The sequence below is a fragment of the Rhabdothermus arcticus genome (assembly GCF_055382915.1).
This window is the reverse complement of sequence record NZ_AP043808.1, coordinates 1206455-1260364: the sequence shown is the minus strand read 5'-3', so window position 1 is coordinate 1260364 and position 53910 is coordinate 1206455. Positions and strand designations below refer to the sequence as shown.

Annotated in this window: 62 protein-coding genes, 2 tRNA genes and 1 pseudogene (2 of these 65 only partly in view); 43 read left to right on the top strand and 22 right to left on the bottom strand. The window is 65.0% G+C overall.

The window, feature by feature from the left end; genetic code table 11:
* The 3 genes in view from hemC to ACZ48Y_RS06595 are tightly spaced (at most 34 nt apart) and all read left to right on the top strand, a layout consistent with a single transcriptional unit that may run on beyond the window.
* Positions 1-450, top strand: partial view of a hydroxymethylbilane synthase gene (gene hemC, locus ACZ48Y_RS06605; RefSeq protein WP_464739693.1) — the end only. 459 nt of this gene lie to the left of the window's left edge; only the last 450 of its 909 coding nucleotides appear in the window; its start codon lies beyond the left edge, outside the window; its stop codon occupies positions 448-450.
* The gene (locus ACZ48Y_RS06600; protein WP_464739692.1) at positions 447-833 is read left to right on the top strand and encodes a Fur family transcriptional regulator; all 387 of its coding nucleotides are present in this window, start codon (positions 447-449) and stop codon (positions 831-833) included. Before hemC ends, ACZ48Y_RS06600 begins: the two co-directional genes overlap by 4 nt.
* A 34-nt stretch (positions 834-867) precedes the next feature.
* Positions 868-2034: a bifunctional folylpolyglutamate synthase/dihydrofolate synthase gene (locus ACZ48Y_RS06595; RefSeq protein WP_464742860.1), complete on the top strand. Its 1167-nt coding sequence runs from the start codon at positions 868-870 to the stop codon at positions 2032-2034.
* Here ACZ48Y_RS06595 and folK read toward each other — a convergent pair.
* Genes folK through folP form a run of 3 tightly spaced genes read right to left on the bottom strand, consistent with a single transcriptional unit; the run spans position 2015 to position 3616 of the window.
* The gene (folK, locus tag ACZ48Y_RS06590) at positions 2015-2500 is read right to left on the bottom strand and encodes a 2-amino-4-hydroxy-6-hydroxymethyldihydropteridine diphosphokinase (protein ID WP_464739691.1); all 486 of its coding nucleotides are present in this window, start codon (positions 2498-2500) and stop codon (positions 2015-2017) included. The genes ACZ48Y_RS06595 and folK overlap by 20 nt on opposite strands.
* Positions 2497-2844 carry a dihydroneopterin aldolase gene (gene folB / locus ACZ48Y_RS06585; protein WP_464739690.1) on the bottom strand — a complete coding sequence of 116 codons (348 nt, stop codon included), beginning with the start codon at positions 2842-2844 and terminating at the stop codon, positions 2497-2499. The genes folK and folB overlap by 4 nt, the downstream gene beginning before the upstream one ends.
* Positions 2825-3616, bottom strand: a complete 792-nt coding sequence (gene folP / locus ACZ48Y_RS06580; protein WP_464742858.1) for a dihydropteroate synthase — start codon at positions 3614-3616, stop codon at positions 2825-2827. Before folP ends, folB begins: the two co-directional genes overlap by 20 nt.
* Positions 3617-3720: 104 nt before the next feature.
* Between folP and ACZ48Y_RS06575 the strand changes: the two genes are divergently transcribed.
* The 4 genes from ACZ48Y_RS06575 to ACZ48Y_RS06560 all read left to right on the top strand — a co-directional run bounded on the left by ACZ48Y_RS06575 (position 3721) and on the right by ACZ48Y_RS06560 (position 7824).
* Positions 3721-4596, top strand: a complete 876-nt coding sequence (locus ACZ48Y_RS06575) for a universal stress protein (protein WP_464739689.1) — start codon at positions 3721-3723, stop codon at positions 4594-4596.
* Positions 4597-4605: 9 nt separating this feature from the next.
* On the top strand, positions 4606-5832 hold the full coding sequence (locus tag ACZ48Y_RS06570) for an MFS transporter (RefSeq protein ID WP_464739688.1): 1227 nt from the start codon (positions 4606-4608) through the stop codon (positions 5830-5832).
* An 82-nt stretch (positions 5833-5914) separates the two neighbouring features.
* A complete protein-coding gene (locus ACZ48Y_RS06565; protein ID WP_464739687.1) occupies positions 5915-6454 on the top strand; it encodes a TRAP transporter small permease subunit in 540 nt (179 codons plus the stop codon).
* Positions 6451-7824 (top strand): TRAP transporter large permease, encoded by a 1374-nt coding sequence (locus tag ACZ48Y_RS06560; protein WP_464739686.1) that lies wholly within the window; start codon positions 6451-6453, stop codon positions 7822-7824. Before ACZ48Y_RS06565 ends, ACZ48Y_RS06560 begins: the two co-directional genes overlap by 4 nt.
* 43 nt (positions 7825-7867) lie before the next feature.
* On the opposite strand, the gene ACZ48Y_RS06555 is transcribed toward ACZ48Y_RS06560, so the two are convergent.
* From ACZ48Y_RS06555 to argB, 7 genes are all read right to left on the bottom strand, one after another.
* Positions 7868-8947, bottom strand: a complete 1080-nt coding sequence (locus ACZ48Y_RS06555; protein ID WP_464739685.1) for a TRAP transporter substrate-binding protein — start codon at positions 8945-8947, stop codon at positions 7868-7870.
* 76 nt (positions 8948-9023) lie between these two features.
* Positions 9024-10232 (bottom strand): uracil-xanthine permease family protein, encoded by a 1209-nt coding sequence (locus ACZ48Y_RS06550; protein ID WP_464742856.1) that lies wholly within the window; start codon positions 10230-10232, stop codon positions 9024-9026.
* 153 nt (positions 10233-10385) lie between these two features.
* Positions 10386-10460: transfer RNA gene (locus ACZ48Y_RS06545), tRNA-Thr, on the bottom strand.
* Positions 10461-10509: 49 nt separating this feature from the next.
* A tRNA-Ile gene (locus ACZ48Y_RS06540) sits at positions 10510-10585 on the bottom strand.
* Positions 10586-10604: 19 nt separating this feature from the next.
* A complete protein-coding gene (locus ACZ48Y_RS06535; protein WP_464739684.1) occupies positions 10605-12428 on the bottom strand; it encodes a cation:proton antiporter domain-containing protein in 1824 nt (607 codons plus the stop codon).
* 3 nt (positions 12429-12431) lie between these two features.
* Positions 12432-13043, bottom strand: coding sequence for a LapA family protein (locus tag ACZ48Y_RS06530; protein WP_464739683.1), 612 nt, complete (start codon positions 13041-13043; stop codon positions 12432-12434).
* Complete coding sequence (argB, locus tag ACZ48Y_RS06525) at positions 13040-13783, bottom strand: acetylglutamate kinase (RefSeq protein WP_464742854.1); 744 nt, start codon at positions 13781-13783, stop codon at positions 13040-13042. The genes ACZ48Y_RS06530 and argB overlap by 4 nt, the downstream gene beginning before the upstream one ends.
* Positions 13784-13795: 12 nt before the next feature.
* Here argB and ACZ48Y_RS06520 point away from each other — a divergent pair, with 12 nt between their 5' ends.
* From ACZ48Y_RS06520 to ACZ48Y_RS06505, 4 genes are read left to right on the top strand one after another with little or no spacing between them, the layout of a single operon-like run.
* Complete coding sequence (locus tag ACZ48Y_RS06520; RefSeq protein WP_464739682.1) at positions 13796-14251, top strand: CBS domain-containing protein; 456 nt, start codon at positions 13796-13798, stop codon at positions 14249-14251.
* Positions 14251-15426: a cation:proton antiporter gene (locus ACZ48Y_RS06515; protein WP_464739681.1), complete on the top strand. Its 1176-nt coding sequence runs from the start codon at positions 14251-14253 to the stop codon at positions 15424-15426. The genes ACZ48Y_RS06520 and ACZ48Y_RS06515 overlap by 1 nt, the downstream gene beginning before the upstream one ends.
* A 1-nt stretch (position 15427) precedes the next feature.
* Positions 15428-16027 (top strand): C40 family peptidase, encoded by a 600-nt coding sequence (locus ACZ48Y_RS06510; protein ID WP_464739680.1) that lies wholly within the window; start codon positions 15428-15430, stop codon positions 16025-16027.
* Entirely contained in the window at positions 15984-17072 is a 1089-nt protein-coding gene (locus tag ACZ48Y_RS06505) for an E3 binding domain-containing protein (RefSeq protein WP_464739679.1), read from the top strand. Before ACZ48Y_RS06510 ends, ACZ48Y_RS06505 begins: the two co-directional genes overlap by 44 nt.
* Here ACZ48Y_RS06505 and uvrB read toward each other — a convergent pair.
* Entirely contained in the window at positions 17069-19072 is a 2004-nt protein-coding gene (gene uvrB, locus ACZ48Y_RS06500) for an excinuclease ABC subunit UvrB (protein WP_464739678.1), read from the bottom strand. The two genes, ACZ48Y_RS06505 and uvrB, sit on opposite strands and share 4 nt — an antisense overlap.
* Before the next feature lie 578 nt (positions 19073-19650).
* Between uvrB and ACZ48Y_RS06495 the strand changes: the two genes are divergently transcribed.
* From ACZ48Y_RS06495 to ACZ48Y_RS06470, 6 genes and pseudogenes are all read left to right on the top strand, one after another.
* Positions 19651-20388, top strand: coding sequence for an ABC transporter ATP-binding protein (locus tag ACZ48Y_RS06495; protein WP_464739677.1), 738 nt, complete (start codon positions 19651-19653; stop codon positions 20386-20388).
* Positions 20385-21110 carry an ABC transporter permease gene (locus ACZ48Y_RS06490; RefSeq protein ID WP_464739676.1) on the top strand — a complete coding sequence of 242 codons (726 nt, stop codon included), beginning with the start codon at positions 20385-20387 and terminating at the stop codon, positions 21108-21110. The genes ACZ48Y_RS06495 and ACZ48Y_RS06490 overlap by 4 nt, the downstream gene beginning before the upstream one ends.
* Positions 21111-21415: 305 nt before the next feature.
* Positions 21416-21959: pseudogene (locus ACZ48Y_RS06485) on the top strand (transposase family protein); the annotation flags it as partial.
* Between the two features lies 1 nt (position 21960).
* Positions 21961-22173, top strand: coding sequence for a DUF4268 domain-containing protein (locus ACZ48Y_RS06480; protein WP_464739675.1), 213 nt, complete (start codon positions 21961-21963; stop codon positions 22171-22173).
* 360 nt (positions 22174-22533) lie between these two features.
* A complete protein-coding gene (locus tag ACZ48Y_RS06475) occupies positions 22534-23193 on the top strand; it encodes a hypothetical protein (protein WP_464739674.1) in 660 nt (219 codons plus the stop codon).
* Between the two features lie 175 nt (positions 23194-23368).
* Positions 23369-23539, top strand: coding sequence for a hypothetical protein (locus tag ACZ48Y_RS06470; RefSeq protein ID WP_464739673.1), 171 nt, complete (start codon positions 23369-23371; stop codon positions 23537-23539).
* Between the two features lie 269 nt (positions 23540-23808).
* On the opposite strand, the gene ACZ48Y_RS06465 is transcribed toward ACZ48Y_RS06470, so the two are convergent.
* From ACZ48Y_RS06465 to ACZ48Y_RS06435, 7 genes are all read right to left on the bottom strand, one after another.
* Positions 23809-24117 (bottom strand): hypothetical protein, encoded by a 309-nt coding sequence (locus tag ACZ48Y_RS06465; RefSeq protein ID WP_464739672.1) that lies wholly within the window; start codon positions 24115-24117, stop codon positions 23809-23811.
* A 620-nt stretch (positions 24118-24737) separates the two neighbouring features.
* Positions 24738-25019: a hypothetical protein gene (locus tag ACZ48Y_RS06460; RefSeq protein WP_464739671.1), complete on the bottom strand. Its 282-nt coding sequence runs from the start codon at positions 25017-25019 to the stop codon at positions 24738-24740.
* A 13-nt stretch (positions 25020-25032) separates the two neighbouring features.
* The gene (locus ACZ48Y_RS06455; RefSeq protein ID WP_464739670.1) at positions 25033-25968 is read right to left on the bottom strand and encodes a branched-chain amino acid transaminase; all 936 of its coding nucleotides are present in this window, start codon (positions 25966-25968) and stop codon (positions 25033-25035) included.
* A 7-nt stretch (positions 25969-25975) separates the two neighbouring features.
* Positions 25976-26800, bottom strand: coding sequence for a DciA family protein (locus ACZ48Y_RS06450; RefSeq protein ID WP_464739669.1), 825 nt, complete (start codon positions 26798-26800; stop codon positions 25976-25978).
* Complete coding sequence (gene recF, locus ACZ48Y_RS06445; RefSeq protein ID WP_464739668.1) at positions 26793-27833, bottom strand: DNA replication/repair protein RecF; 1041 nt, start codon at positions 27831-27833, stop codon at positions 26793-26795. The genes ACZ48Y_RS06450 and recF overlap by 8 nt, the downstream gene beginning before the upstream one ends.
* Before the next feature lies 1 nt (position 27834).
* Positions 27835-28314, bottom strand: coding sequence for a macro domain-containing protein (locus ACZ48Y_RS06440; RefSeq protein WP_464739667.1), 480 nt, complete (start codon positions 28312-28314; stop codon positions 27835-27837).
* 4 nt (positions 28315-28318) lie between these two features.
* Complete coding sequence (locus ACZ48Y_RS06435) at positions 28319-28759, bottom strand: universal stress protein (RefSeq protein ID WP_464739666.1); 441 nt, start codon at positions 28757-28759, stop codon at positions 28319-28321.
* A 17-nt stretch (positions 28760-28776) separates the two neighbouring features.
* On the opposite strand from ACZ48Y_RS06435, the gene ACZ48Y_RS06430 reads away from it, so the two are divergent.
* Positions 28777-29517, top strand: coding sequence for an SAM hydrolase/SAM-dependent halogenase family protein (locus ACZ48Y_RS06430; protein WP_464739665.1), 741 nt, complete (start codon positions 28777-28779; stop codon positions 29515-29517).
* On the opposite strand, the gene surE is transcribed toward ACZ48Y_RS06430, so the two are convergent.
* Positions 29482-30255, bottom strand: a complete 774-nt coding sequence (gene surE, locus ACZ48Y_RS06425; RefSeq protein ID WP_464739664.1) for a 5'/3'-nucleotidase SurE — start codon at positions 30253-30255, stop codon at positions 29482-29484. The two genes, ACZ48Y_RS06430 and surE, sit on opposite strands and share 36 nt — an antisense overlap.
* Before the next feature lie 52 nt (positions 30256-30307).
* Here surE and ACZ48Y_RS06420 point away from each other — a divergent pair, with 52 nt between their 5' ends.
* From ACZ48Y_RS06420 to ACZ48Y_RS06410, 3 genes are read left to right on the top strand one after another with little or no spacing between them, the layout of a single operon-like run.
* Positions 30308-30958, top strand: a complete 651-nt coding sequence (locus ACZ48Y_RS06420) for a rhomboid family intramembrane serine protease (protein ID WP_464739663.1) — start codon at positions 30308-30310, stop codon at positions 30956-30958.
* Positions 30959-30968: 10 nt separating this feature from the next.
* Positions 30969-31532 (top strand): HD-GYP domain-containing protein, encoded by a 564-nt coding sequence (locus ACZ48Y_RS06415; protein ID WP_464739662.1) that lies wholly within the window; start codon positions 30969-30971, stop codon positions 31530-31532.
* Positions 31532-31891, top strand: coding sequence for a response regulator transcription factor (locus ACZ48Y_RS06410; RefSeq protein WP_464739661.1), 360 nt, complete (start codon positions 31532-31534; stop codon positions 31889-31891). The genes ACZ48Y_RS06415 and ACZ48Y_RS06410 overlap by 1 nt, the downstream gene beginning before the upstream one ends.
* Here ACZ48Y_RS06410 and ACZ48Y_RS06405 read toward each other — a convergent pair.
* Both ACZ48Y_RS06405 and ACZ48Y_RS06400 read right to left on the bottom strand, forming a co-directional pair.
* A complete protein-coding gene (locus ACZ48Y_RS06405) occupies positions 31845-33092 on the bottom strand; it encodes a sensor histidine kinase (protein WP_464739660.1) in 1248 nt (415 codons plus the stop codon). The genes ACZ48Y_RS06410 and ACZ48Y_RS06405 overlap by 47 nt on opposite strands.
* Positions 33059-33583, bottom strand: a complete 525-nt coding sequence (locus ACZ48Y_RS06400; protein ID WP_464739659.1) for a hypothetical protein — start codon at positions 33581-33583, stop codon at positions 33059-33061. Before ACZ48Y_RS06400 ends, ACZ48Y_RS06405 begins: the two co-directional genes overlap by 34 nt.
* Positions 33584-33631: 48 nt before the next feature.
* On the opposite strand from ACZ48Y_RS06400, the gene ACZ48Y_RS06395 reads away from it, so the two are divergent.
* From ACZ48Y_RS06395 to meaB, 7 genes are read left to right on the top strand one after another with little or no spacing between them, the layout of a single operon-like run.
* The gene (locus ACZ48Y_RS06395) at positions 33632-34015 is read left to right on the top strand and encodes a TFIIB-type zinc ribbon-containing protein (RefSeq protein WP_464739658.1); all 384 of its coding nucleotides are present in this window, start codon (positions 33632-33634) and stop codon (positions 34013-34015) included.
* A 5-nt stretch (positions 34016-34020) separates the two neighbouring features.
* Complete coding sequence (gene dnaX, locus ACZ48Y_RS06390; RefSeq protein ID WP_464739657.1) at positions 34021-35502, top strand: DNA polymerase III subunit gamma/tau; 1482 nt, start codon at positions 34021-34023, stop codon at positions 35500-35502.
* A 15-nt stretch (positions 35503-35517) separates the two neighbouring features.
* Entirely contained in the window at positions 35518-35790 is a 273-nt protein-coding gene (locus ACZ48Y_RS06385) for a metal-sensitive transcriptional regulator (protein WP_464739656.1), read from the top strand.
* A gap of 19 nt (positions 35791-35809) precedes the next feature.
* Entirely contained in the window at positions 35810-36730 is a 921-nt protein-coding gene (locus ACZ48Y_RS06380; RefSeq protein ID WP_464739655.1) for a PP2C family protein-serine/threonine phosphatase, read from the top strand.
* 12 nt (positions 36731-36742) lie between these two features.
* Positions 36743-37120 carry a RidA family protein gene (locus ACZ48Y_RS06375; RefSeq protein WP_464739654.1) on the top strand — a complete coding sequence of 126 codons (378 nt, stop codon included), beginning with the start codon at positions 36743-36745 and terminating at the stop codon, positions 37118-37120.
* 2 nt (positions 37121-37122) lie between these two features.
* A complete protein-coding gene (locus ACZ48Y_RS06370) occupies positions 37123-37956 on the top strand; it encodes a universal stress protein (RefSeq protein ID WP_464739653.1) in 834 nt (277 codons plus the stop codon).
* The gene (meaB, locus tag ACZ48Y_RS06365; protein WP_464739652.1) at positions 37953-38870 is read left to right on the top strand and encodes a methylmalonyl Co-A mutase-associated GTPase MeaB; all 918 of its coding nucleotides are present in this window, start codon (positions 37953-37955) and stop codon (positions 38868-38870) included. The genes ACZ48Y_RS06370 and meaB overlap by 4 nt, the downstream gene beginning before the upstream one ends.
* Here meaB and ACZ48Y_RS06360 read toward each other — a convergent pair.
* Positions 38824-39270 (bottom strand): hypothetical protein, encoded by a 447-nt coding sequence (locus tag ACZ48Y_RS06360; protein ID WP_464739651.1) that lies wholly within the window; start codon positions 39268-39270, stop codon positions 38824-38826. The genes meaB and ACZ48Y_RS06360 overlap by 47 nt on opposite strands.
* A gap of 18 nt (positions 39271-39288) precedes the next feature.
* Between ACZ48Y_RS06360 and ACZ48Y_RS06355 the strand changes: the two genes are divergently transcribed.
* The 15 genes from ACZ48Y_RS06355 to fcl all read left to right on the top strand — a co-directional run.
* Positions 39289-39882 (top strand): histidine phosphatase family protein, encoded by a 594-nt coding sequence (locus tag ACZ48Y_RS06355; protein WP_464739650.1) that lies wholly within the window; start codon positions 39289-39291, stop codon positions 39880-39882.
* A 42-nt stretch (positions 39883-39924) separates the two neighbouring features.
* Positions 39925-41316 carry a UDP-glucose dehydrogenase family protein gene (locus ACZ48Y_RS06350; RefSeq protein ID WP_464739649.1) on the top strand — a complete coding sequence of 464 codons (1392 nt, stop codon included), beginning with the start codon at positions 39925-39927 and terminating at the stop codon, positions 41314-41316.
* Positions 41317-41328: 12 nt separating this feature from the next.
* The gene (locus ACZ48Y_RS06345; RefSeq protein ID WP_464739648.1) at positions 41329-42261 is read left to right on the top strand and encodes a UDP-glucuronic acid decarboxylase family protein; all 933 of its coding nucleotides are present in this window, start codon (positions 41329-41331) and stop codon (positions 42259-42261) included.
* Positions 42258-43244, top strand: coding sequence for a UDP-glucose 4-epimerase GalE (galE, locus tag ACZ48Y_RS06340; protein WP_464739647.1), 987 nt, complete (start codon positions 42258-42260; stop codon positions 43242-43244). Before ACZ48Y_RS06345 ends, galE begins: the two co-directional genes overlap by 4 nt.
* 137 nt (positions 43245-43381) lie before the next feature.
* A complete protein-coding gene (locus ACZ48Y_RS06335; RefSeq protein ID WP_464739646.1) occupies positions 43382-44701 on the top strand; it encodes an SLC13 family permease in 1320 nt (439 codons plus the stop codon).
* Positions 44702-44750: 49 nt separating this feature from the next.
* Positions 44751-45101: a hypothetical protein gene (locus tag ACZ48Y_RS06330; protein WP_464739645.1), complete on the top strand. Its 351-nt coding sequence runs from the start codon at positions 44751-44753 to the stop codon at positions 45099-45101.
* A gap of 1 nt (position 45102) precedes the next feature.
* Positions 45103-46302, top strand: a complete 1200-nt coding sequence (gene sat, locus ACZ48Y_RS06325; protein ID WP_464739644.1) for a sulfate adenylyltransferase — start codon at positions 45103-45105, stop codon at positions 46300-46302.
* Entirely contained in the window at positions 46299-46841 is a 543-nt protein-coding gene (gene cysC / locus ACZ48Y_RS06320) for an adenylyl-sulfate kinase (protein ID WP_464739643.1), read from the top strand. The genes sat and cysC overlap by 4 nt, the downstream gene beginning before the upstream one ends.
* A 156-nt stretch (positions 46842-46997) precedes the next feature.
* The gene (locus tag ACZ48Y_RS06315; protein ID WP_464739642.1) at positions 46998-47615 is read left to right on the top strand and encodes a hypothetical protein; all 618 of its coding nucleotides are present in this window, start codon (positions 46998-47000) and stop codon (positions 47613-47615) included.
* A complete protein-coding gene (locus ACZ48Y_RS06310) occupies positions 47612-48961 on the top strand; it encodes an oligosaccharide flippase family protein (RefSeq protein WP_464739641.1) in 1350 nt (449 codons plus the stop codon). Before ACZ48Y_RS06315 ends, ACZ48Y_RS06310 begins: the two co-directional genes overlap by 4 nt.
* A 16-nt stretch (positions 48962-48977) precedes the next feature.
* Positions 48978-50405, top strand: a complete 1428-nt coding sequence (locus tag ACZ48Y_RS06305; protein ID WP_464739640.1) for an O-antigen polymerase — start codon at positions 48978-48980, stop codon at positions 50403-50405.
* A complete protein-coding gene (locus ACZ48Y_RS06300; RefSeq protein ID WP_464739639.1) occupies positions 50402-51571 on the top strand; it encodes a glycosyltransferase family 4 protein in 1170 nt (389 codons plus the stop codon). Before ACZ48Y_RS06305 ends, ACZ48Y_RS06300 begins: the two co-directional genes overlap by 4 nt.
* A 9-nt stretch (positions 51572-51580) precedes the next feature.
* Positions 51581-52867 carry a WcaI family glycosyltransferase gene (locus ACZ48Y_RS06295; protein ID WP_464739638.1) on the top strand — a complete coding sequence of 429 codons (1287 nt, stop codon included), beginning with the start codon at positions 51581-51583 and terminating at the stop codon, positions 52865-52867.
* Positions 52846-53898 carry a GDP-mannose 4,6-dehydratase gene (gmd, locus tag ACZ48Y_RS06290; RefSeq protein WP_464739637.1) on the top strand — a complete coding sequence of 351 codons (1053 nt, stop codon included), beginning with the start codon at positions 52846-52848 and terminating at the stop codon, positions 53896-53898. The genes ACZ48Y_RS06295 and gmd overlap by 22 nt, the downstream gene beginning before the upstream one ends.
* On the top strand, positions 53891-53910 hold the 5' portion of the coding sequence (gene fcl / locus ACZ48Y_RS06285) for a GDP-L-fucose synthase (RefSeq protein WP_464739636.1). 925 nt of this gene lie beyond the right edge of the window; the window shows 20 of its 945 coding nt (coding positions 1-20); it begins with the start codon at positions 53891-53893; its stop codon lies off the right edge, out of view. The genes gmd and fcl overlap by 8 nt, the downstream gene beginning before the upstream one ends.

Sequence of the window (53910 nt, the reverse complement as noted above, 5' to 3'; positions counted from 1 at the left end):
GGCCGCGGCGAGGTCGACGCGCTGATCGTCGCCGCCGCCGGGCTGTTGCGGTTGGACCTGCGCAACCGCATCGACGAGTTCGTGGACCCCGAGGTCATCCTCCCCGCGCCGGCCCAAGGGGCCTTGGCGCTCGAGGTCCGGGTCGGCGACGACCTCGCCGAGGAGCTCGCCTACTCCCTCAACCACCGCGAGACCCAGGCCCGGGTCGCCGCCGAGCGCGGCTTTTTGGCGGCGCTCGGGGCCGGCTGCCTGGCCCCGGTGGGGGCGCTGGCCTACGTCGAGGGCGAGGACCTGCGGCTCGAGGGCCTGGTCGCCGCGCCCGACGGCAGCGAGCTGATTCGCGGCGAGATCGAGGGCCCGATCGAGGAGGCCGCGGAGCTTGGCGCCGAGCTCGCCGCGGACTTCCTCGAACAGGGGGCCGGCGAGCTGATCGAGGAGGCCAAGCGATGAAGCGCATGACCCCTCAGCGGCGCGCGGTGCTCGAGGCCCTGCGTGCCACCAAGCGCCACCCGGACGCGACCTGGATCTACCAGGAGGCAAAAAAGCGCCTGCCCACGATCGGGCTGGGCACCGTCTACCGTACCCTGGACCTCCTGGTCAAGGAGGGGCTGGCGGTGCCCCTGCACTACGGCGGCGCCACCCGCTACGACGCCGACACCGATCCCCATCCTCACTTCGTCTGCCGCCGTTGCCAGGGCGTCTTCGATCTGGACGTGAAGGTGCGCCTCTTCAGCGAGCAGGCCGAGGCCGCCCTGCCCGGGGCCCGGGTCGAGGGGGCCTGGCTGACCTTCTTCGGGGTCTGTCCCAGCTGCAGCGAGCATCTTGCCGGATGATCCGCTGATCCAACGCCTCTTCGCCCGCCGGCGGATGGGGCTCCGGCCCGGGCTGGAGCGGGTGCGGGCGCTGCTCGCGCGCCTCGGCCACCCGGAGCGCGCCTACCCCGCGGTGATCGTCGCCGGGACGAACGGCAAGGGCTCGACCACGCGGGCCCTGAGCGCGGCCCTCACCGCCGCGGGGCGGCGCACCGGCCGCTTTTTGAGCCCCCACCTCAGCCGCTACGAGGAGCGCTTCGCGATCGACGGCGAGGAGATCCCGAGCGCGGTTTTGCGCGAGCTGGTCGCTGGCGTGCTGCCCCACGCCGAGGCCACCGGGGCCACCTTCTTCGAGATCAGCGCCGCGCTGGCCTTCCTCTACTTCGCCGAGGCGGGGGTGGAGGTCGCGGTTCTCGAGGTCGGCCTCGGCGGCCGGCTCGACGCGGTCAACGTCAAGGACGCCGACCTGGCCCTGATCACCGCGATTGACCTCGACCACACCGGCTTCCTCGGCCAGACCCGGGCGGCGATCGCCCGGGAGAAGGCGGGGATCCTGCGCCCCGGCCGGCCGGCCCTGACCTCGGCGCGGGGGGAGGGGCTGACCGCGCTGATCGAGGCGGCGCGCGCGGTGCGCGCCCCCCTCGGCGTGGTCCGGCCGGACTTCGTCGAGCCGCGCTCCGACGGGCTGCGCTTGGGGGTGATGAACCGGGGCTACGCGACCCGCCTCCTCGGTCCCCATCAGGGGGAGAACCTGGCGCTCGCGGCGCGGGCCGCTCAGGCGCTGGGGGTGCCGCCGGCGGCGATCGACCGCGCCTTCGCCCAGCTGGAGAACCCCGGTCGTCTGGAGCGGATCGGCCGGGTCCTCCTGGACGGTGCGCACAACCCCGCCGGGGCCCGGGCGCTGACCCGGGCGCTGGCGGCCCATTTCCCGAAGACCCCCAAGGTCCTGGTCTTCGCCGCCAGCCGAGACAAGGACCACCGGGCGATGGCCAAGGCCCTCGCCGGGGCCTTCGAGGCGATCTACCTCACCCGCTACACCGGGGAACGGGCCGCCGATCCCCAGGCCCTCCTTGCGGCCTTCGGGCGGGGGGAGGTGGTCGCCGACCCCTTCGCCGCGCTCGTCCGCGCCGAGCGGGACCACCCCGAGGCGCTGGTGGTGGTCGCGGGCAGCCTCTTTCTGATCGGCGAGCTCCGCCCCTGGCTCAGGGCGCGTAGCGCCTGACGCCGCCAGGATCCACCTCCCGGTAGAGCTCGGCCACGGTCTTCTTGAGCACCGGGTGCACCCAGTTTGGGACCAGGTCCATCAGCGGGCGCAGGACGAAGGCCCGGCGGTGCAGCTCGGGGTGGGGGAGGGTGAGGCCCGCTTCCTCGATCACCCGGTCCCCGTAAAAGAGCAGGTCCAGGTCCAGGGTGCGCGGCCCCCAGCGCACCCGTCGTTCGCGTCCGGCGGCCTTTTCGACATCGAGGAGCAGCGAAAGGAGGTCCCGGGGCGCGCGCGCGGTCCTCAGCCAGAGGGCGGCGTTGAGGTACGGCCCCTGCCCGGGCGGGCCCACGGGGTCGGTCTCGTAGAGCGGGGAGAGGGCGACGATCGCGATCCCCGGCTGGCGAGAGAGGGTGCTGACCGCGGTGTAGAGGTGGCCGGCGCGGTCGCCGAGGTTGGAGCCGAGGGCCACCAGGGCGTCGGTCACCGCTCGACCTCGGCGTAGACGTCGCGGAAGATGCCGGGGAGGGGGGCGTGGGGCTTGTGCACCCGCACCACCAGGCGCGCGATCTCCGGGAAGGCCTCGACCAGGCGGTTGGCGATCCGCTCCGCCAGGGCCTCGATCAGGTAGAAGCGTTCCTTTTCCACCACCTCGGCGACCGTGCGGTAGACCGCGCCGTAGTCCACCGTCGCCGTCAGGGCGTCCCCCTTGCCCTCGAAGGCCACGGTCATCTCCACGTCGATGACGAAGCGCGCCCCGAGCCGCTCCTCCTCGGGCCTTGCGCCGTGGCGGCCGAAGAACTCGAGTCCTTTAAGGACGATCCGGCCCATGCCCGTCCTCGATGGCCCAGAACACCCGCAGCGCCTCCTTGTGCGCCGCGACGTCGTGCACCCTGAGGATGCGCGCCCCCCGCTGGGCGGCGGCGAGATGGGCGGCGACCGAGCCGACGACCCGTGCTTTGGCGGCCTCCACCCCGGTGAGCTCGCCGATCATGCGCTTGCGGCTGGCGCCCACGAGGAGGGGGAAACCGAGCGCCGCCAGCTCGGGGAGGCGGCGCAGGAGGGCCAGGTTGTGGTGCAGCCGCTTGCCGAAGCCGATCCCCGGGTCCAGGATGACCTGGGGCACGCCCTCCCGGAGCGCGCGCTTGGCGCGGGCCAGGAGGAAGCCCCGGACCTCGGCGACGACGTCGAGGTAGCGGGCGTGGTCCATCATCGTCGCCGGGTCGGGAACCGGCATGTGCATCACCACCGCCGGGACCTGGTGCTCGGCCGCGAGGCGGCGCATCTCGGGATGCACGAGCCCGGTGACGTCGTTCAAAAGGTGCACCCCTAAAGCCAGCGCCTCCCGGGCCACCTCGGGATGGCGGGTGTCGATGCTGATCGGAACGCCGAGGGGGATCAGGGCCTCGAGCACCGGCAGCACGCGGCGCTTTTCTTCCTCGACCGGGACCGGGGCGGCGCCGGGGCGGGTGGACTCCCCGCCGACGTCGATCAGGTCCGCGCCCTCGGCGATCATTGCTTTGGCCCGGGCCAGGGCCCGCTCGGGGTCGAGGTAGCGACCGCCGTCGGAGAAGGAGTCCGGGGTAACGTTGAGGATGCCCATCAGCTTGGGGGTGGAGAGGTCGAGCACGAACCCGCGCAGGTGAAGACGCACGGGGACATTATAGGCAAGCGCCTTGGGTATCCTGAGGGTGAACGGGAGGCGGTATGCGAAAGGGTGTTCTCGCCGCGGTGGATCTGACGAGCAGCAGCCAAGCGGTGCTGACCAGCGCCAGGACCCTGGCCGAAGGGCTGGATTGGCCCGTCACCGCCTTGCACGTCGTCGAAGACAGCTACCTAAAGAGCGCGCCCCGGCGCTTTGCCGCCGTCTGGCGCCCGGACCACGCGGAGCCCCTCGAGGCCGCAGACCGGGTCCTGCACGCCCTCGCCGAGGCCGCGATGCAAAGGCTCGTCCCCGAGGGGGCGGAGGTGCTGGTGCGCAGCGGCCACCCGGCGCGGCAGGTGGCCGGCGAGGCCCTGCGCCATCGCCTCGTCGTCCTCGCCGCCGAGGGGGCGGCGCCGCTCGAGCGCGTCGCCCGGGGCGGGGTCTCCCACTACCTGATGCACCTTGGCGAGGTGCCGGTCTTGCTGGTCTCCGCGGAGCGCCCCCTAACCCGGGTGGCGCGCGTCGGGGTGGCCGTCGACGACGCCGAGTCCGGGCGCTCGGCCTGGCGCTACGCCGAGGCCCTGGCCGAGGCGCTCGGCGCCGAGCCCGTCGCCTTCCACCTGGTCAGCCTCTCCCCGGGGACCTGCTGCGTGCCCGCCTACCTGCCCGAGGCGTACTTAAAAGAGCACGAGGTCCTCACCCACGCCAAGGCGGCCCTGGTCGAGCGGCTGGGCCTTCCCGAGGACCGGCTGATCGTGGCCCGTGGCGACGAGGTTTCGGGGCTGTTGGACCTGGCGCGTGAGCACGGGGTCGACCTCCTCGTCGTTGGGTCCAAGGCCAAGTCCACCCACCGCACCCGGCTCGGCCGCACCGTGGTCGAGCTCATCTACCGCGCCGAGCTGCCGCTGTTGGTCGTTCCCGAGGCGGCCAGGCCGTAGACTTGCGGCGTGCGCCCTTCGAACCGCTGGCTGTTCGCCCTCTCCGTTTACTGGTTCGCCACCGCGTTCAAGTGGACGCTGGTCCTCTTCGTCCTCCTCCCGGCGCGGGTCGCTGAGCTCGTCGATCCCGCGGAGAAGGCCGGCCGCATGGGGTTTTTGTTCGCGGTCGGGGCGGTGATGGCCACCCTGGGCCCGCCGCTCATGGGGTACCTCTCGGACCGCTTTCCCACCCGGTGGGGGCGGCGGCTGCCCTACCTCGCGGTGGGGAGCCTTTTGACCGCGCTGGCCCTTTTGTGGATGGCCTACGCCCCGAGCTACGGCCTTTTGTTCCTCGGCTACCTTGTCTTGCAGCTCGCCGATGACCTGGCCACCGGCCCCTACTCGGCGCTGATCCCCGACCTCGTTCCCCGCGCCCACCGGGGCCTGGCCTCGGGCTGGATGGCCGCCTTCCAGTCCACGGCCCAGATCGCCGCCGGCCTGGTGGGCTTCCTCTTGGCCTCGTTGCCCCTGCTCTTTGCCCTCGCCGCTGTGGTGAACCTGGTCGCCGCGGCCTGGACGCTCGTCGAGATCCGCGAGCCCAGAAACGCGCCCAGGCGCAGCGAGGGGCTCTTTGAGAGCCTGCGCATGCCCTGGCGCGACCCGGACTTCCGCTGGGTCTGGGGGACGCGGTTTCTGGTCATGCTCGGGCAGTACCTGGTCCAGACCTACCTGCAGTACTACCTCGCGGACGTGGTGCGGGTCTTCGCCCTCTTTGGCCGGGTCGTCGCCCGCTTCGCCTTTCAGGCGGCGGGGCTGCTGGTGCTTTTGATCTCACTGGGAGCGGCGCTCTCGGCGCTCCCAGCGGGGAAGCTCTCGGACCGCCTGGGGCGCAAGCCGGTGATCCTCGCTTCCGGGATCGGCCTGGCGTTCCTGCTGGTGCCCCTCTTGCGCTGGCCGCGGTTCGACGTGTTGGTCGGCCTGTCCCTCTTCTTTGGCCTGGCCTACGGGGCGTACGCCGCGGTGGACTGGGCGCTGGTCAGCGACGTGCTCAAAAACCCCAGGGCGCACGGGACCGAGATGGGGCTTTGGCAGACCTCGATCGTCGTCCCCCAGGTCCTGGCGGGGCTGGTCGGCCCTGGGGTGGATCGCCTGAACCGGGTCGCGGTCGGGCTCGGGTATCAAGCGGCCTTCGTCGTCGCGGCGTTGGCCTTTTTGCTGGGAACGCTGCTGGTGACCCGCATTCGCGGAGTCCGTTAGCGCACGCATAAATTTTCAACTTACCTTGACCCCCGAAACCGGCGAGGGGTAGGATTTTCGCGAACGCGAAGGAGGTCCCGCGATGCGAACGCTGCTAGCCCTCGCCCACGCGATCGATCGGTTCAACGAGAAGGTCGGACTCCTGGTGGCCTGGTTGACGCTCTTCATGGTCCTGATCGGCACCTACAACGCGATCACCCGCAAGCTCTCCCAGAGCATCGGCGTGGACCTTTCCTCCAACGCCTACATTGAGCTGCAGTGGTACATGTTCAGCCTGGTCTTCCTCCTCGGCGGCGCCTACACCCTGTTGAAGGACGAGCACGTGCGGGTGGACGTGATCTACGCCCGGCTTTCGCCCCGGGCCAAGGCCTGGGTGGACTTCCTGGGCACGCTCTTTTTCCTCATTCCCTTTAGCCTGCTCGTCCTCTATGTCGGCTGGCCGATCGTGATGGCCTCGCTTCGGGAGCTCGAGATGTCCCCGGACCCCGGCGGGCTCCCCCGTTACCCGATCAAGGCCGCGTTGCTCTTGGGCTTCGCCTTGCTGCTCTTGCAGGGCATCTCGGAGGCGATCAAGAAGGCCGCGGTGCTCTTTGCCCCGGACCTCTTGGAGGACGCGGCGTGAACCCCGATCTGCTGGGCCCTTTGATGTTCGTAGGGGCCTTCGTCTTCATCTTCACCGGGTATCCGGTGGCCTTCGCGCTCGCCGGAACGGCGCTGATCTTTGCCTTGATCGGGGTGCAGCTCGACATCTTTAGCTTCGACCTGCTGCGGGCCTTGCCCGAGCGGATCTTCGGCATCATGGAGAACTACACCCTGCTCGCGGTGCCCTTTTTCATCTTCATGGGCACGATGCTCGAGCGCTCCGGCCTGGCGGAGAACCTGCTCAAGACCATGGGCATGCTCTTTGGCCCCTTGCGCGGGGGGCTGGCGATCAGCGTCGTGGTGGTGGGCACCCTGCTCGCTGCGGCCACCGGGGTCGTGGGGGCGACGGTGGTGGCCATGGGCCTGATCAGCCTGCCGGTGATGCTCCGCTACGGCTACGCCAAGCCCCTGGCCACCGGGGTGATCGCGGCCTCGGGGACCCTCGGCCAGGTCATTCCTCCCTCGATCGTCCTGATCGTCCTCGCGGACCAGCTTGGGGTCTCGGTTGGCGATCTCTTCATCGGCTCGCTGATCCCGGGGTTGATGCTCTCCGGGATGTACGTCCTTTACGTGATCCTGAACGCGATCTTCAACCCCAAGGCGGCTCCCGCGTTGCCCCCGGAGGAGCGCACGCTCAAGGGATCGGCGCTCTTCAAGGAGATCATGCTGGTGATGATGCCCCCGCTGGTGCTGATCCTGGTGGTGCTCGGGAGCATCTTCGCCGGCTGGGCCACGCCCACCGAGGCGGGGGCGTTCGGCGCGGTGGGCGCGATGCTGCTTGCGGCCTTCTACCGCCGGTTCACCCTCGAGGCCCTGATCGGCACGATGACCGCCACCGCGCGCCTGACCGCGATGGTGATCTTCATCCTGATTGGCTCGACCGCGTTCAGCCTGGTCTTTCGCGGGCTCTACGGGGACATCTGGGTCGAGGATCTGCTCTCCGCGCTCCCCGGCGGGGCGATTGGCTTCCTCGTCGTGGTCAACCTGGTGATCTTCATCCTGGGCTTTTTCATTGACTTCTTCGAGATCGCCTTCATCATCATTCCCCTGGTGGCCCCGGTGGCCGCGAGGCTTTTGCCGGGGATGTTCCCGGACGCCGTCGAACCGGTGCGCACCGCGCTGGTCTGGTTCGGGGTGATGATCGGGATGAACCTGCAGACCTCGTTCTTGACCCCGCCCTTTGGGTTCTCGCTCTTCTACCTGCGCGGCGTCGCGCCGCCGGAGGTGAAGACCACCGACATCTACAAGGGCGCGGTGCCCTTCATCCTGATCCAGCTCATCGGCCTTACGTTGCTGGTGATCTTTCCCCAGATCGTCACCTGGCTCATCAACCTCACCGGAGGGGTGTAAAAAGGAGCCCGCAACGGCGGGCCCCCTTGTTCGTTTTCGAAGGCTAGATCTTGGCGAAGAGGTACTGGCCCATCGCCAGCTCGGTGGTGCCAAACCAGCGGAAGGCGTCCTCGCGGAAGGCCTTCCAGTCCTCGTAGATCTTCTTGTACTCGGAGTTTCGCGCGGCGAGCTCGTCGTAGAGGGCGAAGGCCTCCTTCTCCGCGGCCTTCAGGACGTCCAGCGGGAACTTGCGCAGGATCACGCCCTTGGCCAGAAGCCGCTTGAGCGCCGGGGGGTTCTTGGCGTCGTAGTCGACCATCATCTGGAGGTTCGCCTGGGCCGCGGCGGTCTTGAAGATCTCCTGGTATTCCTTGGGCAGGGCGTTCCAGGCCTTGAGGTTGACGAAGGTGTGCAGCGTGGGGCCCGGTTCCCACCAGCCGGGGTAGTAGTAGTACTTGGCTACCTTGTAAAAGCCCAGCTTCTCGTCGTCATAGGGACCGACCCACTCGGTGGCGTCGATCGCGCCGCGCTCGAGCGCCGGGAAGATGTCCCCGCCGGCGAGGACCTGCACCGTGACCCCCAGACGGGCCATCACCTTGCCGCCGAGGCCGGGGATGCGCATCTTCAGGCCCTTGAGGTCGGCCAAGCTGTTGATCGGCTTGCGGAACCAGCCACCCATCTGGGCACCGGTGTTCCCCGCGGGGAAGCCGATCATGTTGAAGTCGGAGAAGATCTCGTTGAGCAGCTTGTTGCCGTTGCCGTCGTAGAGCCAGGCGTTCTGGATGCGGTAGGTGAAGCCAAAGGGCAGCGCGGTGGCGAAGGCGAACGCCGGGTGCTTGCCGATGTAGTAGTAGCCCGCGGTGTGCCCGGCCTGGACCGTGCCCTGCTGCACCGCGTCCACGACCTTCAGCCCGGGGACGATCTCCCCAGCGGCGTAGACGCGAATGTCGAACTTGCCGTCGGTCATCTCGCGCACCCGGTCGGCGATCGTCGTCGCCCCGCCGTAGATCGTGTCCAGCGACTTGGGCCAGCTGGTGGCCATGCGCCAGCGAACCCGCTTTTGGGTCTGGGCGTAGACCGGACCGAATACGGTGGACGCGGCGACGCCTGCGGCTGCCTTCTTGATAAATTCCCGTCTCTTCATCGCGAAGCCTCCTTAACTAAGGTTTACATGCGAAGTATACGCATGCCCTACGGGCGAATGCAAGCTATGCGAATGCTTATGCATCATCCATCTGCGGGGGCAGCAGCAGGTTGGCGAGGATCCCCACCAGCGCCGCCAGGCTCATGCCGGTGACCTTGAGCGGTACCTCGGCCCCCGCGACCTGGATCGTCCCCAGGTCGGCGACCGCGCCTCCCAGCCCGAGGACCAGGATCAGCGAGACCACGATCAGGTTGCGCGAGTGGGTGAAGTCGATCGCCGCCTCAGCCAGGGTGCGGATGCCGATGGAGGCGATCATCCCGAAGAGCAGGATGGAGATCCCCCCAAGCACGCCGGTGGGCAGGGTCTGGAGGACTGCCGCGAGCTTGGGGGAGAGGCCGAGCAGGATCGCGAAGACCGCGCCGATGCGCAGCACCGAGGGGTCGTAGACCCGGGTGACCGCGAGCACCCCGGTGTTCTCCGAGTAGGTGGTGTTCGGCGGGCCCCCCAGGAAGCCCGCGAGCATCGTCGCCAGGCCGTCGCCGGTGAGGGTGCGGTGCAGGCCGGGGTCTTTGAAGAAGTCCTTGCCCACCACCCGGCCGTTGGTCAGGATGTCCCCGATGTGCTCCATCACCGTGACCAGGGCGACTGGGGCGATGAGCAGGATCGCCCCCCATTCAAAGCTGGGGGCGACGAAGGGAGGGAGGCCGAACCAGGCCGCTTCCATGATCGGCGCGGTGTTCACCCGGCCGAGAGCCAGCGCCACCACGTAGCCGGCGACGACCCCGGTGAGCACCGGGAGCATCTTGTAGAGCCCGTGGAAGAAGACCGCGGCCACGATCGCCGCCGCCAGGGTGACGACCGCGAGCAGCCAGTCCTTGCTGGCCATGTCCACCGCGACCGGGGCCAGGGTCAGGCCGATGACCACGATCACCGGTCCGGTGACGATGGGGGGGAAGAGCTGGCGCACCCGCGTCGAGCCCACCGCCAGCACCAAGAGCGCGAAGAGGAGGTAGACCGCGCCGGCGGCGATGATCCCTCCGCCGACCGCGCCCAGGCTGAATCCTGCCTTTTGCGCGGCGATGATCGGCGCGATGAAGGCGAAGGAGGAGCCTAGGAAAACCGGAACGATCCCCTTGGTCACCAGGTGGAAGACCAGGGTGCCGAGCCCGGCGGTGATCAGCGCCACCGAGGGGTGGAGCCCGGTGAGGAGCGGGACCAGGACCGTCGCGCCAAACATCGCCACCGTGTGTTGCAGGCCGAGGACGAGCTTTCGCGTGGGTGTCAGTTCCATCTTCCCTCCTTTTGGTGGGCCCAAAAAAAGGCGCCCCAAAGGGCGCGCGTGGTCATTGGCTCCGGTCCCACCGGGACCGCATTTTAACAAAGCCCGGTGATCGCGTGCGGCAAAAGCATCTTCCGCCCCGCAATCGGGGCGGAAGCCTGGAGCCGGCGGCCGGATTCGAACCGGCGGCCTACCGCTTACGAGGCGGTTGCTCTACCGCTGAGCTACGCCGGCGCACAGCCCCATTAAGTATAGAAAGAACCCCCGTCGGAGGCAAGGAAACTGGTGGGCCCTGCAGGACTCGAACCTGCAACCAACCGGTTATGAGCCGGCCGCTCTCACCATTGAGCTAAGGGCCCGGGCAAACCCTAATCTAGCCTAGACGCGTGCACCGGACAAGCGCGCGAGGAGGGCCTCGGCCTCCTCCCGTTGCGCCAGGCTGGCGAACACCACCCGTTCGCCTGGGGCCCAGGTCTGGGCGGCATGCACCACCTCCGGGCGGTCGTTCTTGAGTCGCACCAGGGGCAGGAGCACCTCGGGCAGGGCCAGCGCCTCGACGGGCCGGTCGGGAAAGCCCTTGGGGACCGCCCACTCGAAGACCTCCGCCTCGCGGTGGGCGAGGGCGTGGTCCCACTCGGGGAGGTCGATGGCCCGGCCGAAGGCCACCTGCCCCCCGGCCTGCGTGACCAGCTCGAGCTTCAGGCTCTCGTTGTCCACCGCAGGATAGGCCCGCTCGATGGCGAAGACCTCGCGGCCGAGGAGGACGCTCAAAAGGTTCACCTCGGAGTTCAGGGTCACCGCGAGCAGCGTCCCCGCCTCGTCGGCCCCGGCGAGCTCGAGCACGTCCTCGTCGAGGGCGTTGCCGCGGATCACCGGCAGCCCCTCGCGGATCGCCTCGCGTACCAGGCGCGGGTTGCGATCCACCAGGGTCACCGGCCGTCCGGCAGCCTTGAAGCGCCGGGCCACCTCGCGGCCAATCCCCCCGGCGCCGATGATCAGCGCGCGCCGGTGGGTGGCGTCGGCGAGCCCGAAGGCTCGGGCCAGAAAGGGGGCGAGGAGGCTTGAGAAGACCACGGTGAGGAAGATCGTCAAAAAGACCAGGGCCAGGAGCCGGGTGCCCTCCTCCCCCAGGCGCAAGGCGAAGAGGGAAGCGACCGACGCGGCGACGATCCCCCGCGGGCCGACCGCGGCGATGAAGGCCTTCTCCTTCAAGGCGAGCGTCGAGCGCGCCAGGGAAAGGAAGACCGCCGCCGGGCGCACCAGGAGGATTAGCGCCAGCACCGTCCAGAACCCCGACACGCCTTCGGCGAGGACGGTTCCAAGCGGCAGGTCGGCGGCCAGGAGGACGAAGAGCAGGCTGATGGCCAGGGTGGTCAGCTGTTCCTTGAAGCGGCGGAGGCGGTGCTCCTCGGGGATCGCGCCGCGCTGCACGACCAGGCCCATCGCCACCGCGGCGACGATCCCGGCTTCGGAGAGGAGGGCGTCGGCGAGGCCGAAGGCCACCAGCACCGCGGCCAGGGCCACCAGGTTCTTGAGTTCGAGGGGCACCCAGCGCGGCTGCTTTAGGAGCCAGGAAAGCCCGGCTCCCAGCGCCGCGCCCACCAGGCCCCCGACCAAAAAGCGCCCGACGTAGCCCGCCGCCGCCTCGGGAAGGGTCAGGAGCCCTCCGTGAGCGAACTCCACCAGGGCTTCGAAGACCACCACCGCCAAGAGCGCCCCCACCGGGTCGACGAGGATCGCCTCGCCCTCGAGCACCGTCTTCAACCTACGAGGGACGGGGATGCGCTTCAAAAGCGGCTGGATGACGGTGGGTCCGGTGACCGAGACCAGCGCTCCGAAGAGCAACGCGCTGCTCCACCCCAGCCCGCCGAGCCAGAGGGCCGCGAGGGTGGCCCCGACCCAGGTGATCAGCACCCCCCAGGTGACCAGCTGGCGCACCTCGAAAAGGGCGTTCTTGAGCTCGGAAAGGCGCAGGGCCAGGGCCCCCTCGAAGAGGATGATGGCCACCGCTAGCTTGACCAAAAGGCTGAGCCCGTGCTCCAGGCTTGCCGGCCTCAAGAGCCCGACGCCGTCGGGGCCGAAGGCCACCCCGAAGACCAACAGCAGGACCAGCGCTGGGAGCCGGTAGCGGTGCGCCAGGATCTGGGCACCGATGCCCAGCCCCACCGCCGCTACGGCGGTTCTCAGCGCGAGCGCTTCCAACGCCTAGGCCTCCTGGGAGGGCGGGGTGCCAGACGCCAGCCGGGACTCCAGCTCGCCGATGTAGGCGGCGAGGGTGTTGACCGCTTTTTCCAGCTCCTCCTTGACCTCCGCGCGCAGCTTGGGGGAGGTGGCCTCGAGCCGGTTTTTGAGCTCGTTTTGCAGGAGCTTGATCGTCTCCAGGCGCTCCGCGAGGGTCGCGGCCTCGCGCTTGATCGCGTCCAGGAGCTGGTCTTCGGTGCGGTCCGCGGTCTCCACCACGGTCTTCTCGATGCGCGCGTGGTCCCCCTTGAGGGTTTCCAGCCCGCTCTCCAGCGTGGCTTTGAGTTGCGCGAAGCGCGATTCTTCCTCGTTGTCCAGCTTCTTGCGCAGCTGGTGCAGCTCCCGGGCGTAGCGGCGCACCTCGATCAGCGCCGAGGCCTCGACCCCGACCACGAAGAGGGCGTAGACCAGGGTAAGGAAGGCGATGACGCCGAGCATCACCAGGCCCAGGGGGGCCTCGACGCGGGTGAAGAGCAGGTTGAGCGAGGTCGGGGCGGTGAAGGCCGCCCAGTTGAGGCCGGCGAAGACCGCCAGCAGGGCGAGAAAGAGCAGCACGAACAGGGTGCGGAAGTTCATACGGGCCCAGTATACAAGCGGGTCCCGGTGCGGTTTTCCAGCACCGCACGGAGCTGCCCGCGGCCGCCCTTGGCGATCACCGCCTGGGGTGCGCCCCGTTCCAGGGCCTCGAGGGCGGACGCGACCTTCGGCACCATCCCGCCCCGGATCACCCCTTCGGCGATCAGCGTCCTGGCGGCGTGGGGGTCGAGGCGGTCCAGGGGCCGGCCCTCGGCGTCGAGGACCGCCTCGACGTCGGTCAGCAGCAGGAGGGGGGCCCGGAGCGCCCCCGCGATCGCGGCCGCGGCGCGGTCGGCGTTGACGTTGAGCGCACCTTCCTCGTCCACCGCGATCGGGGCCACGACCGGGGTGTAGCCGCGCGCGATGAGGTCCAAAAGCGGCCGGGGGTGGACGCTCGGGGTGCCGCCGACCCGGCCCAGCTCGGGTCGGACTTCGGCGCGCATGAAGGCCGCGTCGCGGCCGGTCAGGGCGATCGCCGCGCGACCGCGGCGGCTGAGCTCATGCGCCAGGACCTTACCCAGCCGGGTCAGCACCTTCTCCACCGCCTCCAGCTGGTCGGCGGGGGTTTCCCGTTCGCCGCGCACGAAGCGTGTGGGCATCCCTAAGCGTTCCAAAAAGGCCCCGATCTGGGGACCGCCGCCGTGCACCAGGACCAGCGCGTCAGGGAAGGCCGCGAGATCGTCGAGCACCTCGCCCGCTCCGCGCAAAGAGCCGCCAACCTTCACCACCCACATCTCCATTAGCATAGGGCCATGCGCGTGCGCGAGCTGATGACCCCGAATCCCTTGGTCGTGCAGGTTGAGACACCGATCGCCGAGGCCGCGGCGTTGATGTTGAAAAACCGCTATGGCGGGCTGCCCGTGGTCGAAGGCGAGCGGCTGGTGGGGGTGGTCGAGGCCGACGACCTCTTGCCGAAGCCGGAGCTGATCCCCCACTCCGAGGTCGAGGCGCTGCGCCTCTTCGATGACTGGGTCGACCCCGGCGACTACGCGGAGATCTTCCACCGCTACCAGAACAACCCGGTCCGGGTGGCGATGCGGGCGAACCCCCCGGTCGTGCACCCCGACGACCGCCTCTGGGGCGCCCTCAAGGCGCTGGTGGAAAACGACTTCCGCCGCCTGCCGGTGGTGGACGAGGAGGGGCGGGTTGTGGGAATCCTGACCCGCAGCGATTTCCTCCGGCTCTTCTTGGAAGGGGGTGCACGCTGATGGAGGCCCAAGCACCGAGCGTCGCTGAGCTGCTCTTTCAGATCTTCATCCTCGTCGTCGCGGTGCAGTTCATGGGCTGGCTGTTTCGTCGTTTCAATCAGCCGGCGGTGATCGGCGAGCTGGTCGCCGGCGTCGTGATCGGGCCCTCGGTGCTGGGTTGGGTGCACGAGGGGCACACCCTCGAGTTCATCGCCGAGCTCGGCGCGGTCTTCTTGCTCTTCATGGTCGGGTTGGAGACCCGGCTCAAGGACGTCCTGGCGGTGGGCAAGGAGGCCTTTTTCGTCGCCGTCTTGGGCGTGATCTTGCCCTTCGTCGGGGGGTACTACTTCAGCGTCTTCTCCGGTCACGACCAGGTGGCCTCGTTGTTTTTCGGCGCCGCCCTGGTTGCGACCAGCGTGGGCATCACCGCCCGCGTGTTGCAGGAGCTCGGCGTGCTCTCCCGGCCCTACAGCCGGATCATCCTGGGGGCAGCGGTGATCGACGACGTCCTGGGGCTGATCATCCTGGCGATCGTCTCCGGGATCGCCCAGACGGGGGCGATCGAGGGTGCGGCGGTGATCCGATTGATCCTAATCTCGGTGGTCTTCGTGGGTCTGGCTGCGGCGGTGGTGCCCTTGATGCGCCGCCTGCCCTTGGAGCGGCTACCCTTTCAGTCCACCTATGGCGCGGCGATGGTCGTCGCGCTGGGCATGGCCTCGCTGGCTTCGGCGATCGGCTTGGCGCCGATCGTGGGGGCGTTCTTGGCGGGGATGATCATGGCCGAGGTGGCCGAGGAGTACAAGCTCACCGCCCCGGTGCACGCGCTCGAGGGCTTCTTGGCGCCGATCTTCTTCGCCTACATGGGGATCCTCCTGGACCTCAAGGCGCTCGGCGACCTGGACGTGATCAAGGCTGGCCTGATCGTTTCCGGGATCGCCGTCGTCGGCAAGCTGATCACCTTCTTGGCGGCGATCACCCAGGGCATCAAGAACGCCGTCATCGTCGGGGTGGGGATGATCCCCCGGGGCGAGGTGGGGTTGATCGTGGCCGCGATTGGCCTGACCAACAACGCCATCGACGAGACCCAGTTCGCGGTGGTGATCTTCATGGTGGTGGTCACCACCCTGCTCGCCCCCTTGCTCTTGAAGCCCCTGATCCTCTGGGCCGAGGGCGGAACGCTCCCCCAGGAGGCCTAGGATGCGTCGCTGGGTCGCGGTGCTCTGGTTCTTTGGGCTGGCCGCGGCCCTCGAGTACACCGTCGCCCCCGGCGACACCCTCTTCTCCCTGGCCCGGCGTTTTGGCACCACGGTGGCCGCGCTCAAGGCGGCGAACGGCCTGGAAGGCGACCTGATCCGGGTAGGGCAGCGGCTTTGGATCCCCGACGCAGGGCCGGATTTCCGGGCGCTCGCCCGGCCCTTCCTGGGGGCCCCCTACCGCTACGGGAGTACCGGGCCGGGCGGGTACGACTGCTCGGGACTGGTGGGCGCGGTCTACGCCCGGCTGGGAAAGGCCCTCCCGCGCACCACCCGGGACCTGTTTAGGGTATCGTCGCCGGTGACCAAGCTGCGTCCCGGGGATCTGGTGTTCTTTTCCTTTTCCCGCCGTCCGGTGGATCACGTGGGGATCTACCTCGGCGAGGGCAGGTTCTTGCACGCCGCGAGCGACAAGGGCGTGGTGATCGAGCCCTTGGATTTGCCCTGGTACCGCAGGGCCTTCGTGGGGGCCCGGCGGGTCATCGGCTATGATGGGAGAAATGAGCGAACCCAAGATCACTCCGCTGGCGCGCCGGCTCGCTGAGGAGAACGGCATCGACTGGCGCCGGATCGAAGGGACCGGTCCTGACGGCACGATCACCGAAAAGGACATCCTGAACTTCCTGGCCAAGGTGATGAGCGGCGAGGTCTCGCTTGAGGGTCCGCCCCCGGGCGAGCCCCCGCCCCCCGAGGGGAGTGCCGACCTCGAGGCGGCGCGGGCTGCCCTGGAGAAGGAAGGGGTCGAGCTCGAGGAGCTGATCCCCGAAGCCGAGCCCACCAGCGAGTTCGAGCTGGAGCTGGATTTCGAGGAGGAAGAAGAAGCCGCCGAGGTGGCGCCAGCGCCCGAGACCTGGGAGCGCGCGCCTTGGCCGGAGGAGACGATCATCCAAGAGGAGGCGGCCGAGGCCACCGCCGAGGCCGAGGTCTACCCCAAGGACATCACCGCGGAGACCGAGCTCTTCGCCGAGACCGAGGAGCAAGAGGCGGTCGTGCTCGACGACATCACCGCCGAAACCCCGGTCTTTGCCGAGGCTGAAGCGCCCAAGACCGACATCACCGCCGAGTTTCCGGTCTACACGGAAAAGGACGCCGGGGTGGCGGCCGAGGCCCCTGAAGCCGCGAGCGTGGTCGTGGACGAGGAGCTGGCCCGGGACCGCGCCATGGCCCCGCTCTGGCCCCGGGCGGTCAACCTGGCCCCGCTCGACGCCCTCTTGAGCGACCTCAACTACGAGTTCGGGCGCAACCTCTCCCGGGAGAGCTTCCTCTTCCTCGCCGCCCGGCGTGCCCTCTCCGAGCTGGAGATCCCCCTGCAACCCCTCAAGGGGCGGCGGCGGATTCCCGAGGTGGAGAGCTTCTCCCAGTTCCTGGAGGCCTGGGCGAAGGAAGGGGAGGAGGGAGAGGGCCTCTCGATCGCCGAGGAGACCCCGCCCGTGACCCCCGGGGAGAACCGGCTCCGCCTGACCACCGCGGGGATGCCCGAGGGCTTTGGCCTGCTGCTGCTCTTCGGCGATATGGACTTCGCCGAGCGCTTTCTGGACCTCGTGGTCCACTACCTCGAGCGCCCGGCGCGGCTGTTGGTCTTTCGCTAACGCCGCCGCTTGCGGCGCTTTTTCCCGCCTACCTCGGCGGGCACGCTGACCCCCTTGAGGCGGGCCTCGAGGGCGCTGATTTGATCCCGGAGCTCCGCCGCCCGCTCGAAATCGAGCGCCTCGCTGGCCTCCCACATCTCCAGGGTGAGCGCGGCGATCTCCTCCTTGATCGCCTCCTCGTCGACCGGAAGCACGACCTCCACGGCCTCACCGTAGTCCTCGGGCTTGACCAGGGGGCGCACCGCCTTCTCGATCGTCTTGGGGGTGATCCCGTGGGCGGCGTTGTAGGCCTCCTGGATTGCCCTCCTCCGGCGCGTCTCCTCGATCGCCGCACGCATTGCGTCGCTGATCTGGTCGGCGTAGAGGTAAACCTCGCCGAGGGCGTTGCGGGCGGCGCGGCCGATGGTCTGGATCAGGGCCCGCTCGCTACGCAAGAAGCCGGTCTTGTCCGCTTCCAGGATCGCCACCAGGCTGACCTCGGGCAGGTCCAGCCCTTCGCGCAGCAGGTTGATCCCCACCAGGGCGTCGAACTTCCCCAGCCGCAGGTCGCGCAAGAGCGCCTGGCGCTCGAAGGCGTCGAGCTCGTGGTGCAGGTAGCGGGCGCGGATGCCGTGCTCGACCAGGAAGTCGGTCAGGTCCTCGGCCATCTTCTTGGTGAGCACGGTGATCAACACCCGCTCGCCGCGGGCTGCGCGCTCCCGGATCGCGCGCATCAGGTCCTCGATCTGGCCCTGGGTGGGCTTGACCGTGACCTTGGGGTCGAGGAGCCCGGTGGGGCGGATGATCTGCTCGACCACCCGGTCCGAGACCTCGCGCTCGAAGGGGCCGGGCGTCGCCGAGACGAAGACCAGCTGTCCGGTCTTTTCCAGGAACTCCTCGAACTTCAAGGGGCGGTTGTCCAGCGCCGAGGGAAGGCGGAAGCCGTAGGCCACCAGGGTCTCCTTGCGCGCGCGGTCCCCCGCGTACATGCCCTGCAGCTGGGGGACCGCGACGTGCGACTCGTCGATGAAGGTGAGGAAGTCGTCGGGGAAGTAGTCGAGGAGGGTGTAGGGGGGCGACCCGGGCGGCCGGCCGGAGAAGTGCCGGGCGTAGTTTTCGATGCCCTTGCAGGTTCCGGTGAGGCGCAGCATCTCCAGGTCGTAGAGGGTGCGCTCCTTGAGGCGCTGGGCCTCCAGGTGCTTGCCCGCCGCCTCCAGCTCCTTCAAGCGGGCCTCGAGCTCGGCGCGGATCGAGGCCAGGGCGGGCTCGAGGCGTTCCTCCGGGGTGGCGTAGTGCGAGGCGGGGAAGAGGACGAAGCCCGGCAGCGGCCGCAGCTTCTCCCCGGTGACCGGGTGGACCACCGCGATCGCCTCGATCTCGTCCCCAAAGAGCTCGACCCGGATGGGTTCGGTGTCGTAGGCCGGCCAGACCTCGATGACCTCCCCCTTGACCCGAAAGCGCCCGGGCTCCAGGGAGACGTCGTTGCGCTCGTAGAATAGGTCCACCATGCGCTGGATCAGGGCCTCCCGGTCCAGCCGATCACCGACGTTGATGATCAGGTTGAGCTCGCGGTAGTCCGCGGGGTTCCCCAGGCCGTAGATCGCGCTCACCGAGGCCACCACGATCACGTCGCGGCGGGTCAAGAGGCTCCGGGTCGTCGAGTGGCGCAGCCGTTCGATCTCCGGGTTGATGCTGGCGTCCTTTTCGATGTAGAGGTCCCGCCCGGGAACGTAGGCCTCGGGCTGGTAGTAGTCGTAGTAGCTGATGAAGTACTCGACCGCGTTGTCCGGAAAGAGCTCCTTGAACTCGGCGGCGAGCTGGGCCGCGAGGACCTTGTTCGGGGCCAGCACCAGGGCCGGGCGGTTCATCGCTTCGATGACCTTCGCCATCGTCACCGTCTTGCCGGTGCCGGTGGCCCCGAGCAAGGTGAGGTAGTGCTCGCCCGCCTCTAGGCCTTCAACGAGCTCGCGGATCGCCTTCGGCTGGTCGCCTTTGGGCCCAGGTCCTCGGTACTTGAACACTGCCCTTCATTCTAGGGTTGGGGCGGGTGCGGCAATGGGGCGTGGACCAGAGTTGAGCATCGAGTTTTTTAGGGGTAACACAAAAGCCGGTATATTAAAAAGCTTTTAAATCAAGTGGCAAACGGGGAATCAGCGTCTGGTCACCTATCCTGGAGGTAAGAAGATTAAGCCTATGTGCGCTGCCTTCACCCAGATTCCCCTCACATGTTTGAGGTCACTGCTAAACAACGTGGAGAGACGGCACAGCTCAAGCGGAGCCTCGTTTGGGGCAGTAAGGCCTTCGGTACTGCTGCGTTTGCTGAAGCTCACCAAGTTCTCATGGGGGGATAGCCTCCAGGTGGAGGTAGCAGAAAATGGGTAGAATGAACCACAAACCGACCAAGATGCTCTCAGGGAATCCAGGGAACGGATCGAGAACAGCGTGCATGACCCCCGGGTTTGGGTGCAGGCGGTGGGCGAGGGTGAGGTACCCATACGCTCCACATACCTTGCTCTTCTGACGGATTTCCTTGGGGCTTTTCAGCAATGCGTCTACAGCACGGCGAATTCGACCGACCTCTATTATAAGACGGAGGGTTATGGCAACCTCATCGACAAAGGAGCAGCCGTACGCCGTTGAAGTTAGGGGCATCGTGAAGACCTACCCTGGAGGGACACCCGCCCTCCGGGGTGTCGATTTTTTCCTACGCACGGGCGAGCGGGTGGTTCTCCTCGGGCCGAACGGGGCAGGGAAGACCACGCTGGTGAAGATCCTCGCTGGATTGGTGGAACCGGATGCCGGCGAGCTTAGGGTGTTTGGAAACCGCCCTACCCCGAGAAAACGGCGCTGGCTAGGCTTCCTTTTTGAGGAGGCCGAGAACCTCTACGGATACCTGACAGCTTGGGAGAACTTGCTTTTTTATGGCAGGCTCGCGGGTGTCCCCGAACGCGCTCTCCGCGAGAAAGCCTTAGAGCTGTTGTCCGGGTTCGGTCTGGGGTCGGCGAGGGACCGGTTAGCCCAGAACCTCTCGCGTGGGCAAAAGCAGCGGCTCGCCCTTGTTAGCTCCCTGGTACAGGGAGCTAAAGTTTATATCCTTGATGAACCAACCTTGGGGCTCGATCTCCAATCGCAAAACGACCTCATTGCGCGCATCAATGAGCTCCCCACGGTGCTTATTACCACGCACGACCCGGTTTTGGCCTGGGAAGTTGCCGATCGTTACGTGGTGCTGAAAGCCGGTGAGGTCCGTGAGGTCACGGGTCGCACAGATCTCGCAGCCAAAGGGGTCCATGATGCAGAGACGCTCCGGAATTGGCTTTTGGAGGTATATCGGTGACCCCCCTTTTTCGAGCTTTCCTGGCACGCAGCTTTGCCATTCAGAAACGCTACTTCACCGATTATGCACTTGGACTTTTAGTGAAGGTGTTTTTCTTTACCGCCATCCTGTATGCCAGCCAGGGGCATTCAGCGCGGCCGGCTTATGTGGCCGGATTTTTACTCTGGTATCTCGCCGCGCACCTGCTAGCAAGGATGGCCAACTTCTTTTTGGAGGAAGCTTATCTGGGCACGCTGGCCCGTTTGCTCGCCTCACCCCACTCTCCTGTGGCTATCGTTGCTGCGCTCTCGCTCGCTGAGCTCCTAGTGGCCTTGCCCTGGGTCGCTACCCTGGCAATTTACGCTAGGTTGAGCGGTGTTTCGTTGGCTGGCCTCGGGCCGGAAGCGCTGGTTGCCAGCTTGCTGGCGCTGGTAGGCGTTTGGGGGCTTGGCCTTTCGCTGCTCGCGGCCTCATTGCGCTACAAGCAAGTGGGGAGCTTTACCGAGATGCTTACCTTTTATCTTCTTCTTTTTTCCGGATTCTTCGTGCCCGGGGAAAAGCTCCCCCTGGCCTTACGCGCATTGAACACGCTGAACCCTTTAGAATGGGCGGTTAAAGTTTTTCTTGGTGAGGGCCTCGGGTCGCTGCTGGCTGTAGCCTTGTTTTGGGTGTTGGTTGGCGGCGTAGCGTTCGCCCACGGTTATCGCTGGGCAAGGCGCAGTGGCCGGCTCCTCGATTATTGAACGTTCTGCCCCGGCTGGTTGAGAAAAAAAGGCCAAGCTTCTGATCCGGCAGGATCTCGTTCTTGCAAATAACCGAATCCTTCGTTTGCGACCTTGACTTTTGTAAACGAAGCGAGCAAAACGGGGGTTGCGATGCGTGCAGATCGCGAACAGCCCCACTACTATCTTGACCCCGGTCAGCCCGTGTAGGGCTAACCTTGCGGACCTGATCATCGCCCCCTTCATCTGGGGGTCGTTCTGTTCGGCCTCAACCTTTAGCGGGGCTACCGCCTGATCACCCAGGCCTACTGCCACCTCTCCTTCTTTTCCCAGACCTCCACCACTCTCGCTTCTACAGGGTGCTGAGGAATGCTTCCCCCTCCTTGTCCGCCTGGCCCGGGGCCACCGTATCCACACCCACGCCTTGCTCCAGGCCGCGGTGGGCCGGGTCCCCTAGGGGGTTTCTCCGGATTTGCCCTGGCGGCGGTGATGGACAAGGAAGGCTGCTGCGAACGCTGGGCCATCCTTCCCGGCAACGCCCGGGAGACCTGGGCAGAACCCTTAGTGGCCGACCTTTCCCGGTTCGCCCTGGTTCTGGGGGACCGGGGCTTTCGCTGGGTGGAAGGGGTGAAGACACCGCCCTACCGGCTGCGAGGAGGTCAGCGGGTGGAGACGGGCTGGAAGCCCCTCATGGGCCAGGCGCGGAACGGAATCGAGACGTGCTTCAACGTGCTGGTGCGCTCTCTAGGGCTCCACCGCTTAGAGGGCAGGCGCTTTCGATCCCTTTTGGCCCGGGTAAACCTCATCCTGCTGGCCCACAACCTGGTGCGGAGTCATGCCTTGCTCAGGATCGCAGGGGCGGAATCGTGAGGTGAAGGTAGCAAACGAAGGAATTGAAAGTGCCTTTGGCGAATCTCTCAGCTGGCAACGCAAGGACGACAGACGTGCTTCAAGTATCGAATACGCGGGTCGCGGAAAACGTGGGTTGAAGGATCGTGACGCCTGGCCGCAAATCCAGGAAGAAAGGATCGATGCCATGCTCCGCCTGCATAAAGCGCTGGGGCCGTACGTGAGGAAGCTCTAACCGGGGAAATCATGTGAATCTGGTCATGATCGATCGTGGCGGTCCGGGGCTTCTTAACATGAGCCTGTGCTCCTCGTCGGCACCGCCTCCTGGACCGACCCCACCCTGCTCGAGGCGGGGTGATACCCGCCGAAGGTGGCGCGGAGCGCCGAGGGGCGGCTCCGCTACTACGCCGAGCGCTTCCCCACCGTGGAGGTGGACGCGACTATGACCTGCAGATCCAGTCGATGCTAAGCCTAAGTATCCGCCTACGAGCACCTTTTCGCTTAAATAGACTCACACAGGGAGTACAAGCCACCTTTCAGTTCGGTTTGGTCGTTTACCTTTGGTTAACCCGCCGACGCTAGGTTGTATCTTGCTATGAAGGCACGCAAAGGAATCTGCACAGTAGTTTTGGTTCTCGGCCTTTCGGTCACGGGCTGGGCGTTTGCTTCCACGCACGCCGAAGGCATGGCCTCGCTCCCCCCAGAGGTCCGCCAGGCGATCGATTCGGGGGCGACGGTGGCCTTCCTTGATGCGGAGGGGAATACGATCTGGACCAGTTCCCTGGGCCTTGAGCCCCGAGGGGACTTGCTGGCGCAAGCCGCCCAGCTGGTGGTCTACGATCCTCAGGGTAATCCGACCCTGACCCTCAGCGTCGAGCTCCGAGGGGATGATCCCGTTGTTGCTCTGCCGGACGGCACCCTCCTGGAGGCCGAGGTCGTGGCGGAAGCGGCGTTGGCCCATCGTGCGGCTAATGGTAAGTATCCGGAAATGGATGAGGCCGATGAAGGCTCTCACAAAAAGAGCGAGGTCGAGGAAACACACGCCTCCGGCGAGGACCATGAGGCGCATGCTTCGGACGAGCGCGATGAGCACGGTGTCGATACCCCGGAGGGTGATGTCTCTGACCATGCCGGCAGCGTCGACCAGCCCGACGATGAGGACCGCCACGGCGGGCGGGGAAGCGGCGATCACGAGGACCAGGACGACGATCATGACGGCGACCAGGGCGACCACGACAGTGGCCAGGAAGACTGAGAGCCGGTGAGGCCACCGGGGGCCCGGTCAGCGGGCCCCCGGACTTTGGTTCGGCCAAACAAGCGGCACGCCTTGCCCCGTTCGCCCGCAGCACGGAATCTGCCCGCTTTTCGATGACTGCAAGACGGCGCTTCCGGTCTCGGGGCTCCCCATGCATGAGGCATGCTCCTGCCACGTGTGGAATGAAGAGATCTGGTGGAAGCGGACGAAGGCCGCCTACGAGCGTTTCAACTACCGGTACTCGGAGGAGAGGGTCGTCGAGCACGTCGCCTGGGCCCGCCAGCTCGAGGCCCGGGCCAGGCGCGTCTTCGTCATCTACAACAACAACGACGGGACCCAGGGGTGAAGGCGGCGGCGATGTTCATGAGGCTCGCTGGGCTTCGCTGGTCTCCAGTGGGTGGTGCCCGGTTTGGGATGGCACCGTTACCGGCCTAGGGTGAAGTTCTTCCCTTTCCGGAAGAGGGCGGCGCCGGGCGTCCTCGGGGAGCTCCCGTCCCTCCTCCCAGAGCCCCTCGCGGTGGCCTCGCTCGGAGAGGAAACGTGCGGTGAGCAGGGGCACCGCCTCCGGGAAGCGACCCTCACTTGAGATCTACAGACAGAAAAGCCCGCTTGGCCTCAAGCATCGAACTGCTTTGCTTGATGGATCGCTGCCAGAGCTTTTTGAATATAGGGGGCGACCTCCCAGTAGTCGAACGCCACGTCTTCCCCGTCGCTGATGAAGAGCACCGTGTAGTTGTGGGGAGGAAGGTTGCAATCTCGGGAGAAGCGGAACAGCTCGGCGAAGGCACGTCCCAGCTCGGTGAGGATGACCTCCCTGGGGTCGTCCCGCGTGAGCCCGTCGATGAACTTGGCCAGGAAAGGACCATCTTCGTCTTCGATTCCCAGCGGTCTGAGCAGCAACAGCGCTCCGGTTTTCCGCTCCACCATCCTCGCTCCTTTCGTAATCACGATTGCATAAAAGGCAGCCGTCTTGCGTTTACGCTCGCCGGGCTCAGTCAAACGGGCACTTATGCAGGACGCGGAGGGGCTCGCGGTCGGGAACCTTGACGACCACGGTGCCGTCGGACCTGGTGGCCGGGGAAAGGAGGTTGGGTTTGTATGGCAAGGGGAGCACAGGTTAGGCGATGAAAACTGCTTCTGTCCAACGATCTTCCAGGCCGGACACGCGTTGATGCTAGGCCGAGGCCCTCGTGAAGCCCGGTTGATGAGAAGACCTCATGCCCGTCTCATGTTCAAAGGGGGCAGGAGGCGCTTTATGAGAAATTTCTCATCTGTTCAAAGGGGACGTGCGGCGTTTCATGAGAAGTTCCTCATCTCGATCTCACGTACGCCTTGGGGGCAGCGCTCGGGCTGGCGATAGGGGCAGCCGGCGCAGCGCTCGGGGGAGGGCGTGGGGTCGAACTTTCCCGATTGGATGGCCTCTTGCGAAAAGCCATGGGGCGCGAGCGGCACCACCTGGTCGCGCTACAAATGATTGAGATCGGCAACCACCCTTTCCCCGCCTGGCTGGCAAACGGCGCGGCGCGTTCCCCGAGCGAGGGTGCTTATTCGTCTTTGGGCCTAAGCTCGAAGGCGTCCGTGACCGTGTTGTAGACTGCTTCCCAGTCCTCCTCGCCCAGCTCGAAGGTGCCCTCGGCGGCGTTGTAGACGGGCGTGTCCGCCTCCTCCGGGCGCAGCTCGAAACGCGCTGCTACCGGGTTGTACCTTGGCGCGGAGCCGGGCGGGGCGTAGGCGTAGCGGTCCTCGACCGGGTTGTACTGCAGCTCCCAGTCCTCGGGGACGTACTCGAAGGTGTCCTCGACGGGGTTGTATTTGAGCACCTTCATCTTCGCCTCCGGGTTAGGCGACGTAGGTCAGCCAGTCGACGTACTCCGGGCGTTTTCCGGTCGCGGCCTCGATGTAGGCCTTGCGCAGGGCCATCGTGATCTCGCCGGCCTGGCCGCCGCCGATCGGGCGGTGGTCGATGTAGGAGACCGGGGTGACCTCGGCCGCGGTGCCGGTCATGAAGACCTCGTCGGCGCCGTAGAGCAGGTCCCGGGAGACGCGGTGGGCGACCTCGACCGGGTAGCCGAGGTCGCGGGCGATGCGGATCACCGAGTCCCGGGTGATGCCGGGCAGGGTCACCGAGGGTTCGACCGCGTAGACGGTACCTTCCTTGATGAAAAAGAGGTTCTCCCCGGAGCCCTCGGCGACGAAGCCCTCGGCGTCCAAAAGCAGCGCCTCGTCCACCCCGGCCTTAAGGGCCTCGATCTTAGCCAGCGCGGAGTTCACGTAGTTGCCGCCGACCTTGGCCTTGCCCGGCATGACGTCGGCCGGGAAGCGGCGCCAGGAGCTGGTGACCAGGCGCGCCCCCTTGCGGATCGCCTCCTCCCCCAGGTAGGCGCCCCATTCCCAGGTCGCGATCATGACCTCGGCGGGGTTGTTGGGCAGGGGGTTGACCCCGAGCGAGGTGTCGCCGAACCAGGCCAGGGGGCGGATGTAGCAGGCCTGCCAGCCGTTTTCCCGGATGGTGGTGAGGATCGCCTCCTTGAGCTCGGCCTTGCTGTAGGGAATCTCCAGAAAGATCGCCTTGGCGGAGAAGAAGAAGCGGTCGAGGTGCTCGTCGAGGCGGAAGACCGCGGGGCCGCGGTCGGTGGCGTAGGCGCGGATCCCCTCGAAAATGCTGGTGCCGTAGTGTAGGGCGTGGGCCAGGACGCTGGTCTTGGCCTCTTCCTGGGGGACGAGCTTGCCGTTGAGCCAGATCTTGCCCGCGTGGATTTTGCTATCGCCCGACATGGGTCCATTATGCCCCGCCGAGGCGCTGCCGGAGGAGGGTGCGCAGCCCTTCGGGGAGCCCCTCGAGGTCCTCGGGCCGGGCGGGGCGGCCGTGCTTGAGGCTAAGCCAGCGCAGCGTGGCCTCGAGCAGCCGCGGGGTCAGGCCGGGGTCCTCGGTGGCCCGGGGGAGGAGGGTGCGCACCTCGTCCCAGAGCAGGTCCAAGGCGAGCCAGCGGGCGGCGGCGGCGAGGTCGCCGTCCAGCCGCGGGGCCGCACCGGCCGCGAGCCGGCGCGCCTCGGTCCGGACCAAGGGGCTTTCCAGCCTGACCCGGCAGCTTGCGCAGATCCCGCCCTCGGGGCTGGGCGCGCCGCAGACCGGGCAGGGGGATGCGGCCTTGGCCCGCCTCAGGACCCTGGCCCCGAGCCGGATCGCGGCGTCCCGCAGGGGTGCGGGCAAGGGGGCGACGACCGGGGCCAGCTCGGCGAGGTCCACGGGGGGCGGCTCGGGGGACGCGGCGGAGGCCTGGGTCGGGGCCTGGGCGCGTACCCGCCCCACGACGAAGCGCAGGTCCCGGACCTTGCCCTGCCCCAGGTGGTGGGCGTAGCGCTCGAGCAGGACCGGGCGCTGGTAGGTGAGCTGGTGGGCCAAGACGGCGTCCTTGACCTTGACCCAGAGCACTCCGCGCTCGAAGCGAAAGGGCTCGGTCAGGCGCGCAAGCCCTTCGCCGGCGATCTTCGGCCAGAGCGTGAGCACCCGGCCGATGGCGAGCCCACGCTTGAAGCGGGGGCGGTTGAGGAGCCGGCCGAGCACCTCCCCGGCCTTGACCGGCCGGCCCTCGCGCCGCTCAGGCATGGGCCCTCACCTCCCAGGTCCCGGCGGCGAGCGCGACCACCTGTGCGGCCCCCTTCGGGGGCTCGGTGCCGGTGACCACCGCCTGGGGCAGGGTCCGGGCGTAGGCCAAAAGGGTGGCCTGGCGGCGGGGGTCGAGCTCGGCGACGACGTCGTCGAGGAGGAGGACCGGGGCCTCGTCGTGGTGATCGCTCAAGAGCCGGTGCTCGGCGAGGCGCAGGGCCAGCGCCACCGAGCGAGCCTCGCCGCGGCTGGCGAAGCGCACCGCGTCGCGCGTCCCCAGGCGGATCGCCAGGTCGTCGCGGTGGGGGCCAAAGAGCGTCGCCCCGCGCTCCACCTCCTCCGGGAGGTGGGCGGCGAGGGCCTCGGCCAGCCCACCGGGCGGGACGGTCTCCCGGGGCTCGAGGCCGAGCGCCTCCCCCCCGAGCTCGGCGTGGACCGCGTTCGCCAGCGGGGTCAGCCGGGCGAGGATCCGCCGGCGCATCGCGAGGACCTCCTCGCCGTAGGCGGCCAGCCGCTCGCTCCAGGGGGCGATCCCCCGCCCGCCGGCCTTGAGCGCGGCGTTGCGCTGGCGCAGGGCGCGCTCGTAGGCCGCGACGAGGGCCCGGTAGCGGGGGGAAAACCGGGCGATCAACGCGTCCAGAAAGCGCCGGCGCTCCTCCGGGGGGCCCTTGACGATGAAGAGGTCCTCGGGGCGCAGCCAGACCGCGCCGGGAAGCTCGGCCAGGGCCCTGAGGCCGGCCGGGGCGCCGTTGAGCCGGAGGCTGCGGCCCCCGGCCCCCAGGCGCTGTTCCACCGTGACCCGGCCCAGCGCGGTCGTGGCCTCGGTAAAAAGCCAGGCCTCGCTGGCGCCGAAGGCGATGCGGTCCGCGATCGCTCCCCGCAGCTCACCCCCCAGCCCCAGGTAGAGGGCCTCGAGGAGGTTGGTCTTGCCCGCGGCGTTGGCCCCCACGACCGCGGTCAGCCCCGGGCCGAGGCGCAGCTCGGGGGTCTTCAGGTTGCGAAACTGGCGTTGTCGGAAGGCGACCAGGCGCATCTCATAGGGCCCGGCGGATGCGTTCGACGTCCTCGGGGGTGTAGCCGTAGAGGGTGACCTCGAGGTCGTCCGGGGCGGCCTTGATCTCCTCCAGCATGATGCGGATTACCCGATCCTTGTCGAGCCCGCCCACGCCGGTTCCGAGGAGGGGGAAGGCGACGGTCTTGAGCCCCAGCTCCCGGGCCAGTTTGAGCGCGCTGCGCGTCGCCTGGCGGACGCTTTCGTAGCTCGCCGGGGCGTCGCCCATCACCGCGGCGTGGATCACGTAGCGCGCGGGCAGCCGGCCGGCGGTGGTGGCCACCGCCTCACCGACGCGGATCGGGCCGATGCGGTCGCACGCGGCCTGGATCTCCGGCCCCCCCTTGGCGCGGATCGCGCCGGCGACGCCACTCCCCAGCTTGAGCCAGTTGTTGGCGGCGTTGACGATCGCGTCGCCCGCGAACGCGGTGATGTCGCCCTGGGCGATCCGCAAGCGGGCCATGGCCTTATTTTACCTGACAGTTCACCGCGATCACCGGAACCGGGCTCTTGGCCAGGACCTCCAGGGTGGTCGAGCCCAAGAGCCGCCGGGCCAGGCCCAGGCCCCGGGTGGCCATCACCACCGCGTCGTGCCCCACCGCCTCCTGCAGGATCTCGTAGGCGGCGTCGTCCCCCTTGCGCAGCAGGGCCTCGGCGGGAACGCCCTCGGCCTTCGCGGCCTCGAGCGCATGCTCCAGCGCTTCGTCGGCGAAGGCCTCCATCTTCTTGAAGAGCTCGTAGGTCAAAGGCTCGGGGAGCTCGGGCAGGGGCACCAGGGTGCTGGGGTTGGTGAGCACGTGCAGGAAGGTGAGCCGGCCGCCGGTGGCCTTGGCCAGCTTGATCGCCTCCACCACCGCGCGCTGGGCACAGGGGCTGCCGTCGGTCGGGACCAGGATGCGCCGGTACATGCCCTCATAATACGGGGGTGCGGCCGATCTTCTTCCTCTCGGACTTCGGGCTCGAGGACCCCTACGTCGGCGTCGTGCGCGGGGTGATCGAGCGTCTCGCCCCGGGCGCCCGGGTCCACGACCTGGGCCACGCCCTGGCCCCGGGGGACCTGCGGAAAGGGGCCTGGAGCCTCTTCGCCGCGGTGCCCTGGCTTCCCGAAGGGGCGGTGGTCCTGGCGGTGGTGGACCCCGGGGTGGGGAGCGCCCGGCGGGCGCTGGCCGTCGCGGGCGAGCGGCATCTTTACGTGCTTCCGGACAATGGCCTTCTGACCCTGGCTGAACGCAGGGACCCCATCAAGGCCGCGGTCCGCTTGCCCGTCCCCGAGGGGGCGAGCGCGACCTTCCACGGCCGCGACGTCTTCGCCCCGGCCGCGGCGCGGCTCGCCTCGGGGCAGGCGCTTTCGTCCCTGGGCGAGCCCCTTTCGCCGTCCGAGCTGGTGCGGCTGGACCTCGCGCTGGGCCAGACCGAGGGGGAGGTGCTGACCTTCGATCGCTTCGGCAACGCGATCACCACGATCGCGGTGCCTAAGGCCCCGCCTAGGGGGGTCCGGGTCGGCGGGCGGACGCTGCCCTTTTTGCGCGCCTTTTCCGACGTGTCCCCCGGCCGGCCGCTGGCCTACGCCGGCTCCAGCGGTCTGGTGGAGATCGCCGTCAACCAGGGCTCGGCGCGCGAGGCGCTGGGGCTAGCGGTCGGCGAACCCGTCGCCCTCGTTTTCTAGGTCCGCGCGCAGGCGGGGCATCAGGGTGCGGTCGGCGAAGTCCAGGTTGACCGGGGTGACCGATACGAAGCCCTGCTGCAACGCCCAGAGGTCGGTGCCCTCCTCGGCCTCGGCCCGGGGCTCGCCGGCGACCCAGTAATAGGGGACGCCGTAGGGGTCCTCGCGCTCGATGACCTCGTCCTCGAAGTAGCGCTCGACGAGGGTCGCGACGCGCACCCCTTTGGGCCGGCCCGCGGGCACGTTGACGTTGAGGAGGACCTTCTTCGGCAGGCCGTGCCGGGCCACCCAGCGGGCCACGTAAAGCGCCGCCGGGGCGGCATGGGAGAAGTCCAGCTCCTCCATGCGCAGGGTGTCCAGGCTGACCGCGATCGCCGGGATGCCCAAGGAGGTGGCCTCCATCGCCCCGGCGACGGTCCCTGAGCTGGTGATGTCCAGCCCCAGGTTGGCCCCCAGGTTGATCCCGGAGACGACGAGGTCGAAGGGCCCCTTGAGGTGCACCCCGAGGACCACGCAGTCCGCCGGGGTGCCGTCGACGCGGTAGGCGGGGATGGGCTCGAGCCCCGCGCTCGCGGTGTGCTTGAAGCGCAAGGGGCGGCGCAGCGTCAGCCCGTGGCCCACCGCCGATTGCTCGATGTCCGGGGCCACCACGACCACCTCGCCGAGGGCGGTGAGCGCGCGGGCCAGGGCCTTGATGCCGGGGGAGAAGATGCCATCGTCGTTGGTCACCAGGATGCGCATGTCCGAAGTCTAAGGCTGGCGCGGCGCGGGCTCGGGCTGCAAGAATGCCCTCATGTTCCCCGTCGCCGACATCAACCGCACGCGCCGGCCGGCGGTGGTGGTGCGCGGGCTGGTGGCCCTGAACGCGCTGGTCTTCGCCTACGAGCTCATCCTCCCCCCGGACGCGCTGCGAGCGCTCTTTTACACCTACGGCTTCGTCCCCGCCGCGTTTTGGGCGAACCCCTTTTCCGAGTGGCCGACGCTCTTCACCAGCATGTTCTTGCACGGGGGCTGGGCGCACATCCTCGGGAACATGTGGTTCCTCTGGGTCTTCGGGGACAACGTCGAGGACCGGCTCGGACCCGGGCGCTTCCTCCTCTTCTACCTTTTGGGGGGCGTGGCCGCCGCCCTCGCCCAGGGGGTCTTCATGCCCGCCTCGAGCCAGCCGATGATCGGCGCCTCGGGGGCGATCAGCGCGGTGCTCGGCGGATACTACACGCTCTTTCCCAACGCTCCGGTGCTGACGATGGTGCTGCTCGTCTTCTACCCGGTCTTCTTTTACCTCCCGGCCTGGTTCTACCTCGGCTACTGGGCGCTGCTGCAGTTCTTCGAGGCCCTGATCGGGGTGACCGGGATCGCCTTCTGGGCGCACCTGGGGGGCTTCGTCTACGGGGTCTTCGCGGTCCGCTGGTTTTTGCCCCCCGCCCGCTGGCGTCGACGCTAGAATGGGGGGCGTGGAGGCGGAGCGCCAGCTCGTTCAGTACGCCAAGGACCTTGCCCGCACCTACTCGGCCAGCGAGGAGGTCCAGGAAGAGGGGATCCAGGCGCTGCGCTTTCTGATCGAGGCGCGGTTTCCCGAGCTCGAGGGGCACGGGGAGCGCGTCGCCTACTGGATGGACCAGCTCAACCGGGCCCTCGATGCCCCCCTCCCGGCCAAGGCGGTGCGGCGGGCGGGGCGCCTGCACGACGTCGGCCTGCTCGGACTGGACGCCCCGGACCCGGTGCGCGAGGCCGAGCTCGGCGCCGCCTTCCTGCGCCAGGTCGGCGCGTTCCGCGCCCTGGCGCCTTGGATCGAGGCCTACCCGCGCCCCTACCGGCCGGACTGGCCGCTTGGGGGGCGCGTCCTCGCAGTCGCCCACGCTTTCGACCGGGCCCTCTTCCTGGATGGCCGGGCGATGCCCGGGGCCCGGCGAACCCTCGCCAAGCTGGCGGGGGACGCGCTCGACCCGGGTCTGGTCGAGGTCTTCCTCGCCTTGCCGCTGGAGGAGCTGCAGGCGACCTTGCTCTTTGACGCGTGATGAAGGTCTTGCTGGTCGAGGACGAGCCTTTGATGGAGGCCCTGTTGCAGGCCACGCTCGAGCCCCTGGGGCACCGCCTCCTGGCGCTCGCCCACGGCGAGGGGTTCGACGCTGCGGTCGAGGCCTTCGACCCCGACGTGATCCTGCTCGACGTGCGGCTGCCCGGCGAGGCCGACGGCTTCGACCTCGCCGCTCGGGTCCGGGCGCTCAAGGGCGAGCGGCCGTTCGTCGCGATGCTCACCGCGATGGACGACGTCGAGAGCCGCAAGCGCGCCCGCGAGGCCGGGGCCGACGCCTACATCACCAAGCCCTTCAGCCCCCTGCGCTTGCTGCGTCTTTTGGAGTCCCGGGCGCCGTAAGGGGGAGCTCCAGGTAGAAGGCCCCCCTCGGCCCGGCCTCGGTGTAGCCGGCGCGGCCGCCGTGGGCCTCGACGATCTCCCGCACCAGGGAGAGGCCGAGCCCCCAGCCGGCCTGCCGCTGGTGCTCGGGCAGGCGGGCGAAGGGGGCGAAGAGGGCCTCGGCGGTCCGGGCGTCGAGGCGGCGGTCGCTCTCCACCGCGAAGCGGGCCCGGCCGTCCTCCGCCCAGGCCCGGACCCGGATCACGTCGCCGCCGTACTTGGCGGCGTTCTCAAGGAGGTTCAAGAGGGCGTGCAGCAGCCGCTCCCGGTCCCCCCGAACGGGGAGCGGACCCTGGGCGGTGAGCGCGAAGCGAACCTTGGGGTAGGCGGCCTGGGCCAGGGCCAGGGCCTCCTCGGCGAGGGCCTTGAGGTCCAGGGGCTCGGGGGAGAGGTTGATCGCCCCGCCGGCTTCGAGCTGGTAGAGGTCCAAGAAGGCCACCAGGCTGCGCTCGAGCCGGCGGCTCGCGGTCTTCAGGGCCTCGAGGTGACGGGGGTCGTGGCTGGCGAGCTCGGCAAAGCCCACCACCGCCGCCAGGGGGGTCTTGAGCTCGTGGGCCACCACCCCCAAGAGCCGGGTCTTGAAGTGGCTTTCGCTCTCCAGGTCGCGGATCTGGGCCCGCTGCAGGCGCACCAGGCGCTCCTGGTTGTAGACCCAGAGCCCGGCGAGGAAGAGCAACACGGCCAGGCCCAGGTAGAGGCTCTTGCGCTGCTCGCCGAGCAGGGCGTGGATCTCCGCGCGGAGGTCCTGGCTGAGCTTGAGGGCGTCGACGTAGACGGCGAAGCTCTCCTCGGCGAAGGCCTCCCAGTCGGCGCAGGCCGAAAGATCCGGGAGGGCGGCCTCGAGGCGCGCGATCCGGGCCTTGGACTCGGGGTAGAGGTAGGCCCAGCTGGCGCTGGTCTTGGCCAGCAAGAGCCGCTCCCCGACGTAGCGCCGCGCGGCCTCCACGTCGCCCCCGGCTTCACAGGCCAGGGCCGCTTTGTAGAGGGCGCGCATCAAGGTCGCGTAGGGGTAGGCGGGGTCCGCCGCCCGGGCCTCGGCCAGGGCGGTGTCCAGCGCCCGCAGCTGTTCGACCGCGAAGGCCCCGTAGGCGGCGATCAAGAGCAGGACGACGAGGCCGTAAACGCGGCTCAGCGCTCGATGTAGATCTCGGAGAGCTTCCACACCCAGTAGCGATTGTAGGCCAGGGGGTCGGGTTTGAGCCGGTCGTAGGGGAAGACGATGCGGATCGGAGCGAAGATCGGCTCCAGGGGGCGGCCGTCCTCGACCAGGGCGAGCATCGGGTCGAAGGGCCTGAGCGTCTCCCAGTCGGCGGTGACGCTGTAGCCGTCGAGGGCAACGAAGCGAAGCCGCTTGGGGTCGAGGTCGAGCTCGCTAAAGAGCGTCGCCAGGCGCACCCCCTCGAACCGCCCCGGCGGCTGGGCCTCCTTGGGGTGGCTCTTGGTCGTCAGCGCCACCCAGGTCAGGCGCCGCAGGGCCGCCTCGTCGAGGCGCACGGTTCGGTCTTTGCTGACCACGGTCAGGATCACCGGCCCCTTTGGCGGGGGCGGGCCGCCGGGCCAGCCGCCGGTGTGCAGCACCTGGTAGGGCGATGGGCTTCGGCAGCCCGCGAGGAGGACCAGGAGGAGCCCGATCCAGAATCGGCCAAGGCGCATGGGTCCATTCTAAAAACGCCTGGGCTATCCTGAAGCCTGGAGGAGACGATGCCCAAAAAGACCCTGCGCCCCCCCGATGGCTTTTCCCTGGAGCGCGTCGACGACGAGGTCGTCAAGCTCTGGTTCTACGGCGATGTGGAGGACGAGTGGTGGACCGTCTACGCGGTGGAGCTGGCCGAGGCCCTGGCCCGGCTCGAGGCCCCGGGCTACCCGACGATGTCCCCCGAGGACCTCGAGGACGAGCCCGACGACGACCCCAACTACCTCACCGCCGACGTCGCCACCCTGGCCCCTGAAGAGGGGGTGCTGGTGCTGCGTCGGGTGAAGACCCCGGGGCCCGACCTGCTCGAGTTCACCACCCCGAACGGCTCGGTCTACACCTTCTCCTACCCGGAGACCGCGGCCTACCTCCGCGCCCACCTCCCCCGCTGACGCCGATGAGCGCGCTGTATCGCCGGGTCCGCCCCACGCGCTTTGAGGAGGTCGAGGGCCAGGATCACGTCAAGGAGGTGCTGAAGCACGCCATCCGCACCGACCGCCTGGCCCAGGCCTACCTGTTCTCCGGCCCCCGGGGCGTGGGCAAGACCACCGTGGCCCGGCTGCTGGCGATGGCCGTGGGCTGCGAGGCCGCGCCTGAGGCCCGCCCCTGCGGGCGCTGCGCCCACTGCCGGGCGGTCGCCGCGGGGAGGCACCCCGACGTCCTGGAGATCGACGCCGCCAGCAACAACTCGGTCGAGGACGTGCGCGAGCTCAAGGAGCGGATCCTGCTCGCCCCGGTGATGGCGCCGAAGAAGGTGATCATCCTCGACGAGGCCCACATGATGTCCAAGAGCGCCTTCAACGCGCTCTTGAAGACCCTCGAGGAGCCGCCTCCCCACGTCCTCTTCATCTTCGCCACCACCGAGCCCGAGCGCATGCCGGCGACGGTCAAGAGCCGCACCCAGCACTTCCGCTTCCACCGCCTTCCCCTACAGGCGATCCAGGCCAAGCTGCGGCGGATCGCCGAGGCCGAGGGGATCGCGGTCGATGAGGAAGCCCTGGTGCTGATCGCCGAGGCCGCGGACGGGGCGATGCGCGACGCCGAGAGCCTCTTCGAGCGGGTCCTGGCCCTTCGCCCCGAGCGCTTCACCCGCGCCGACGCCGAGGCCCTCCTGGGCCGCCCACCAAAGGCGAGGATCGAAGCCCTCGCCGAGGCGCTGCTCGCCTTTGACCCCGAGCCCGCCCGGGAAGCGGCGGCCCGGCTCTACCGGGAGGGCTACGCCCCGATCACCCTGGTGCGCGAGCTCAAGGCCGCGCTCAGGGCCCGCTTCGCCGCCGCCCCCGGGGACCCCGCGCCCTTGCAGGCGGCGCTCGCCCTGGACGAGGCGGAAGAGCGGCTGGCCAAGGAGGCGGGGCAGATGGCGCTGGACTTTGCCCTCCTCAAGGCCTGGGCGGCCAAGGGGGTGCCCGCGGCCCCGGCCGCGCCCAGACCCCAGCCCGGCCCGGCGCCAGAGCCCGAGCCCCGGCCAGCGCCAAAGCCCGAGCCCGCCGCGGAGGCCGATCCCCTCGCCGACTACCCGCGCTTTCTCGCCGCGCTGCCCGCGGTGCTCCGGGCCTTCGTCCGCGAGGCCCGGCCGGCGGTGCAGGGGACGCGGCTCAAGCTGCGCTTTCCCCCGACCTTCACCTTCCACTACGAACGCGCCAAGGCGCAGCAGGCGAAGCTTCGCGAGGTCGCCTCGGAGGTGCTGGGCCTCGAGGAGGTGGAGCTTTTGGTCGAGGACGACGAGGAGGGCTCGAGGCCGCCGCCCACGGCGGCGCCCCCCGAGCCCGAGCCCAGCGCGCCCGAGGACGCGGGGGACTGGCTGAAGCGCCCGGAGGTCGAGCGGCTGATCGGCCTCTTCGGCGCCCGGCTCAAGGCCCGCGGTGAGGATAGTGGGTAAGGGTATAATCGCGGCATGCGGACCCACGATCTCGGCCCGGACACCGTCGATAGCCTGCTCAAGCGCCTCAGGCGCATCGAGGGACAGATCCGCGGCCTGCAGAAGATGATCCAGGAGGGGCGGGCCTGCGACGAGGTCCTGACCCAGATGACCGCGGCCAAGCGGGCGATGGAGTCGGCCTCGGCGCTCTTTTTGAAGCAGTACATCGCGGTCTGCGCCGCCGAGGTCTCCGAGGGCAAGGAAGAGGCATTGGACCGGATCTCGGAGGCGCTCAAGAAGTTCCCCTGATCCCCCCTATAATCGAGGCATGCCAACGGCCGCCACCGGCGAGGGCCTGCGCGTCGTCGCCGCGACCGATCCCGGCCGCCGCCGGAAGAAGAACGAGGACGCGCTGGGCTACCAGTTCACCCCCTTCGGGGGCGTCTTCGTGGTGGCCGACGGGATGGGCGGGCACGCCCGCGGGGAGGTGGCCTCGCGGCTCGCCACCGAGGCGCTCCTGGCCCAGCTGGGGGAGGAGCCCCCGACCCCGGCGCGCATCCAGGAGGCGTTCGAGCACGCTAACCAGCGCATCTACGAGATGGCCAAGCGCGCCGGCTACGAGGGCATGGGGACCACCGCGACCGCGCTGGTCATCGACTTTCCCTACGCGCTGGTGGGGCACGTCGGGGATTCCCGGGCCTACCTCTACCGCGGGGGGCTCTTGGTGCAGCTGACCCAGGACCATTCCTGGGTCGAGGAGCGGGTGCGCCAGGGGCTCTTGCGCCCCGAGGAGGCCCGCCAGCACCGCTGGAAGAGCGTGATCACCAACGCCCTCGGCACCTTTCCCGAGGTCGAGGTGGACCTTCTCGGGCTGCGCGTCAAGCCCGGGGACCTCTTCGTCCTCTCCACCGACGGGCTGCACGGGGTGGTGGGGGAGGAGGCGATGGCCCGGATCCTGGCCGAACGCCCGCTGGAGGAGGCGGTGCCCCACCTGGTGCAGCTGGCCAACGCCTGGGGCGGGCCGGACAACGTCACCTTGATGGCGGTCGGCGTGGACCGGGTTCCGGCGAACGGCGAGAAGCCCTACGCCGACCTTTTGGTCGGCGACCAGCCGGTCTACATCCGCTCCCGCTCGGGGGACGCGGAGCTGGCCTGGCCCGCGCCTCCGCGCCGCTGGCGTTGGAGCGAGGTGGGGTTGCTGATCCTCTGGCTCTTGCTTTTGGTCTACGTCCTGCTGGCGCGCCAGTGATAGCCTAAAAGCATGGAAGCGATTCAAACCGAAAGGGCCCCGGCGGCGATCGGCCCCTACAGCCAGGCGGTGCGCGCCGGGGGGCTGATCTTCGTCTCCGGCCAGATCCCCCTCACCCCCGAGGGGCGGCTGGTCGAGGGCCCGATGGCGGAGCAGGCCAGGCAGGTCCTCCAGAACCTCCAGGCGATCCTCGAGGCCGCGGGGTCGGGCCTTTCTCGCGTGGTTCAGGTCACCGTCTACCTCACCGACATCAGCGCCTTCGAGGCCCTGAACCGGGTCTACGCTGAGTTCTTCGCCCCGCCCTACCCCGCCCGCCAGGTCGTGGGGGTCGCCGAGCTGCCCAAGGGGGTCAAGGTCGAGCTCGCAGCGATCGCGTTGGAGGGAGCCTAGCGATGAAGCTCCTGCACCCGACCGACTTCTCGGACGCCTCCGCCAAGGCCCTGGCGGTGGCCTGGCAGGTCAAGGACCTCCTCGGAGGGCAGCTGATCCTCCTGCACGCGATCGAGGCCCCCGAGCGCCACAAGGTCTACGGCGACTTCTGGGACGAACTCCTGGCCCAGGCCTTCGAGGAGCGCGAGCGGCAGCTTTTTGCCTTCGTGCGCGAGCGGCTCTGCGAGCTTGCCCCCGAGGCCGAGTGCCGCGTCGAGCGCGGCCGTCCCCTCCAGGCGATCCTCAAGCACGCCAAGGAAGTGGACCTGATCGCGATGGGCACCCACGGCCCGGAGGGGCTGCTCGAGCGCATCCTGGGCTCGGTGACCGAGCGGGTGATCGAAGTCTCGGGCAAGCCGGTGGTGGCGACCAAGGCCGATGCCGAGGTGCGCCCGTTCAGGCACCTGGTCGTGGCCACCGGGCTCGCCGAACCCTCGCTGAGGGCGCTCAAGCTGGCCAAGCGCCTGGCCGACGCCGCCGGGGCGCGGATCAGCCTGGTTCACGTCGTCGAGCCGATCGCCGAGCCCCCGATCCCGGTGCACATGCCCGATCCCAAGGAGCTCTTGGGCGAGGACTACCTGGAGAAGCTGGCCAAGGAGCTGGCCAAGCTCGCCGAGCCCTACGGCGCGCAGCCGGTGGTGCTCGAGGGCGACCCGGTCAAGACCCTTTGCGACTACGTCCACGAGAACGAGGGCGACGCGGTCTTCATCGGCCGCTCCAAGCAGGCGCGCTTCCTCGGCTCGGTGACCCGGGAGGTCCTGGAGCGGGCCCGCCGCCCGGTCTTCGTCCATCCATGAACGCGCTCAAGGAACGCTTCCTGGCCGGCGACGTCCGCGCCCTGGCGCGGGCGCTGACCCTGGTCGAGTCCGGCCACCCCGAGGGGGAAGCGCTCTTGAAGGCCCTCCGCGGCCGCGGTCAGGCCAAGGTCGTGGGCCTCACCGGGAGCCCAGGCGCGGGCAAGAGCACCCTCGCCGACCGGCTGATCGAGGCCGCCAGGGAGGCCGGGGAGACGGTCGCGGTCCTCGCCGTCGACCCTTCGAGCCCCTTCACCGGCGGCGCGGTCCTCGGCGACCGGATCCGCATGATGCGCCACCACCAGGACCCGGGGGTCTTCATCCGCTCGATGGCCAGCCGCGGGGCGCTGGGGGGCCTGGCCGGGGCCACGGTCTCCGCGCTCAGCCTGCTCGAGGCCTTTGGTTTTGACTGGATCTTCATCGAGACCGTGGGGGTGGGCCAGAGCGAGGTGGACATCGCCCGCGTCGCCGACACCACGGTCCTCGTCCTCACCCCCGCCGCGGGGGACGCGGTCCAGGCCTTCAAGGCTGGGGTGATGGAGATCGCCGACATCCTGGTGGTCAACAAGTTCGACCTCCCCGGGGGGCCGCGGCTGATCCAGGAGCTCAAGGCCACCCTCGAGCTGGCCCCGCCCAACCCCACCGGCTGGCAGGTCCCGATCCTCACCGCGGTCGCCAGCCGGGGCGAGGGGGCGGCGGAGCTCTTGGACGCGATCCGCGCTCACCGCCGCCACCTGGAGGAACGGGGGGCGCTCAAGGACCGCCGCCGCGAGCGCGCCCGGTTCGAGGTCCAGGCGGTGGTTCAGGACTGGGGGCGGCGCCTCGCCGACGCCGCCCCGGAGGTCCTCGCCGCGCTCGAGGCCGGCGAGCTCAGTCCTGAGGAGGCGGCGCGGGAGCTGCTTTCGCGGGCGCTTTGACCAGCCAGCCTGCGACCAGCAAAAAGCGCTTCTTGTCGAAGCGCACCCGCAGGTAGAGGCGCTTTTGGTCCTTGCTCTGCCAGATCTGGACCAGGGCCTGGTCGGGGTCCATCGTCTCGGTCAACAGGGTCAGCCGCTGGCTCAGGCTGCGGGCGATGAAGTAGAGGTAGGTCGCGGCGTCCTCGGGGTTCGCGATCACCAGCTCGTAGCACTGGGCGGCCTCGAGGCGGCTTTCGTCGGGGAGCTTGATCCCCTTGACGAGGGCGTCGCAGTCCGGTCCGGTGATGCGGTAGGCGGGGGCCGGCCAGAGGACCCCGGGCACGAGGTGGAAGGCGGTGACCGGAACCTTGGCGGCCAGCGCCAGGCCGAAGAAGAGGACGACCCAGATCGCGCGTTTCATGGCCTTATGCTAACCGGCGTGGAGGTCTGGTGGGTGCGCCACGGCGAGACCGCGGCCAACGCCGCGGGGGTGTGGCAGGGGCAGCGGGACGTGCCCCTCTCGGAGGCCGGAAGGCGGCAGATCGCGACCTTGGCCGAACGGCTCAAGGCCCTTGGGGTGCGCTTTGACGGGCTCTACAGCTCGGACCTGAGCCGGGCGCTGGCCTCCGCCGAGATCCTCGGCAAGGCGCTGGGCCTTCCCGTGCGGCCCGATCCCCGGCTCAGGGAGCTCTGTTTGGGGGCGCTCGCCGGGGTGGCCAAGGAGGATGCGCTCGAGCGCTTTGCTGCCTACTTCGAGGCCAGCCAAAAGGACCCCTGGCACGCCCGCCCCCCCGGGGGGGAGTCGCTCGCCGATCTCCGGGCCCGGGTCGAGGCGTTCTTGAACGATTTGAACCCCAACGGGCGCTACCTCGCCGTGGCCCACGCGGGGACGATCCGCGTCGCCGCCTGGATCGCCCTCCGCCTCGACTGCGGCGAGCCCTGGCGCTACGTCGTCTCCAACGCCTCGGTGCACGTCGGGGACTACACTCAGGGCCGCCTCGTTCCGGGTTTGTTTGTGCCACCGATGGGTTAGGACCGCTTGCCGGATCGCTGCAGGATCCATAGAGTTAGTAACGTGAACGTCGCCGTCATCGGAACCGGCTATGTTGGCCTCACCACCGCGATCAGCCTGGCCTACCTCGGGCATCAAGTGGTGGGCGTGGACCTTGACGAAAGCAAGGTTGCTTTATTAAACCAGGGAACCCCCCCGTTTTTTGAACCCCATCTTGAAGACCTGTTCGCGCTGAGCAGGGACAACGTCAGCTTCACTTCTGAGTACGGAGCGGCAATTCCGCAGGCCGACGTGGTGTTCATCACCGTGGGCACCCCCCCACGCCCCGATGGCGGCCCCGATCTTTCCCAGGTGCGAGGTGCGGCGGAAGGCATTGGTCGTTACCTCGGCGACGTCCCCACGGTCGTGGTGAACAAATCCACTGTCCCGGTGGGCAGCGGTAACTACGTCGAGGCGCTGGTGCGCCGCGCGTTTCGTGAAGCACATGGGGGTGAGCCGGATGGCCGTTTGATCGTGGCCTCGAACCCCGAGTTCTTGCGGGAGGGGCAGGCGCTCCACGATAGCCTCTACCCTGATCGAATCGTGGTGGGGGCGGAGGATCGCCGTGCGTTCGAGATGCTCCGTGAGCTTTATGAACCCATTCTCGAGCAAAGTTTTGCGCCACCCGCGTTTCTCCCTCGCCCTGAGCGTATGGGTGCGGTGCCGTTCATCACCACCGACCTGGCTTCGGCAGAGCTCATCAAGTACGGGGCAAATGCCTTCTTGGCCTTAAAGATCAGTTTTATCAACGAGCTGGCCCGTTTGGCTGAAAAGGTCGGCGCGGACATTCGTGAAGTGGCCCGGGGCATCGGCCTTGATGCTCGTATCGGGCCGCGTTTCCTGCAAGCGGGTCTCGGGTGGGGAGGAAGTTGTTTTCCAAAAGATACTGCGGCGCTTTTGGCGATGGGGCAGGAGTACGGGCTTGATCTTTCCATCGTGCGCGCAGCGCGCGAGGTCAATCAAGCGCAGCGTCAGTGGGTGGTGGATAAGCTTTTGTCCGAACTGAAGACCCTCAAGGGCCGCACCATTGCATTGCTGGGGCTTTCCTTCAAACCCCATACCGATGATCTCAGGGATTCTCCGGCCATTGAGCTGGCAAAGCTGCTTCTTGCGCGTGGTGCGTTTGTCCGCGCGCACGATCCCGTGGCCCTGCCGCTGGCGCGGCAGGCGCTTTCTTTGCCGCTCGAATACGCGGAAAGCCCAGAGGCGCTCTTGCAGGGCGCCGACGCGGCTGTACTGGCCACCGACTGGCCCGAGTACCGCACCTGGCCTTGGGAGACGTTGAAATCCTCAATGCACACGCCCCTGATCATGGACGCGCGAAACTTCTTGGACGGTGAAAAGCTCGCTCAAAAGGGCTTCATATACCGCGGCATGGGCATCGGCCGTGCTGACACTTGGGTACCCTGGGCTTAAGGGAGGCTTGCGTTGCGTATTTTGCTGACCGGCGCGGCAGGCTTTATCGGGAGTCATCTCACCGACCGGTTGCTCGACGAGGGCCACGAGGTGATCGGGGTGGACTCGATGATCACCGGCCGCCCTGAAAACCTACTTCACCTGGAGGGGCATCCCCGTTTTCACTTCATCGAGCACGACGTAACCAAGGCCCTCGAGATCGAGGGCCCCCTGGATTGGGTCATGCACTTTGCGAGCCCGGCCTCCCCGCCCAAGTACTTGGCGGAGCCGATCAAGACGTTGCGGGTCAACGCGGAGGGCACCCACCACCTCTTGGAGCTCGCACGCGCAAAAGGTGCCGCCTTCTTTCTGGCCTCGACCAGCGAGGTCTACGGCGATCCCCTGGTGCACCCGCAGCCCGAGACGTACTGGGGCAATGTCAACCCTGTGGGGCCCCGCGCGGTCTACGATGAGGGAAAGCGCTACGCCGAGGCGATGGCCACAGCCTATCACACGCACCACGGTCTCCCCATTCGCATCGTGCGCATCTTCAACACCTACGGCCCCCGCATGGACCCCGACGATGGGCGGGTGGTGACGAACTTCATCACCCAGGCCCTCCGTGGCGCGCCGCTTACCGTATACGGCGACGGTTCCCAAACCCGGAGCTTCTGCTATGTCGACGACCTGATCGAGGGTATCGTGAGGCTTATGGCGGTGGACTACGCGGGTCCGGTGAACCTGGGGAACCCGGAGGAGTACACGGTGCTGGAGCTTGCCCGCCTCGTCAAGGAGCTCACCGGAAGCCCCTCGGAGATCGTCTTCCAGCCCCTGCCCCAGGACGACCCCAAGCAGCGTCGGCCCGATATATCCTTGGCCAAACGCCTTTTGGGTTGGGAACCCCGGATCCCGGTGCGCGAAGGGCTCTCCAAGACCGTAGCCCACTTTCGGGAGGTGGTTCGGTGAGAGTACTCGTCACCGGGGGGGCCGGCTATATCGGAAGCCACACCGCCAAAGCTTTGGCCCGGGCAGGGTTTGAGCCGGTGGTCTTTGACAACTTGAGTACCGGCCACCGCTGGGCAGTGAAATGGGGGCCGCTCGTCGAGGCAGATTTGGCGGACAAGACGGCCATTGAAGAAGCGCTTCGCGCCTACCGGGTGGAAGCGGTCATCCACTTTGCTGCCAACGCTTACGTGGGCGAGTCCATACAAAACCCCCGGAAGTACTTCCGCAACAACGTGGCGAACACGCTGAACCTGCTTGAAGCCATGCAGGACGTGGGGGTGAAGCACATCGTTTTTTCTTCTTCCTGCGCGACCTACGGTATTCCTGAGCGCGTGCCTATTCCAGAAGATCATCCCCAGCGCCCGGTTAACCCTTACGGTGAATCCAAGCTTTTTGTGGAGCGTGTGCTCCATTGGTATGGGGAAGTTTACGGTTTTCGCTGGGTAGCGCCGCGCTACTTCAACGCTGCGGGGGCGGATCCAGAGGGGGAACTGGGCGAGGTTCACGACCCTGAGACCCATTTGATTCCCTTAGTGATTCAGGCAGCGTTAGGAAAGCGCCCCTACATTGAGATTTACGGTACCGATTACCCGACCCCTGATGGTACTGCGGTTCGGGACTATATCCATGTAACGGACCTTGCTGAAGCGCACGTACTCGCGCTCCGCTATCTTTTGGAGGGTGGAGGGAGCATGGCGCTCAACCTGGGCACTGGGCGGGGGCATTCGGTGCGGGAAGTAATCGCTGCGGTTGAGCGGGTGAGTGGGCGTAGGGTGCCAGTGCGGGAAGGTCCTCGGCGCCCTGGGGACCCGCCGGCGTTGGTGGCGGAGGTGACGAAGGCGAGGGCAGAGCTAGGTTGGCAGCCCGAGTACGGGGAACTTGATGACATCGTGGAAACTGCTTGGCGATGGCATGTATTTCATGAATTTAAAAATGGCGGCTAGGCACGGTTGGTGAACGGTTGTGCGAGTAAATGGTGGGGCGGCTCTCTTCTTTGCTTTTCTTGCGTAAGTTGTGGCTCTGGTCGAGGATGCCTTCGCGCCGCTGGCTATGGTATCTTTCAGCTGCTATCCTATATATTTTGGTACGGTTTTGCCCGATTGTAGGGTTATCCCAAGAAGCGAGTGGGGCACTCGCCGTTTTTGCGACCGCCGGGTTTTTGTGGGGCACGAACAGCCTGCCCTTGGCGGTCGTTGGCGTTTTGGTGCTTTTTTTGCTGCCCATGAGCGGGGCCCTGCCGTCCGGGAAGGTCTACGCGTATTTTGGAAGCGACGCAGTTTTCTTCATCTTAGGAGCTTTAATCCTGGCCAGCCCGGTCATGCGCTCTGGATTGAGCACCCGCTTGGCGCTGCTTGCGGTGCGAAGTTTCGGTGAAGAACCGCGGAGGCTGGTCACCGCACTTCTCATCACCCCTGCCTTGATGTCCTTTTTTATCAGCGAGCACGCTGTGGTGGCCATGCTTTTCCCCTTGGTGATGGAACTCGTGAATGCCACGCGAACCCGCCCCGGAGAGCGCTTGGGGACAGTGCTCTTCCTGGCTTTGGCCTGGGGGGCGATCATTGGGGGCACGGCCACCCTTTTAGGAGGTGCTAGAGCGCCCCTCGCACTGGGCGTTTTGGAAGCTGCGACGGGCGAAAAGATAGGTTTCTTGCCATGGATGACGGCATCATTGCCTATGGTGCTTTCGCTTTTGGTAGCAGCCCTTTTTCTGCTTTGGCGCATATTGCCCACGGCGAACACTGCAACTTCACTTTCACACTACCTCGAACACAAAGTCGAGGCCCTGGGAGTGTTTTCTAAGCGCGAACAAAAAACGTTACTGTTGATGCTGCTGATCACAGCCCTGTGGACTTTTTGGGGGGATCACTGGGGTTTGGGTTCGGTGGCGTTATTAGGGGTCGTGCTGGCCTTTATCCTCGGCATCACCGAATGGAAGGAGGTGGAGGAAGACGTCAACTGGGGCGTTTTTCTCATGTACGGGAGCGCGATCGCCCTGGCTTCGGCGCTGGAAGCTACTGGGGCCGCGGCCTTTATGGCGGAATGGCTTTTCGGTCGCGTTCAAACTGCCGGCGGGGTCTTGATCGGGGTCATGGTGCTGGCCTTGTTGCTAACTGAGGCGATGAGCAACGCCGCGGCCGTGGCAGTCATCATGCCGGTTGCGCTCGCGCTTGCCAAAACGCATGCGCTTAGCCCCGAGGTCGTGACGCTGGGCGTGGCTATTTCCGCCGGATTGGCGTTTTTGCTTCCCGTCAGCACACCGGTGATCGCGCTGGTTGTGGGGAGCGGTTACGTGCGTCCCTTAGATGCGTTCCGCAACGGATTGTATCTCAAAGTGCTTGGATTTTTACTCCTTGTCGTTATCGGTTTCCTGTATTGGCCGCTCATCGGTTTTGGAGGCTAGTTCAATGGTGTGTGCGCTTATCTCCGAGCCCTACGCATACGAGACCACCTTGCAGCGGGCGATCGATCTTGCAAAGCAAGCGAACTCGCCCCTTGCGATCATTTTTGTCATTGCCACCGACGAGCTCGGGAGGCTGGTTGAAGACTTGGGCGAAAAAGGCTGGTTAGGGCCGGGATCGGTGGCGTCGCTGGAATCCTCGATGCTTGCGGGGTATCGTTTGCTGGCGAGGGAGGTCTTGGCCGAGGCAGTGCGTCTTTCTGAAGGAAGGCATCGCCCGGTGGAACCCCTGCTCTATGAAGGAGCGTCAAAGGGTCTTTTGCGCTTCCTAAAACAAAAGGGCTGTAGTAAGGTTGTCCACGATGGGTTTTTAGGGGACCGTTATGCGGGCATGGAGGGGTAGCGTGATTGAGGAAGCGCTTCAGGAAAACCGATATCTGGTTCCGCCGCACGGTGGCCGGCTTGTCAATCGTGTTGCTGATCAGGGAATGCGCCAGGCGTTGCTGGAAAAAGCCCGGCATCTAAAGCAAGTTGAGCTTAGCGAGCGCAGTCTTGCGGACCTCGAGTGCATCGCCACCGGGGTGTACTCCCCGCTTGAAGGTTTCATGGAAGCGGCCGATTATTATTCAGTGGTTCGGGAAATGCGCCTTTCAAGCGGCCTGCCCTGGACGATCCCCATCCCTTTGCCAGTGGCCGACGAAGTGGCCGAAGGACTTTCCATCGACGAAAAGGTCGCCCTGACTTGGCGGGGCAAAGCGCTGGCGGTGATGCATGTTTCCAGCATCTACCGCCCGGATAAAGGAGAGGAGGCCAGGCGGGTCTACGGCACCGATGACCCCTCGCATCCTGGCGTCGCTGCGTTGTACCAAAGCGGGCCTGTCTACCTGGGAGGGCCGCTTTGGCTCGTCAACCCCATCCCCCATGAGAGGTTCCACGCCTACCGCCTGACCCCGGCCGAGACCCGGGCCGAGTTCGCCCGCCGGGGCTGGAAGACGGTGGTCGCTTTCCAGACCCGCAACCCCATCCACCGGGCCCACGAGTATCTGCAAAAGGTGGCCCTCGAGATGGTGGACGGACTCTTCGTGAACCCCTTGGTCGGCGCTACCAAGGCCGACGACGTGCCCGCCGAGGTGCGGGTGCACACCTATGAAGTGATCCTCGAGAAGTACTACCCGAAAAACCGGGTGCTGCTCGGGGTCTTCCCGGCGGCAATGCGCTACGCTGGGCCCCGCGAGGCGATTCTCCACGCCATCGCTCGTAAAAACTACGGCGCCACCCACTTCATCGTGGGACGTGACCACGCGGGTGTGGGGGATTACTATGGTACCTACGATGCCCAGAAGCTTTTTGATGAGTTTCCCCCTGGAGAGCTCGGCATCACGCCTCTCAAGTTCGAGCACGCCTTTTACTGCCGCGCCTGCGGCCAGATGACCACGAGCAAGACCTGCCCCCACGACGGCGAGCACCGGGTGCATCTCTCCGGTACCAAGGTGCGTGCAATGCTCAGGCGGGGAGAGATGCCGCCACCAGAGTTCACCCGTCCCGAGGTGGCGCGGATCTTGATCGAGGCCTATCAAAGAATCAACGGAGGAAAGCGCCAATGAGCGCGAACCAAAAAGGCGTCACTGTTTGGTTTACCGGTCTTTCCGGCGCGGGCAAGACCACGCTCGCCCGCGCGGTCTACGACGAGCTCAAAAAGCGCGGCTACCCCGTGGAGATCCTCGACGGCGACGTGGTGCGCCAGTACCTCACCAAAGGCCTTGGCTTTAGCAAGGAAGACCGCGATGAGAATATCCGCCGAATAGGTTTCGTGGCCCACCTGCTTACCCGCAATGGGGTCATCGTGCTGGTTTCGGCCATTTCCCCTTACCGCACGACTCGGGAAGAAGTACGGAAAAAGATTGGCGACTTCATCGAGGTCTACGTGAACGCGCCCCTTGAAGTTTGTGAACAGCGCGACGTGAAGGGCCTTTACAAAAAGGCGCGGGCGGGGGAGATCAAGAACTTCACCGGGATCGATGACCCTTATGAGGCGCCGCTTAACCCGGAGGTTGAGTGCCGCACAGATTTGGAGGGTGTGCCGGACTGTGTAGCACGCATCTTAGCCGAGCTTTCGATGCGAGGATATATAATAACTAACTAGTGAGATGTCAGAATGGCTGGGCTGAATCTGGGAATGCGCTACAAATCTTTTCGATATGAAGTTAGCAATCGAGTGTCAGCTAACCCAAGGCTTTTCTTACCTCTTTTTAGACTGGCTTGGCGTGGTGATATCAAGGACAGAAGGAAGCTACATGTCTTGTCCCCGAAGCTAGTTTCTCCGGATTCGGATATCGTAGTCGAGGGGTTTCCCCGATCTGCCAACACGTTTGCCACAGCATCCTTTATACTCGCTCAACAAAAACCGGTGAATGTTGCCCATCATACACACGCGGCAGCCCAGGTTCTTTTGGCAACGGAATGGGGTATACCTGTGATTCTCCTTATTAGAGAGCCGATGGATGCCGTTATCTCCCTTGTAATAAGGGAAAGCCACTTGTCGCCTGAGCAAGGTTTCGCAAGTTACATACGCTTTTATAAAACCGTGAAGAAGGCTGCCAAGCATACTGTTTTGGCTCCGTTCGAGCTCGTTGTAAAGGACTTTGCTAGTGTGGTGCGAGCTGTCAACCTTAAATATAAAACCGAATTTGGAGTACCAGTAGCCAGCGAGACCTTTATAAGGAAGGTTTTCGCGCTGATAGAGGAGCGCGAGGCTCAAGTTGGAACCTTGGTTAAGGGCGCGGCTATTCCTAAATATGAGCGGAGAGAGCAAAAAGAAATATGGAAGAGGCGTATAGAGTCAGAGAATCGCTTGAGGGCCTTGGTAAGGGAGTCTGAATTAATTTACCAAAAGCTTGTGGAACTAGAGGGCACATGAGGCTAAACCAAGCACTTTTCTTTGCGTTTCTTGCGCAGGGATCTCTAGTGCTTGGAGGTGCCCTGACGCATGTTCTCGTGGGAAGGGCACTTGGGGCAGAACATTATGGTGCCTTTTCAGTATTGTACACGCTAGTTTTTATATTTTCAGTTATTTTTTCCCTTGGATTAGACCAAGCGATTTACGCGGAGGTAAGGGAAATTGCAAGCCAACAAAGTAAAATCGGCAAAATCTCTGTTACTGGGCTAGTAGGCTCTTTAATTGCCGCATTTTTGGGAGCTAGTTTCTCTGTTTCCTTGGTTCCAGTATTGGTGCCCTCCGCTGAAGATCTTAGCATGTGGGTGGCGTTGTGGGTAACTAGCTCGATTGTATTGAAATACAACATTGAAGTGATGAGGGTTCTTGACAGAGTTGACTTAAGTTCCTTGATCGGTTCCCCGCAAAGAGGCGGCTTGTTGATTTATGGCGCATTTACTTTAGTTGCTTCTTTGGTCACCAGCAAGCCGATAGGCGTGCCGAAGGCTGCGTTGCTAGCGGAAGTGGTGGCCTTGATGGCACTAGCAACCTCTGTGGTTGCTCTTGTTTCCTTAGGTGCGCTAGCAGTGCTCGTCCTGCGGCTGGATGGTTCCCCGATGAAGTTGCATGTTGCTTTGGGTGAGCTTATTGCTCTCATTAAAAGGGGAGTTCTTCTGACTGGTGCAAATTTTGCTAGCACGTTACGCCGACAGCTGGATATTATTTTGGTTTGGCTCGTTGCAGGGCCTAGTGCTACCGGTGTATATAGTTCGGCGTTGAGACTAGCAGCGTTAGCCTATGTCCCGATAGCTGTCATGAATTTGGCTTTACCGGGCAAGTTGGTGAAAGTTTTAACCACCAGGGAAAATGGGGGGGGCGCGGAGATAGCTCTTCGCAAAGTTGAAGCGGGTGTAAAACCTTTGGTAGCTATAAGCGTTTTTCTTGTTAGTGCATTGCTTGCCATATTCACCTTGTTAGGAGGAGAGATTTTGTCGTTGCTTTTTGGGCCTGAATACAAAAGTGGCAAGTTTATTCTTGTTATTTTAACTATCGGTCAGCTGGTTAATGTGGCATTTGGACCAGCAGTAGTTATCTTAACCGTTCTTAAACAAGATAGGGCACTTTTTGGTGCTACCATGGTAGGGCTATTGTTTCAAGCCACCGTGGGCTACGTTGGAGCTAGATACTTTGGTTATTATTGGGTAGCAACAGTTGCTGGCATAGCGTTGTTCGTTCAAAATATTATACTAACAATGGCGTTGTGTCGCCGATCTTTGGTCGTAAGTGCACTGATAGCTTTGCTATTGAGGTGCAAAAATGGCGAACGTTAACGAGTATACCCTTTTAATGTTAGTGGCGCTAGGAGGCCTTCTGTTCACTTTGGTGGGCCTTTGGATATTTGTTTTTGTTAATCGCAGATGGGTATCAATGGGAGTTCTGTTCTTAGTGTTTTTCGCGATTTTTCTTTTTTTAAAACCAATCTACTATTCCTACAGAAAATGGAATTCTGATTTCACCTTTCTAAGCCCGCTGGCGATGTATATCAATAATTCAAATTTGCCGGCTCTTTTACTAGAGCCAACGCTGGTCGCTGTAGTGTGGTTGCTGGGGTTTATCGTAGTGTATACTATTGCGACCCTCACTTTTGTTGGTTTGGTGTATAGGAGAGAAAGACATATTGATTCGAAACAGACAGATGGGTTGCTGCAGGATTCCATTCTAAGATTTGATACCGTTATTGCTTGGGTGAAGGCTCAAAATATTTTCTTGGCCCTTGTTAACTCTTTAATAATTGTTAACCTATATTCCAAGTATGGTTATCTCCCCGTGGCTAATAAGGGGTGGGTCTTTGCGCAGGAAGGATTTTTTACACTATTACCTTTGTCAATTACAGGAACTACACTGCTTGTTATGATAGCGTATGCAACGAAAAGATGTTTAACGCGACGCAACATTGCTACTTTAATCGTATATGTGCTGAGCGCCTCGTTGATCCAAATGTTAATGGGTTATCGTGAAGGAATAATAGCCCTCGCTATTGGCGGTATGACAATCCTCCAACTTAGAAACCGGTTCGACATACGCGTAATCGTTTACGGGGGACTGATGGTTGCCTTATTTACCTTGAGTTACGCTATCTATAGACAAAACATATCTGGTGCTGGCAGCTTTCTAGAAAGTTATAGTTTGTTGGATAGGGTTTCACGCGACCTTAACCCATATGATGGATATGTTAGTGCATATTGGTACTACTTAGATAACAACTCGTACAACGGAAAAACAATCTTGGACTTAGTCCCCTTTCTTATTCCAAGGGTAGTATGGAACACTAAACCTGGCGTCCTAGGGCAGATGACAATTACATACGATTTGTATCCGAATTTGGCAAGAAATGGCATAGTAGTTACATCAACGCTTTTGGGCGAATTGTATGCAAACTGGGGAAGGGCGGGAATGTTTGTGGCCGCAATTATTTTGGGAACTATCCTCGCTTGGATAGATGTATTCGTGCAGACTACCCAAATCAAAAGGGTGAACGTAATATTTGTTTTTGCGTATATTATTCTAGCTTCAAGTATAACAAGATTGGTAAGAACCGGATTGTTTGGCGAAGGGCATTATTTCATTACCTTGTTTGCGCTGCCATTTGCTCAACTCCTACTACTTGGTCTTGTTGTTTCTGCCGCCAAGCAGTTGCCAGCACGGGATCAAATCACTTCCATGAGCTCTTACAGAGTTGAACATCTGAACCAGGCAAGGGACGTTAAGAAATGAACCTATTACTCGTTCACAACTATTACAAGATGCCTGGTGGGGAAGACACGGTGTTCCATACAGAGAAACAGTTGCTGATCGCAAGAGGTAACACAGTCAACGTGTATACCGCTCACAATGAAGCTGTAGAGTCTCTTGGCTCTTTTAAATTAGCTGTAACGTCGATATTCAATCATGCCATATATAGTGAAGTGGGGTCTAAACTACGAAAAATCAAGCCAGATCTCATACATGTCCATAACACTTTTCCCCTTATATCTCCCTCCATTTACTATGCAGCTAGTGCTGAGAGGCTTCCTGTTGTACAGACACTGCATAACTACCGCCTTTTGTGCCCTAATGCCTTATTCTTCCGTGACGGACGTGTATGCGAAGACTGCTTGAAGAAGTTTGTTCCATGGCCAGGCGTGGTGGGTGCCTGCTACCGGGGAAGTCGGGCGGCCACGGGAGTGGCTGCTACTATGCTCACTGTGCATCGAGTGCTTGGAACGTGGACGCGCATGGTGAGTGTATACATTGCTCTCACCGAATTCGCGCGGCAGAAGTTTATCGAGGGGGGGCTCCCGGCTGAGAAGATTGTAGTGAAGCCCAATTTCGTCTATCCGGATCCGGGGGTGGGTGACGGAGAGGGAGGGTACGCTCTCTTTGTGGGGCGGCTCTCGCCGGAAAAGGGGGTGAGGACACTCCTTACTGCCTGGGAGGGGTTTGGAGCGCGTGTACCGCTTAAGGTGGTGGGGGATGGTCCCTTGAGCTCCGAAGTGGCCGAGCTTGCACGTAGATTGGAGAGCGTGGAGTATTTGGGAAGGAGGTCACGCGACCAAGTACTGGCCCTTATGAAGCAGGCAGCTTTTCTTGTATTTCCCTCGGAGTGGTATGAAGGTTTCCCCATGACCATTGCTGAGGCCTATTCCACAGGGCTGCCCGTAATTGCGAGCAACCTGGGAGCGATGGCCTCGCTGGTCGACCATGGCCGCACCGGCCTCCACTTTCGACCTGGTGATCCGGAGGATCTGGCGGACAAGGTGGAGTGGTTGCTTTCCTACCCCGAGGAGCTTGCCGAAATGCGGAAGGAGGCTCGGGCGCAGTACGAGGCGAAGTACACTGCGGAGCGGAACTATGAGATTCTGCTGGAGATTTACGAGCGAGCGTTAGCTTTGCGAGGATAAGGTAGACATATGCGGATTCTTATATATGGCATTAACTTTGCGCCTGAACCCACAGGAACTGGAAAGTATAATAGTGAGCTTGCTGAGTGGCTTGTGGCAAGAGGGCACCACGTGGATGTCATCACAGGATTGCCTCACTACCCTGCGTGGAGGGTGGATCCCAGGTATCGGTCAGTTCGATTCCACTTAGAGAATCTTAATGGAATTAGGACGATGCGCGCTTGGCATTACGTACCCTTGCCAGATCGGGTGGACGCTAAGAGAAGAATTTTGCTTGAAAGTTCATTTTCTCTTTCGTCGCTGCGATATTGGATACCTCGTTTGTTTGGTAATGTAAAAGAAAAATATGATGTAGTCGTGGCAGTAAGCCCTCCTATGCAACTTGGCTTCTTTCCACTTGTTTACAAGAGATTACGGCGTGTGCCCTGGGTTTTCCATATACAAGATTTGCAGGTAGATGCGGCAGTACGATTGGGTATTTTGCAAGGGAGGTTTTCTAGCTTTCTATATCGTGTGGAAACCTTCCTATTGCGTCAAGCAACTCGTGTTTCAACGATTAGTGAAGCGATGCGCCGCAGGATTGTGCAAAAGGGTGTACCCGAAGAACGCACCTGGTTGTTTCCTAACTGGTCAGATATTTCTTTCGTCCGTCCATTGCAGCACAACAATAACTTTCGCCGTGAGATGGGTGTGGAAGACTACCAAGTGCTGGTGATGTATGCGGGAAACATGGGGGAAAAGCAAGGGCTCGAACTAGTCCTACACGCTGCGAACCGTCTTAGGAGCGAGGAGCAAATAAAGTTCGCTCTGATTGGCGCTGGTGCGGCGCGTTTACGGCTCGAGCGCTTGGCTAAAGAGCTTCGGCTTTCAAACGTACAGTTCCTCCCAGTACAACCTTTAGAGCGGTTGCCAGAGATGCTCGCTGCAGCCGACATTCAACTTGTTGTGCAACGCCGTGAGGCAGCGGACCTGGTTATGCCCTCCAAGCTTACCAACATTCTGGCTGCTGGTCGTCCATCTGTTGCCACAGCGGACGCGGGTACTGCACTTCACCAAGTGCTTACCGAGCACAATGCAGGACTTGTGACACCCCCTGGTGATGTGGATGCTTTTGTGAAGGCAATAATCCGCCTAAGTGGGGATGCTGATTTGAGGAATGAAATGGGGCGAAATGCCCGTAAGTATGCCGAGCGTTACTTGGACAAGGACAAAATACTAAGCGACTTTGAAGAGAAACTGATACGGTTGGTTGAAGAGGAAAGTGGAGGCCGGTCATGGAGAACAAGAGGGCGCTGATTACCGGGGTTACAGGGCAGGACGGCTCTTATCTGGCGGAGTTTTTGCTCAATAAAGGTTACGAGGTGCACGGCATCATCCGCCGGGCCTCGACGTTTAACACGGATCGCATCGATCATCTTTATAAAGACCCGCATGATCCTGAAGCGCGTTTGTTCCTCCACTACGGCGATCTCACCGACGGCACCGGACTCAGGCGGATTCTTGAAAAGGTCCAGCCCGACGAGATCTACAACCTGGCGGCCCAGTCGCACGTCAAGGTTTCCTTCGAGCAGCCTGAGTACACCGCCGACGTGGTGGCGACCGGTACCCTCCGGCTTTTGGAAGCGTTAAGGGACTACATGCAGGTTTCCGGACGCGAGGTCCGCTTTTACCAGGCGGGCTCTTCCGAGATGTTCGGGGCCGCGCCGCCGCCGCAAAGCGAAATGACGCCCTTTCATCCCCGAAGCCCCTACGCGGTGGCCAAGGTGGCGGCCTACTGGTACGCGGTGAACTACCGCGAGGCCTACGGGATGTTCATCGCCAACGGGATCCTCTTTAACCACGAATCGCCCCGGCGGGGTGAGACCTTTGTTACCCGAAAAATTACGCGCGCAGCGGGACGCATCAAGCTTGGCCTTCAGAAAAAGCTCTACCTGGGGAACCTGGAAGCCAAAAGGGATTGGGGCTACGCAGGGGACTACGTAGAGGCCATGTGGCTGATGCTCCAGCAGCCAGAGCCCGATGACTACGTGGTGGCCACCGGGGAGTCTTACTCGGTTCGCGAGTTCCTGGAAGCGGCCTTTGGCCTCTTGGGGCTCGACTGGCAGGACTACGTTGAAATTGATCCCCGCTACTTCCGTCCGGCGGAAGTGGACTACCTTTTGGGCGATCCCAGCAAGGCCAGAGAAAAACTTGGCTGGAAGCCGAAAGTGTCCTTCAAAGAGCTGGTCAAGATGATGGTGGAGCACGATCTGGAGCTTGCTCGGCAGGAGAGGACGCTCAAAGACGCGGGCCACGTAGTTGCGCTCAGGGGGATCGCGAATGAATAAGGAAAGCAAGAT

Coding starts and splice junctions, on each gene's coding strand:
- ACZ48Y_RS06565 (WP_464739687.1), top strand. CDS start 5,915: ATGCGAACGCTGCTAGCCCTCGCCCACGCGATCGATCGGTTCAACGAG.
- ACZ48Y_RS06555 (WP_464739685.1), bottom strand. CDS start 8,947: ATGAAGAGACGGGAATTTATCAAGAAGGCAGCCGCAGGCGTCGCCGCG.
- ACZ48Y_RS06515 (WP_464739681.1), top strand. CDS start 14,251: ATGGAGGCCCAAGCACCGAGCGTCGCTGAGCTGCTCTTTCAGATCTTC.
- folP (WP_464742858.1), bottom strand. CDS start 3,616: ATGGGCATCCTCAACGTTACCCCGGACTCCTTCTCCGACGGCGGTCGC.
- ACZ48Y_RS06495 (WP_464739677.1), top strand. CDS start 19,651: ATGGCAACCTCATCGACAAAGGAGCAGCCGTACGCCGTTGAAGTTAGG.
- meaB (WP_464739652.1), top strand. CDS start 37,953: ATGAACGCGCTCAAGGAACGCTTCCTGGCCGGCGACGTCCGCGCCCTG.
- ACZ48Y_RS06435 (WP_464739666.1), bottom strand. CDS start 28,759: ATGTACCGGCGCATCCTGGTCCCGACCGACGGCAGCCCCTGTGCCCAG.
- ACZ48Y_RS06575 (WP_464739689.1), top strand. CDS start 3,721: ATGCGAAAGGGTGTTCTCGCCGCGGTGGATCTGACGAGCAGCAGCCAA.
- ACZ48Y_RS06305 (WP_464739640.1), top strand. CDS start 48,978: ATGTTAGTGGCGCTAGGAGGCCTTCTGTTCACTTTGGTGGGCCTTTGG.
- ACZ48Y_RS06395 (WP_464739658.1), top strand. CDS start 33,632: ATGCCCAAAAAGACCCTGCGCCCCCCCGATGGCTTTTCCCTGGAGCGC.
- ACZ48Y_RS06505 (WP_464739679.1), top strand. CDS start 15,984: ATGAGCGAACCCAAGATCACTCCGCTGGCGCGCCGGCTCGCTGAGGAG.
- ACZ48Y_RS06370 (WP_464739653.1), top strand. CDS start 37,123: ATGAAGCTCCTGCACCCGACCGACTTCTCGGACGCCTCCGCCAAGGCC.
- ACZ48Y_RS06595 (WP_464742860.1), top strand. CDS start 868: ATGGGGCTCCGGCCCGGGCTGGAGCGGGTGCGGGCGCTGCTCGCGCGC.
- ACZ48Y_RS06520 (WP_464739682.1), top strand. CDS start 13,796: ATGCGCGTGCGCGAGCTGATGACCCCGAATCCCTTGGTCGTGCAGGTT.
- cysC (WP_464739643.1), top strand. CDS start 46,299: ATGAGCGCGAACCAAAAAGGCGTCACTGTTTGGTTTACCGGTCTTTCC.
- ACZ48Y_RS06400 (WP_464739659.1), bottom strand. CDS start 33,583: ATGCGCCTTGGCCGATTCTGGATCGGGCTCCTCCTGGTCCTCCTCGCG.
- ACZ48Y_RS06375 (WP_464739654.1), top strand. CDS start 36,743: ATGGAAGCGATTCAAACCGAAAGGGCCCCGGCGGCGATCGGCCCCTAC.
- ACZ48Y_RS06600 (WP_464739692.1), top strand. CDS start 447: ATGAAGCGCATGACCCCTCAGCGGCGCGCGGTGCTCGAGGCCCTGCGT.
- ACZ48Y_RS06420 (WP_464739663.1), top strand. CDS start 30,308: ATGTTCCCCGTCGCCGACATCAACCGCACGCGCCGGCCGGCGGTGGTG.
- ACZ48Y_RS06295 (WP_464739638.1), top strand. CDS start 51,581: ATGCGGATTCTTATATATGGCATTAACTTTGCGCCTGAACCCACAGGA.
- ACZ48Y_RS06310 (WP_464739641.1), top strand. CDS start 47,612: ATGAGGCTAAACCAAGCACTTTTCTTTGCGTTTCTTGCGCAGGGATCT.
- ACZ48Y_RS06450 (WP_464739669.1), bottom strand. CDS start 26,800: ATGCCTGAGCGGCGCGAGGGCCGGCCGGTCAAGGCCGGGGAGGTGCTC.
- ACZ48Y_RS06440 (WP_464739667.1), bottom strand. CDS start 28,314: ATGGCCCGCTTGCGGATCGCCCAGGGCGACATCACCGCGTTCGCGGGC.
- ACZ48Y_RS06380 (WP_464739655.1), top strand. CDS start 35,810: ATGCCAACGGCCGCCACCGGCGAGGGCCTGCGCGTCGTCGCCGCGACC.
- folB (WP_464739690.1), bottom strand. CDS start 2,844: ATGGGCCGGATCGTCCTTAAAGGACTCGAGTTCTTCGGCCGCCACGGC.
- ACZ48Y_RS06460 (WP_464739671.1), bottom strand. CDS start 25,019: ATGAAGGTGCTCAAATACAACCCCGTCGAGGACACCTTCGAGTACGTC.
- ACZ48Y_RS06300 (WP_464739639.1), top strand. CDS start 50,402: ATGAACCTATTACTCGTTCACAACTATTACAAGATGCCTGGTGGGGAA.
- ACZ48Y_RS06385 (WP_464739656.1), top strand. CDS start 35,518: ATGCGGACCCACGATCTCGGCCCGGACACCGTCGATAGCCTGCTCAAG.
- gmd (WP_464739637.1), top strand. CDS start 52,846: ATGGAGAACAAGAGGGCGCTGATTACCGGGGTTACAGGGCAGGACGGC.
- ACZ48Y_RS06410 (WP_464739661.1), top strand. CDS start 31,532: ATGAAGGTCTTGCTGGTCGAGGACGAGCCTTTGATGGAGGCCCTGTTG.
- surE (WP_464739664.1), bottom strand. CDS start 30,255: ATGCGCATCCTGGTGACCAACGACGATGGCATCTTCTCCCCCGGCATC.
- ACZ48Y_RS06360 (WP_464739651.1), bottom strand. CDS start 39,270: ATGAAACGCGCGATCTGGGTCGTCCTCTTCTTCGGCCTGGCGCTGGCC.
- argB (WP_464742854.1), bottom strand. CDS start 13,783: ATGGAGATGTGGGTGGTGAAGGTTGGCGGCTCTTTGCGCGGAGCGGGC.
- recF (WP_464739668.1), bottom strand. CDS start 27,833: ATGCGCCTGGTCGCCTTCCGACAACGCCAGTTTCGCAACCTGAAGACC.
- ACZ48Y_RS06510 (WP_464739680.1), top strand. CDS start 15,428: ATGCGTCGCTGGGTCGCGGTGCTCTGGTTCTTTGGGCTGGCCGCGGCC.
- dnaX (WP_464739657.1), top strand. CDS start 34,021: ATGAGCGCGCTGTATCGCCGGGTCCGCCCCACGCGCTTTGAGGAGGTC.
- ACZ48Y_RS06455 (WP_464739670.1), bottom strand. CDS start 25,968: ATGTCGGGCGATAGCAAAATCCACGCGGGCAAGATCTGGCTCAACGGC.
- ACZ48Y_RS06475 (WP_464739674.1), top strand. CDS start 22,534: ATGAAGGCACGCAAAGGAATCTGCACAGTAGTTTTGGTTCTCGGCCTT.
- ACZ48Y_RS06530 (WP_464739683.1), bottom strand. CDS start 13,043: ATGAACTTCCGCACCCTGTTCGTGCTGCTCTTTCTCGCCCTGCTGGCG.